The organism is Embleya sp. NBC_00896, assembly GCF_045207785.1.
In the GTDB taxonomy this organism is placed as follows: domain Bacteria; phylum Actinomycetota; class Actinomycetes; order Streptomycetales; family Streptomycetaceae; genus Embleya.
In genome coordinates this window covers 344,127-401,797 of sequence record NZ_CP108777.1, presented here as the reverse complement: position 1 = coordinate 401,797, position 57,671 = coordinate 344,127, and the positions used below count along the sequence as shown (strand labels likewise).

The 57,671-nt window shown below is 70.2% G+C and carries 49 protein-coding genes and 1 pseudogene (2 of these 50 cut by a window edge); 29 read left to right on the top strand and 21 right to left on the bottom strand.

Annotation, left to right across the window (positions count from 1 at the left end):
* A protein-coding gene (locus tag OG928_RS35035) for an AAA family ATPase (RefSeq protein WP_331766033.1) crosses the window boundary here: on the top strand, positions 1–254 show its final stretch. It extends 2,539 nt beyond the left edge of the window; the window shows 254 of its 2,793 coding nt (coding positions 2,540–2,793); its start codon lies off the left edge, out of view; its stop codon occupies positions 252–254.
* 107 nt (positions 255–361) lie between these two features.
* Positions 362–1,057, top strand: a complete 696-nt coding sequence (locus tag OG928_RS35030; RefSeq protein WP_406291504.1) for an alpha/beta fold hydrolase — start codon at positions 362–364, stop codon at positions 1,055–1,057.
* Between the two features lie 153 nt (positions 1,058–1,210).
* Here the strand turns inward: OG928_RS35030 and OG928_RS35025 are convergent, their stop codons facing one another.
* Together OG928_RS35025 and OG928_RS35020 are read right to left on the bottom strand one after the other, a co-directional pair.
* Entirely contained in the window at positions 1,211–2,029 is an 819-nt protein-coding gene (locus OG928_RS35025; protein WP_331766031.1) for a helix-turn-helix domain-containing protein, read from the bottom strand.
* A gap of 539 nt (positions 2,030–2,568) precedes the next feature.
* Positions 2,569–3,243 carry a transglycosylase family protein gene (locus OG928_RS35020; RefSeq protein WP_331766030.1) on the bottom strand — a complete coding sequence of 225 codons (675 nt, stop codon included), beginning with the start codon at positions 3,241–3,243 and terminating at the stop codon, positions 2,569–2,571.
* An 894-nt stretch (positions 3,244–4,137) separates the two neighbouring features.
* Between OG928_RS35020 and OG928_RS35015 the strand changes: the two genes are divergently transcribed.
* Both OG928_RS35015 and OG928_RS35010 read left to right on the top strand, forming a co-directional pair.
* Complete coding sequence (locus OG928_RS35015) at positions 4,138–4,554, top strand: RidA family protein (protein WP_331768218.1); 417 nt, start codon at positions 4,138–4,140, stop codon at positions 4,552–4,554.
* A 956-nt stretch (positions 4,555–5,510) separates the two neighbouring features.
* Positions 5,511–5,672, top strand: coding sequence for a hypothetical protein (locus OG928_RS35010; protein ID WP_406291502.1), 162 nt, complete (start codon positions 5,511–5,513; stop codon positions 5,670–5,672).
* Between the two features lie 448 nt (positions 5,673–6,120).
* On the opposite strand, the gene OG928_RS35005 is transcribed toward OG928_RS35010, so the two are convergent.
* Complete coding sequence (locus OG928_RS35005) at positions 6,121–6,330, bottom strand: hypothetical protein (RefSeq protein WP_331766028.1); 210 nt, start codon at positions 6,328–6,330, stop codon at positions 6,121–6,123.
* Between the two features lie 909 nt (positions 6,331–7,239).
* Positions 7,240–7,464 (bottom strand): transposase, encoded by a 225-nt coding sequence (locus OG928_RS35000; protein ID WP_406292080.1) that lies wholly within the window; start codon positions 7,462–7,464, stop codon positions 7,240–7,242.
* 326 nt (positions 7,465–7,790) lie between these two features.
* Between OG928_RS35000 and OG928_RS34995 the strand changes: the two genes are divergently transcribed.
* The 6 genes from OG928_RS34995 (at position 7,791) to OG928_RS34970 (ending at position 13,040) form a co-directional block, all read left to right on the top strand.
* Positions 7,791–8,981 (top strand): IS110 family transposase, encoded by a 1,191-nt coding sequence (locus OG928_RS34995; RefSeq protein ID WP_331765748.1) that lies wholly within the window; start codon positions 7,791–7,793, stop codon positions 8,979–8,981.
* Between the two features lie 317 nt (positions 8,982–9,298).
* Positions 9,299–9,799, top strand: a complete 501-nt coding sequence (locus OG928_RS34990; RefSeq protein WP_331768217.1) for an SUKH-4 family immunity protein — start codon at positions 9,299–9,301, stop codon at positions 9,797–9,799.
* A 677-nt stretch (positions 9,800–10,476) separates the two neighbouring features.
* Positions 10,477–10,665 carry a hypothetical protein gene (locus OG928_RS34985; protein WP_406291500.1) on the top strand — a complete coding sequence of 63 codons (189 nt, stop codon included), beginning with the start codon at positions 10,477–10,479 and terminating at the stop codon, positions 10,663–10,665.
* 491 nt (positions 10,666–11,156) lie between these two features.
* Positions 11,157–11,309, top strand: coding sequence for a hypothetical protein (locus OG928_RS34980; RefSeq protein WP_331766027.1), 153 nt, complete (start codon positions 11,157–11,159; stop codon positions 11,307–11,309).
* Between the two features lie 49 nt (positions 11,310–11,358).
* A complete protein-coding gene (locus OG928_RS34975; protein WP_331766026.1) occupies positions 11,359–12,042 on the top strand; it encodes a HEAT repeat domain-containing protein in 684 nt (227 codons plus the stop codon).
* Positions 12,036–13,040, top strand: coding sequence for a MerR family transcriptional regulator (locus OG928_RS34970; RefSeq protein ID WP_331766025.1), 1,005 nt, complete (start codon positions 12,036–12,038; stop codon positions 13,038–13,040). Before OG928_RS34975 ends, OG928_RS34970 begins: the two co-directional genes overlap by 7 nt.
* 300 nt (positions 13,041–13,340) lie before the next feature.
* Here the strand turns inward: OG928_RS34970 and OG928_RS34965 are convergent, their stop codons facing one another.
* A complete protein-coding gene (locus tag OG928_RS34965; RefSeq protein ID WP_331766024.1) occupies positions 13,341–13,712 on the bottom strand; it encodes a fic family toxin-antitoxin system, toxin component in 372 nt (123 codons plus the stop codon).
* A complete protein-coding gene (locus OG928_RS34960) occupies positions 13,696–13,914 on the bottom strand; it encodes a hypothetical protein (RefSeq protein WP_331766023.1) in 219 nt (72 codons plus the stop codon). The genes OG928_RS34965 and OG928_RS34960 overlap by 17 nt, the downstream gene beginning before the upstream one ends.
* Positions 13,915–14,270: 356 nt before the next feature.
* Between OG928_RS34960 and OG928_RS34955 the strand changes: the two genes are divergently transcribed.
* The 7 genes and pseudogenes from OG928_RS34955 to OG928_RS34925 all read left to right on the top strand — a co-directional run.
* Positions 14,271–14,924, top strand: a complete 654-nt coding sequence (locus OG928_RS34955; RefSeq protein ID WP_331766022.1) for an endonuclease — start codon at positions 14,271–14,273, stop codon at positions 14,922–14,924.
* Between the two features lie 280 nt (positions 14,925–15,204).
* A complete protein-coding gene (locus tag OG928_RS34950) occupies positions 15,205–15,933 on the top strand; it encodes a helix-turn-helix domain-containing protein (protein ID WP_331766021.1) in 729 nt (242 codons plus the stop codon).
* Positions 15,934–16,175: 242 nt separating this feature from the next.
* Positions 16,176–16,391, top strand: coding sequence for a hypothetical protein (locus OG928_RS34945; protein WP_331766020.1), 216 nt, complete (start codon positions 16,176–16,178; stop codon positions 16,389–16,391).
* A complete protein-coding gene (locus tag OG928_RS34940; protein ID WP_331766019.1) occupies positions 16,388–17,041 on the top strand; it encodes an MFS transporter in 654 nt (217 codons plus the stop codon). The genes OG928_RS34945 and OG928_RS34940 overlap by 4 nt, the downstream gene beginning before the upstream one ends.
* Positions 17,042–17,113: 72 nt before the next feature.
* A complete protein-coding gene (locus OG928_RS34935) occupies positions 17,114–18,037 on the top strand; it encodes a TauD/TfdA family dioxygenase (RefSeq protein WP_331766018.1) in 924 nt (307 codons plus the stop codon).
* Positions 18,038–18,435: 398 nt separating this feature from the next.
* On the top strand, positions 18,436–18,630 hold the full coding sequence (locus OG928_RS34930; RefSeq protein ID WP_331766017.1) for a hypothetical protein: 195 nt from the start codon (positions 18,436–18,438) through the stop codon (positions 18,628–18,630).
* Positions 18,614–18,757: pseudogene (locus OG928_RS34925) on the top strand (FAD-dependent oxidoreductase); the annotation flags it as partial. The gene OG928_RS34930 and the pseudogene OG928_RS34925, both read left to right, overlap by 17 nt.
* 275 nt (positions 18,758–19,032) lie before the next feature.
* On the opposite strand, the gene OG928_RS34920 reads toward OG928_RS34925, so the two are convergent.
* Both OG928_RS34920 and OG928_RS34915 read right to left on the bottom strand, forming a co-directional pair.
* Positions 19,033–19,629, bottom strand: coding sequence for a hypothetical protein (locus OG928_RS34920; protein ID WP_331766016.1), 597 nt, complete (start codon positions 19,627–19,629; stop codon positions 19,033–19,035).
* Positions 19,626–20,141, bottom strand: coding sequence for a SigE family RNA polymerase sigma factor (locus tag OG928_RS34915; protein WP_331766015.1), 516 nt, complete (start codon positions 20,139–20,141; stop codon positions 19,626–19,628). Before OG928_RS34915 ends, OG928_RS34920 begins: the two co-directional genes overlap by 4 nt.
* 1,775 nt (positions 20,142–21,916) lie before the next feature.
* Here OG928_RS34915 and OG928_RS34910 point away from each other — a divergent pair.
* Positions 21,917–22,603: a hypothetical protein gene (locus OG928_RS34910; RefSeq protein ID WP_331766014.1), complete on the top strand. Its 687-nt coding sequence runs from the start codon at positions 21,917–21,919 to the stop codon at positions 22,601–22,603.
* A gap of 821 nt (positions 22,604–23,424) precedes the next feature.
* Positions 23,425–24,801, top strand: a complete 1,377-nt coding sequence (locus tag OG928_RS34905; RefSeq protein WP_331766012.1) for a DUF4913 domain-containing protein — start codon at positions 23,425–23,427, stop codon at positions 24,799–24,801.
* Positions 24,802–25,545: 744 nt separating this feature from the next.
* On the opposite strand, the gene OG928_RS34900 is transcribed toward OG928_RS34905, so the two are convergent.
* Positions 25,546–26,067: a hypothetical protein gene (locus OG928_RS34900; RefSeq protein ID WP_331766011.1), complete on the bottom strand. Its 522-nt coding sequence runs from the start codon at positions 26,065–26,067 to the stop codon at positions 25,546–25,548.
* Positions 26,068–26,716: 649 nt separating this feature from the next.
* Here OG928_RS34900 and OG928_RS34895 point away from each other — a divergent pair.
* On the top strand, positions 26,717–27,733 hold the full coding sequence (locus tag OG928_RS34895; protein WP_331766010.1) for a hypothetical protein: 1,017 nt from the start codon (positions 26,717–26,719) through the stop codon (positions 27,731–27,733).
* Positions 27,734–28,090: 357 nt separating this feature from the next.
* Here the strand turns inward: OG928_RS34895 and OG928_RS34890 are convergent, their stop codons facing one another.
* Complete coding sequence (locus OG928_RS34890) at positions 28,091–28,852, bottom strand: TetR/AcrR family transcriptional regulator (protein ID WP_331766009.1); 762 nt, start codon at positions 28,850–28,852, stop codon at positions 28,091–28,093.
* A gap of 320 nt (positions 28,853–29,172) precedes the next feature.
* Between OG928_RS34890 and OG928_RS34885 the strand changes: the two genes are divergently transcribed.
* A complete protein-coding gene (locus tag OG928_RS34885) occupies positions 29,173–31,419 on the top strand; it encodes an MMPL family transporter (RefSeq protein ID WP_331766008.1) in 2,247 nt (748 codons plus the stop codon).
* 477 nt (positions 31,420–31,896) lie between these two features.
* A complete protein-coding gene (locus tag OG928_RS34880; protein ID WP_331766007.1) occupies positions 31,897–33,444 on the top strand; it encodes an FAD-dependent oxidoreductase in 1,548 nt (515 codons plus the stop codon).
* Between the two features lie 309 nt (positions 33,445–33,753).
* On the opposite strand, the gene OG928_RS34875 is transcribed toward OG928_RS34880, so the two are convergent.
* Positions 33,754–34,506: a hypothetical protein gene (locus tag OG928_RS34875; RefSeq protein ID WP_331766006.1), complete on the bottom strand. Its 753-nt coding sequence runs from the start codon at positions 34,504–34,506 to the stop codon at positions 33,754–33,756.
* Between the two features lie 922 nt (positions 34,507–35,428).
* On the opposite strand from OG928_RS34875, the gene OG928_RS34870 reads away from it, so the two are divergent.
* Positions 35,429–36,964 carry an ABC transporter substrate-binding protein gene (locus OG928_RS34870; RefSeq protein WP_331766005.1) on the top strand — a complete coding sequence of 512 codons (1,536 nt, stop codon included), beginning with the start codon at positions 35,429–35,431 and terminating at the stop codon, positions 36,962–36,964.
* A gap of 544 nt (positions 36,965–37,508) precedes the next feature.
* Here the strand turns inward: OG928_RS34870 and OG928_RS34865 are convergent.
* Complete coding sequence (locus tag OG928_RS34865; RefSeq protein WP_331766003.1) at positions 37,509–37,976, bottom strand: hypothetical protein; 468 nt, start codon at positions 37,974–37,976, stop codon at positions 37,509–37,511.
* Between the two features lie 228 nt (positions 37,977–38,204).
* Between OG928_RS34865 and OG928_RS34860 the strand changes: the two genes are divergently transcribed.
* Positions 38,205–38,996, top strand: a complete 792-nt coding sequence (locus tag OG928_RS34860) for an inositol monophosphatase family protein (RefSeq protein WP_331766002.1) — start codon at positions 38,205–38,207, stop codon at positions 38,994–38,996.
* Between the two features lie 277 nt (positions 38,997–39,273).
* Here the strand turns inward: OG928_RS34860 and OG928_RS34855 are convergent, their stop codons facing one another.
* The 4 genes from OG928_RS34855 to OG928_RS34840 all read right to left on the bottom strand — a co-directional run bounded on the left by OG928_RS34855 (position 39,274) and on the right by OG928_RS34840 (position 45,753).
* Complete coding sequence (locus OG928_RS34855) at positions 39,274–41,940, bottom strand: hypothetical protein (protein WP_406291490.1); 2,667 nt, start codon at positions 41,938–41,940, stop codon at positions 39,274–39,276.
* 141 nt (positions 41,941–42,081) lie between these two features.
* Positions 42,082–43,359, bottom strand: a complete 1,278-nt coding sequence (locus OG928_RS34850; RefSeq protein WP_406291488.1) for an MFS transporter — start codon at positions 43,357–43,359, stop codon at positions 42,082–42,084.
* 24 nt (positions 43,360–43,383) lie between these two features.
* A complete protein-coding gene (locus tag OG928_RS34845) occupies positions 43,384–44,193 on the bottom strand; it encodes a PIG-L family deacetylase (RefSeq protein ID WP_331765999.1) in 810 nt (269 codons plus the stop codon).
* 153 nt (positions 44,194–44,346) lie between these two features.
* Positions 44,347–45,753, bottom strand: a complete 1,407-nt coding sequence (locus OG928_RS34840) for a glycosyltransferase (protein WP_331765998.1) — start codon at positions 45,751–45,753, stop codon at positions 44,347–44,349.
* 998 nt (positions 45,754–46,751) lie between these two features.
* On the opposite strand from OG928_RS34840, the gene OG928_RS34835 reads away from it, so the two are divergent.
* Together OG928_RS34835 and OG928_RS34830 are read left to right on the top strand one after the other, a co-directional pair.
* Complete coding sequence (locus OG928_RS34835; protein ID WP_331765997.1) at positions 46,752–47,981, top strand: SpoIIE family protein phosphatase; 1,230 nt, start codon at positions 46,752–46,754, stop codon at positions 47,979–47,981.
* Between the two features lie 192 nt (positions 47,982–48,173).
* The gene (locus OG928_RS34830; protein WP_331765996.1) at positions 48,174–49,283 is read left to right on the top strand and encodes a CapA family protein; all 1,110 of its coding nucleotides are present in this window, start codon (positions 48,174–48,176) and stop codon (positions 49,281–49,283) included.
* An 83-nt stretch (positions 49,284–49,366) separates the two neighbouring features.
* Here the strand turns inward: OG928_RS34830 and OG928_RS34825 are convergent, their stop codons facing one another.
* Complete coding sequence (locus tag OG928_RS34825) at positions 49,367–49,645, bottom strand: hypothetical protein (protein ID WP_331765995.1); 279 nt, start codon at positions 49,643–49,645, stop codon at positions 49,367–49,369.
* Between the two features lie 564 nt (positions 49,646–50,209).
* Entirely contained in the window at positions 50,210–51,637 is a 1,428-nt protein-coding gene (locus OG928_RS34820) for a PLP-dependent aminotransferase family protein (RefSeq protein WP_331765994.1), read from the bottom strand.
* A 47-nt stretch (positions 51,638–51,684) separates the two neighbouring features.
* Here OG928_RS34820 and OG928_RS34815 point away from each other — a divergent pair, with 47 nt between their 5' ends.
* The 3 genes from OG928_RS34815 to OG928_RS34805 all read left to right on the top strand — a co-directional run bounded on the left by OG928_RS34815 (position 51,685) and on the right by OG928_RS34805 (position 55,346).
* Positions 51,685–52,878 (top strand): MFS transporter, encoded by a 1,194-nt coding sequence (locus OG928_RS34815; RefSeq protein WP_331765993.1) that lies wholly within the window; start codon positions 51,685–51,687, stop codon positions 52,876–52,878.
* A gap of 474 nt (positions 52,879–53,352) precedes the next feature.
* Entirely contained in the window at positions 53,353–53,730 is a 378-nt protein-coding gene (locus tag OG928_RS34810) for a hypothetical protein (protein ID WP_331765992.1), read from the top strand.
* Positions 53,727–55,346 carry a multicopper oxidase domain-containing protein gene (locus tag OG928_RS34805; RefSeq protein WP_331765991.1) on the top strand — a complete coding sequence of 540 codons (1,620 nt, stop codon included), beginning with the start codon at positions 53,727–53,729 and terminating at the stop codon, positions 55,344–55,346. The genes OG928_RS34810 and OG928_RS34805 overlap by 4 nt, the downstream gene beginning before the upstream one ends.
* Positions 55,347–55,446: 100 nt before the next feature.
* Here the strand turns inward: OG928_RS34805 and OG928_RS34800 are convergent, their stop codons facing one another.
* From OG928_RS34800 to OG928_RS34790, 3 genes are all read right to left on the bottom strand, one after another.
* Positions 55,447–56,535, bottom strand: a complete 1,089-nt coding sequence (locus OG928_RS34800; protein WP_331765990.1) for an enolase C-terminal domain-like protein — start codon at positions 56,533–56,535, stop codon at positions 55,447–55,449.
* Positions 56,536–56,606: 71 nt separating this feature from the next.
* Positions 56,607–57,512 (bottom strand): carbohydrate ABC transporter permease, encoded by a 906-nt coding sequence (locus tag OG928_RS34795; protein ID WP_331765989.1) that lies wholly within the window; start codon positions 57,510–57,512, stop codon positions 56,607–56,609.
* Positions 57,509–57,671: the end of a sugar ABC transporter permease gene (locus OG928_RS34790; RefSeq protein WP_331765988.1), read on the bottom strand. It continues 809 nt past the right edge of the window; only the last 163 of its 972 coding nucleotides appear in the window; its start codon lies beyond the right edge, outside the window; the stop codon is at positions 57,509–57,511. The genes OG928_RS34795 and OG928_RS34790 overlap by 4 nt, the downstream gene beginning before the upstream one ends.

Genomic DNA, 57,671 nt, shown 5'->3' with positions numbered 1-57,671 from the left:
CGAACCAGGAACTGCGTGCCTGCGGCAGAGCGGCGCGCGCCGCGCCTCGGCCCGACGCCGGCGCGGCGCTGACGCCGCAGCAGCGGGAGATCGCGGGCCTGGCGGCCGCGGGCCTGTCGAACAAGCAGATCGCCGAGAAGTTGTTCCTGTCCCCGCGCACCGTGTCCACCCACCTGTACCAGGTCTTCCCCAAGCTGGGCGTGACCTCCCGTGCCGCCTTGCGGGACGCGCTGGAGAAACTGCACCCGAAGTGACCCAACGGCCGTACGAACTACGTCATTTGACGGGGGCGGCGTCATCGCCGGCATTCCTACAGTTCTCGTCACGGGCCGCGCATACAGGCTCGAAGAACCCTGGAGGAATGATGAGCGACAACGCGACGCGCGGGAATGTCGTGCTGGTGCACGGAGGCTTCGTGGACGGCTCCGGCTGGCTGGGGGTGTACGAGGCCCTCAAGGCCGACGGCTACAACGTGGCCATCGTGCAGAACCCCACGATCTCGCTGGAAGGCGACGTGGCCGCCACCCGTCAGGTCATCGACGCACAGCCGGGACCGGTGACCCTCGTCGGCCACTCCTACGGCGGGGTGGTGATCACCGAGGCGGGCAACCACGAGAAGGTGACGTCGCTGGTGTACATCGCCGCGTTCGCCCCCGACAAGGGGGAGTCGGTGAGCACGCTGATCGCCGACCCGCCGTCGGGCGCCCCGGTACCGCCGATCCTGCCGCCGAACGAGGGCTTCCTGTTCCTGGACCGCGACAAGTTCGCCGACTCCTTCGCCGGTGACCTGCCCGCCGCCGCCGCCGCGTTCATGGCCGACGCGCAGGTGCCCTGGGGCGTGGACGCCCTCGGCGGCGCGGTGTCCCAGCCGGCTTGGCGCACCAAGCCGGCCCGGTACCTGGTGGCCTCCGACGACCGCATGATCCCGCCGCCGGCCCAGCGCGCGATGGCCGAGCGGATCGGCGCCCAGACCGTCGAAGTGACCGGCAGCCACGCCGTGTACGTCTCGCAGCCCGCCGCCGTCGCCGACCTCATCAAGCAGGCGGCCGGCGGCTGACATGCCATAGGACGGGACGGGACGGACGCGGACGCGGTGCGGATGCGGGTGCGGGTGCGGGTGCGGACAGGACACTTTTGGGCTGGGTTCGGAGGGATCGGCAGTGGTGCGTGTGCTGCGGCGGCCGTGTCGTCCCCCTCGCCCCGAGGGTCGTCATGAGTCCGAGTCTTGCCTTCTACCGTCGGCATAAAGTCCGTTCATGAGTGCCGGGCGGTCGACCGGACCGGCGGCGGCCAGGCCGCGGTTGATGTCGCGGGCCGCGGCCGGCAGCGGCGGGGTCAGCCGTCGGGCGGTGACCCCGCCCAGGCGGCCGGTGACGCCGATGATCCCGATCAGCGAGCCGTCCGGGCCGCGCAGCCCCGTCGCGAGACACGCGTAGCCGACCGCGCACTGCTCGTGCTCGAAGGCGGTCCCCGTGTCGCGGACGGTGTCGAGCGCGGCGTCGAGGCGCGGCCAGGAGATCGTGGTGTACGGGGTGAGCGGCGCGAGCGGGCGCGACCGCAACCGGTCGGCGAGTTCCGGTCGCTCGGCGAGCAGCACCCGTCCGGCGGCGGTGGCCGGAAAGGCCGGGGCGTCGATCGCGAGCGGCCACGCAGCACGTTGTACGTCCTGCGCCCGGTTGGCCCCGAAGGCGGTGCCCACGAGCGTGATGGCGGTCTCGGTGAATGTGCTGAGCCAGACGATCTCCCGCGTGCGTGCGAACAGATCCTGTACGTGTGGGGTGGCGATCCGGTGCAGGCCGTGCTGCGCGGCGGCCCGCATGCCCAGGTCCAACAGTCGGTCGCCGAGTCGGTAGCGATCTCCGCGGCGTTCCAGCAGGCGTCGGTTCACCAGGTCGGCCGCGATCCGCCGGACGGTGGGCTTGGGCAGGCCGGTACGGCGGGTCAACTCGGCGAGCGTCACCGGGTCGCGGTGCGCGGCGACCGCGTCGAGCGCGGCGACGACACGGCCTGTGACGGTGTGGTCGTCCATGCCTCCACTATCGGGCCAAAGCGGCGGCCGGATGGGGGAGTTCCCGGAGTTCCTGGAGTTCTCGGGGTTCTCGGGGTTCCCGGAGTCCTCGGGTTCCCGGAGTTACCGGAGCTCCCGGAGTTCGAGGGGCCGATGGAGCTCGGGAGGATCGGAGGGATCAGAGGACCAGGGGATCAGAGGATCAGGGGATTAGGCGGTTCGAGGGCCTGGACGTTCGGGCGGTCCGGGAAGTTCGGGCGGGCGGGTCACTCAGTGACCCGCCCGCCTGGCGTCCGGGTACGCAAGTGCGCATGCTGGTCGGGCAGGCCATCGCCGCACGGGTCGGGGCACCGCTGTCGGGGGAGTCGCGGTGCCCGGACTCATTTCTTTCACCTTCCTTTCGCCCAGGTGCGGACCGACATGTAACGGGCGGGCGGGGACGCCGCTTTCGGGGACGCCCCCTTCGGGGATGGCTTCCTCGGCGGAGCCTTCCTCGCCGACGGTGCGAGGGTCGCGTTCGGTGGGCGCCCCCGAACTCCCCGCGTGCGCGGTGCGGCCGGTCAGGGGAGCGACAGGCGTTGTCCCGGGTGGATCAGGTCCGGGTCCGGGCCCACGGTCGCGCGGTTCTTGGCGTAGAGGGCCGGCCAGCCGTCCGGCAGGTTGTGCGCTGCGGCGATGCCGCCGAGGGTGTCGCCGGGCCGGACGACGATGTCGTCGCCATCCTCGGAGGCCGGGAACGGCTCGGGATAGGAGGCGGGTTCGCTCCGGCGACCCGGGGCCCACTCGGATGGGGTGGACTTCGAGGCACGCCTCGGGCGATCGGCCGCGGAGCGTTCGGCGCGCCGAGGCGTGCCGGCGCCGCCTAGGCCCGCTTTGCGGGAGCACACCGGCCAGGCGCCCGCTCCTTGCGATCGCAGGACGTTCTCGGCGACGCGAATCTGCTCCGCCTTGGGCGCGTCCTGTGCCCTGCCCTTGCCGCCGTGGGCTTTCCACGTGCTTCCTTTGAACTGCAGCCCCCCGTGGTAGCCGTTGCCGGTGTCGCTGGACCAGTTGCCGCCGCTCTCGCATTGTGCGACCCGGTCCCAGGTGGCGTCGTCAGCGGCCTGAGCCTGGGTCACCGCCCCGAAGCCCAGGAGGGAGGTCGCGACGACACCGACGACGGCCGAGTCGCGCAGGCGGCGTCGGCCGCAGGCTGGACGCGATTCGTCACGGTGCGAAGTGCTGTGAGAAAGCATGGATTCCTTTCGGAATTCCCCTGTGGGACTCGACCGGCGGCGATCCCGTGAGGAATCCGTCCCGGTCATCCGAATCGCCCAGTCGCTTGTGATGAGCGTTTCGGGTGCCTCCACCTCGCGACATGGTCGCGAGTTCGGCCGTGACTGCACGGCGAATACGGGGGTGCGGTCTGCACTTGGCGCCGACGCTAGACAACTCGCGTCGCCGATATCAACGACCGACGACGTTTCCGCAGGCCACGTCGGCATTTCTTCGGCGTGGCGGCGTGTACCGCGAACACGTCGCAGATCGATGAATTTCGCCGTATCCGCACCGTTCGGAGGGCGGCCGTACGGGTGGTTTCCGGGCATGCCAAGGGTGCCGCACCGGGCCGGTGCGCCGCATTCACGGCCGCGCTCGGGCGCCGGAGCAGCGATTTCCTCGAGAAAGGACTTTGCGGTGGGTCGAGCAGTGGGGGAGGTGTAATAAACCTCGGCGGGTTCCGCAAAGATTTCCCGGCGAGGGCGGCGGGATGTTTCCGGGTGATGTTCCCTGCACCCGGTACCCTCCGCGCGCGATCGGCGATTCGCGTGCATTGGCACAGGCCGAATCGCCGAAGTGGATCGCATAATAGTAATTAATCGCGCGGCATATATCGGGATTTTCATCCGCCGCGCCACGGATTGTGTTCGGAGCCGGGCGTCGGGCCTGTGGTGGTGAGGACCCACGAACGAGCGAATGGGGGTGATGTGCAATTCATATGTACTTCATATGCACTTCACGTGCGCCTCACGTGTGCCTCACGCGCGCCCCATCTGCACCCCGTGGTGCGCTTCGAGGCATGCGAACAGAGCATGGCTGCCCTGCGCAACATGCGTTGGTGCCATGGGTTTCGGGCAGGTGAGGATGTCGCCATGACGAAGAACCGGCGGCTCACGCGTATTTCCTCGCCTGCGGGCGTGTCGCCCGCGAATGGCTACAGCCAGGTGGTGACCGGTCCCGGACGGCTGGTCGTGATCTCCGGGCAGGTGGCCACCGACGAGCATGGCGAACCGGTCGGCGAGGGGGATCCGGATGCCCAGGCGCGGCAGGTGTTCACGAATCTGGGGCGGTGTCTGGCGGCGGCGGGCGCGACCTTCGACGACGTCGTCAAACTCACGCACTTCACGACCGACATCACGTACTTGAAGAGTATCGGCGCGGCCTGGGACGAGTTCATCGATCCGGAGCACGAACCGGCCAGTTCGACGGTTCAGGTGGGCGCGTTGTTCCGGCCCGAATTCCTCGTGGAGGTCGAGGCGTTCGCGTTGGTCGCACCGTCGGACGATTGAGCGCCCGGCGATATCGGCCGCGCAGGGGAAGCGCGCGTGGCTCGGGCGAACCGGCGCCGGGCGCACGGCGATTGGCCGCCGCCTCGGGTACGTCCGCGCTTCCCACGGTCGCCACAGGATGTCGGCCCATGCTTTCGAGCGCCTGGTCCGTAGCGGCAATTGCCTTGCCATATAACGAGGTTCGGGTCTTCGTGAGTCGCGGCGGATAGGATCGCGCGCCATTTCGACGGCACTTGGCGACCGACGGGGATCTGTGCGTGAACAGGGCGAGAGTCGACGGGAATCGACCCCGAGCGGGAGCCGCGCAATGTGACCTGGATGGCGGCGTTGTCTTCGTGCACCACCAGGGCGAGCTGGAGGCCGAATACGCCGTCCGGCCGGCGGACCACCGGGGCTTGGGTCGCCGAGCCCGGCGACCGCGACCATGGAGGCCGTCTCCGGGTTGCCCGTCTCCACCCGCACCCACTGCTCGTAGTTTCCCGCGCGGGCGCGGCCACGTCGGTGCGGTCATCCGCGGCGATGTACGAGACGTCGAGAGCGCGCTGTTTTTCGGATTGCCGTCGGTGCCCGCCACCCACCACTTGTTCCCCGCCGACATCCCGGCGCTCGACCCCGACGACGAGCCGCCCACCGACGCCGCCTGATCGCGCGGCCGCAGGCGGCTACGTCCCGGGCCGAGCACGGCTTGTGCAACTCGGCTGCGGGTCAGGGATGTTCGGCCCCGCCAAATGCGGCGCAGTTCCGAACGAAGCCACACCACCCATTGCGGTTGGCACATGCCACAAACTGTCCGCCGCGAGGAGACAGCTTAGGCTGGAACGCGAAGTTCGGCAGAGAACAAGGGGAACCTCATGAAACCGCCACGGTGCTTCGTCTGTTCCGTATCGATACGGGCTACCCCGTGGGCCAAGGCAAGACATTTCAGTGACTTCACCTTGGTGCGCTTCGGGCGTGCCTTGGCCCATCGCCCGGGCTGGGTGGGCCACCCGGCCAACGCGGTGTGGTTCTGCTCCGACCATGTCTCGCTGACCGAAGGCCTGACCGACCTTCCGGTCAGCGCGGCGCTGGGCCGGATTCGGGACACGCCCGCAGCACGTGAAGAGAAGGCCCGGCACTAGGCACGGGTGGCGGCCCGGACCTGTGCAACATCCCGTGAGTTCCCCTGGGCTCGGCTGAGTCCTTGTTCCCCTGGCCAGGGTTTCGGTCTCCTCGCGGTGTTCTGCGGGCTGGTGACGTAACTTCAGGATTCTTGAAGCTCTCTCACTTCGTCCGATCGATCTGTGATCGGGGTGAAAGCGAACGTGGTAGGTCGGCACCGGCAGCCGTACGCCACCTGCGCAATCCGGTCTCGGCGGAGGAACCGGAACCCTTCGACACCGACGTGCTCGCCGGGTTCGCCCTCGGGCAGGCTTCGGCGGGCCGGCCAACGGCACCACCCGCGGGGACGTCGAGCACCGGGACCGGGTGCGGGCCCGGTTCGGCCGACCACTGTGGGCCAAGGAACGGGCCGACGCCGACGGGTACTTCGGGAAGGTGCCGCAGGGCTTGCCGAGCGGCACCCGGCGACTACGCTCCCTTCGCCCTGCGAACGGCGACAACGGCGCGGGCCTGTTCGACAGGTTCGGGAGGAGTCCCGGTCCCGTCGTGTTCGGCGAGTGCCCGCTCGATCTCCCCCACGTACTGCTCCAGGTGGAAGCGGGCCTCCACGACGACCCTGCCGTCGAGGCCCGGATACATCAGGTCGGACCAGACGACGGTCTCGCCCCGCAGTCCCAATCGGATATCGAGCCCGTCGGCGCCCGATCCCGATGGATCTCGAGATGCCACACGCACGTTTCGAGCCACATCCGTGGGGTAGAGCGGCCCGCCGGGACGAAGCAATTGTCTCGGGTGCAGACCGACCGCTCCGTTGTGGCTGCGCGCGACCACGTCGAGGCCATCGACGAAGAGGTACGTGTGCACGGCCGTGCACAGCGGTGGTCCGGGGCAACTGCCGACGAGAAGCGTGTTGATCGAACCACCGCTTCGAGGACCGGGAGCTTCGGCCCGAAGCCTGTGCGGGGATCTACGCGGCATCTGCCCAAAGTGACGTCATGCGTCGATGATAGTGACGACAATGCCCTTGGATTCGAGGAGTAGGTGCCGCACTCTCGTCCATGGCGCAGTTCTCGTCTGATGCCGTTGCCTGTCGCGTCAGCGTGTCCCCGTGGCAACGGTGATGAGGAGGCAGGCATGCGGCAGGAAGATCAGGCACGGCTGCGGAACAAGTCGGCTGCGAACCGGCTGGGCTTCGCGTTGCTCCTGAAGTTCTTCGAGGCTGAGACGCGTTTCTTTGATTCGGCTGAGGAGATTTCCGGCGTCGGTGGTGGCGTATGTCGCCCAGCAGGTGAAGGTCGCTGCCGCGTTGTGGGACGCGTACGACTGGACGGGGCGGGCGATCAATCGGCACCGAATGGAAATCGGTCTGCGTTCGGGTTCCGCGAGTGCACAACGGACGACCAGGCCCGACTGTCCGAGTGGCCGGCCGACGAGCTGTGCGGCGTGGAGTTGAATCGGGATCGCTTGGCCCAGGCGGTGGTCGCGCGGTGCCGAAACGAGAGGCCGGAGCCACCGGCTCCGGCGAAGGTGGCGCGTCTGGTGGCGTCCGCCGTGAACAGGTTCGAGGAGAACGCGGCGGGCCGTGGATCAAGGTGTCGCCGCTGCCCAAGCGGATGAGGTCGTTGTTGACGACGGTGGGCCGTCCGCCGACCTTGCCGCGGGCCCGTGCTGCGGCGAGGCCTTCGTGGGTACCGGCGAACTGGTCGTCACGAAATTCGCCAAGGCCGTCCGGCTGCCGTCCCCACCCAGGCGCGCGGCCATCGGCTCCACCGACTTGCGCCTGCCGTCCGTCGTCAACCCGGGCAGGTACACCGTCCCCCAATGACGTTGCTCCGCATGCGCGAACGGCTCGAACACATCGGCCGCGAACTCCTCCAGGTCCTCACGGGCCCCGGCAATCTCCTCAGGCGTCCCTACCTTGTTGATGGGCAGGGCGAGCCATTCGTAGGGTTCTCCCACCCAGGGGTGCCGGGTGTGGCTTTCAGGCGTCTGCCGATCGTGGCTTTGTTCGATTTGCCGCCCGGCACCCCGCGACGACTCGGCCGCTGATTAGGAACTGCGATTCGGTCGCTGTGTAGGGACTCGACGGCGAGGTCGTCTGCGGGACAACACGAACCGACAGACTTGCGGAGGCGCTTGTGGCGAGGATCTGGGCCGGGGTGGACGCGGGGAAGACCCACCACCACTGCGTGGCGATCGACGAGAACGGGAAGCGGCTGCTCTCGCGCCGGGTGGCCAACGACGAGCCGGTTTTGCTCGACCTGGTGGCGGACGTCCTGGCCCTGGACACGGACGTGGTGTGGGCCGTCGACCTCACGGACGGCGCCGCGGGCCTGCTCATCGCGCTGCTCGTCAACCACGACCAGCACCTCCTCTACATTCCCGGCCGGGTCGTCAACCGTGCGGCCGACGGCTACCGGGGCGAGGGCAAGACCGACGCGAAGGACGCGGCGATCATCGCCGACCAGGCCCGCGTCCGCCGCGACCTGCACCCGCTGCGGCCCGGCGACGAGCTCACCGTCGAGCTGGGGCTCCTCACCGCCCACCGTATGGACCTCGCCGCCGACCGCACCCGCTCGATCAACCGCCTCCGAGCCCTGCTGACCGGAATATTCCCGGCCTTGGAAAGGGAGTTGGACCTCACCAATGTCGGACCGTTGGTTCTCCTGACGGGTTATCAGACCCCGGCGGCGATCCGCCGCGCGGGCGCCCGGCGACTGGAGACCTGGCTGCACAACCGCAAGGTTCGCAATGCCGCGCAGCTCGCCGCCGGCGCCGTCGCAGCGGCCGAGCGCCAACACACCGCGGTGCCGGGCGAGAAGATCACAGCACGGCTGGTCCACACGTTGGCCAGGGAGGTGATGGCCCTCAACGAGCGGATCGCCGAGACGGACAAGCTCGTCGAGGGCCGGTTTCGCGAGCACGAACACGCCGCCGTGATCACGAGCATGCCCGGCATCGGGCCGTTGCTCGGCGCCGAGTTCCTCGCCGCGACCGGCGGCGACATGAGCGCGTTCGCCACCCCCGACCGCCTCGCCGCGTTCGCCGGCGTCGCCCCGGCCCCGCGCGACTCGGGCAAGGTCAGCGGCAACCTCCACCGCCCCCAGCGCTACAACCGGCGCCTCCAACGCGTGTTCTACACCTCCGCGCTGATCAGCATCCGGTACTGCGACGAGTCCCGCCGCTTCTACGACCGCAAGCGGGCCGAGGGCAAGCGGCACACCCAGGCAGTCCTTGCTCTGGCCCGCCGTCGCGTCAACGTCCTGTGGGCCCTGCTGCGTGACGGACGGTGCTACGAGCCCACACCACCCGTCACACTCGCCGCTTGACAACAAGATTAGGAATCGCATACTCAACGACCGACCGGCCGCCAGAACACGCATCCTGAAAGTGACCAAGCACTACTACTAGCCGTGGCCGGAAAGGTTCACCGGCTCTCGGCGTCCGGCACGGCCCCTCGACGCACCGCCGAAATGTCCAAGTACTCCAGTACGAGAGAACGTTTCGGCGGCACGCCGAGGCCCACCGAACACCGAGAACCGGCGAACCCTTTCCGGCCACGGCACTGTCCGATGGGTCGCCCATAGGTCTGAGAGGATCAGGTCGGGTGGATGGTTCGGGCGGGGGAGGTTGCGAGTTGGCGAGCATGGTGTGGCTGCCGTATGACGCGAGTGCTCTCGCAAGTCTGGGTGTGAACGCTGGAGCGGCGTGTGAGCTGGGCGAGCCGGGGCTGCCGGCCGACTGCAATCGCATGTTCGTCAGGTACTCGGATCGGGAGTTGGAGGTCCGGGACCTTCCGCAGGGCCGGGCAGCGTTCCTCGGCGGGTTCGAGGATGGCGTCAACACGTACTGGCTGCTGATCGACAGCGGCGAAGTCTGGATGGTCCGCGGGTATGGCGGCGACGTGGACCAGCAGTACGGGTTGGTCAACTCCTCGGTCGCGGGCCTGCAACGCGTCCTGAACGTCTGGGAGGGATTCCTCTGCTCGGGTAAGAGTGAAGCCGACGAGGACTACGAGGATTTCATTGGAGATGTGATCGAGCAGGCCCGGCAGAGTGATCCGGGCGTGTTCGAGGACGAAGACTCCTGGTGGGCACGCGTCTTTGAGGAAGTCGAGCTCGGCGTGCTGGGCCCGGAAGATGCGTAGGAAACGACCTTGGCAGTCACGGGCGGAGCCACAACCGGATTTGCCGCGACCGTGACCGTCCCATGGATGACGTAGGCCCTCTTGTCGTAGCGGGTGGTGCGCCACGAGGCGCCATGGAGTCGAGTGAGGTGAGAGACCTTCGCCGCCGGTTGTCGCAGCAACCTGGTTGAAACAGGGGGCAGTTCGCCTCGGGGGATGCCGAGGCGGGCGGCAAGCAGCCCCGACAACGTCGCGACGGGTTGGCACTGCCGGACAGCCCGGGTCCGGTTGGCGGGACGGGAAGGTGCACGCGAGAAATCAGTGTCCGACGCCCCGTAATTACGACACCGGCTCGAACCTGGCGGATCTGGGCCGGACGCAGTGCACGACCACCGCCGGCCGGTGATCGACTCCGAAGCCGACTCCCCTTATCGGCGGGGAGGCCACGCCGAAAGCCACTCCGCGCCGGCAGCGGGGCACGCCGAGCGAGACCGTCTGGGAGAGGCGGCCCATCGCCGACCTCGCCCTTGTCACTCAGAGCGCGTCTGTGAGCTTGTCGGCCCGACGTGGTCCGCGCACGTTCGGCTGAGGGCGCGCCTCCTGTCGCGATGAGTTCCGGCCGGGTCTCGGGTCTGTTCTGGTGAGCGTCGTAGGACGTCGTACGACGCTGCCCGGCACGAGACACCACGGAGGACACCATGACGACCACGCCCGGCAACGCGAGCAGCGACCTCCCCGGCAAGCCGCCAGTCGTCGACCTGGCCACCTGGCAGGCGGCGCGCGAGGAGCTGCTGGTCCGCTGCCAGTCCTACCAGGAGTCCGGGCGCACCAGGCGTATCGTCCGAGTGCCGGTACTCGTCATGCCTGCTCTGCTCATGGCCGGGTGATGATCGTCCCTCGCGGCGGTACTTCCACCCCGGTTCGACGATGACCGACGGGCAGTGGGCGCCGCCGGCGCCGCCGCTCCCGGCGGCGGGGAGCACCGGCGGGCGCGGGGGCAGGCCCGAACAGTGGGACCGGCGCCCGGTCTTGGACGCGATCCCCTACCTGGTCGGGCGGCGGGATCGCCTGGCGGGCCCTGCCGGTCGACTTCCCGCCCGCACCAGACCGCCTACGCCCTTCCGCCGGTGGACCTGCGCGCGGGCGTGGTGCCGGATGCCCTGCACCTGCTCCAGTCCGCACTCGTGCCGGCGCGGCCTGACTGCACTGTTCTGGTCGTGCGTAAATTCGTACGGCACCTTCCGCCTGGATATGAACAAGCGCCCCGACCTGGGGACGGCGTTCGTCGTAACTCGCCCCCGCACACCGGCCGACGCCGCCGACCGATCGAGCACGAAGATGCGATGAAGGAAATTTCCAGGACCTCACCGAGCCTCTGATGAACAAGGCCGCATGGCGGGCGCTCGACCTGATGCGCGCGTACGCCGCACGCGACCGCTCCGCGATCATCGAGCGCCTGGAGCCGGACCAGCTGGAGTACACCGGGGGCATCCTCTCAGTGACTCGTGATCGGGCAGCCGACTCCGTTTGACCTTGACACGGTGACAAGGTCTTCACTGCTTCCCAAGGAGGTGGTCCCGATGACCATGACGAGACAGGACACGGATGCGCTACGAGCGCTCAAGGGGCTGGAGGACAGCCGTTCGTCTGTGCGACTGCGGGCTGCTCTGGCGGTCGGTACGGTGCCTGACCCGTGCTTCGTCGACAAGCTCGTCGAGCGATGCGCGGTCGAGCCCGAGTTCTTCGTCCGAGACATGCTGACCTGGGCGCTCACTCGCCACCCGGTGTCCCTGACGCTCCCCGAGCTGCTCCGCGAAGTCCGCTCGGAGCGTGCGCAGGCACGCAGCCAGGCGCTGCACACGCTGTCCAAGATCGGGGACCGGCAGGCGTGGCCGGCGATCACACGGGCACTGTTGTCCGATGCCGACGACGAGGTGGCGAGGAGCGCTTGGCGGGCCGCGGTCGTGCTCGTGCCGGGAGGCGAGGAGTCCGCCTTGGCCACGGTACTGGCAACGCAGCTCGGACGCGGTGAGCAGGAGATACAGCTGAGTCTGAGCCAGGCGCTGGTCGCGCTGGGTGAAGTGATCGTGCCGGCTCTGCATGCCGCGACGACGGTCTCCGACCCGCATGTGCGTGCGCACGCGCTCGCAACACAAAGGCTGCTGCGCGACCCGGACGCCGGATTCGAGTTGGCGATCGAGGAGGCCAAGCGCGTCGCGGCCCTCACCGGGGCCCCCAAGACGGACGATAAAGAACTGTGCTGATCGGTGAGGTGTCGAGACGGTCCGGGGTCAGTGCCCGCATGCTCCGGCACTACGAATCCCTCGGCCTGGTGCGGCCTTCGGGTCGTACGGGATCCGGCTATCGGGAGTACTCCGCGGAGGACATTCGGCGGATCTTCCACATCGAGAGCCTGCGGTCGCTGGGCCTGTCGCTGCGTGAGATCGGGCGCGCGCTCGACGATCCCGGTTTCACGCCTTCGATGCTCGTCGGCGACCTCATCCGTCAGACGCGCGACCGCATCGCGGCCGAGACCGAACTGCTCACGCAGCTCCGCCGGATCCATGCCGCGGACCCCGTCGGCTGGGAGGACGTGCTCCAGGTCGTTGCGCTCCTCCAGGCACTGGGGTCGAAGAGCGCCGACGCGCGTCAGCGCGCGGTCCTCTTCTCGGGCAACGAGGTGCCGGTGCCGGTGGAGGCTCTGGTCGAGGCGGCACTCAGCGAGACGGAGCCGAGCGTCGCAGGGGCCCTGCGATGGGCGCTTGCGCGATCGGACGACGGCGCCCCGGCGCTGCTGGCGGAGGGCCTCGGCTCACCAGTGGCCGCGGTGCGGGAACGTGCCGTTCAGGCCCTCGTCGAGATGCCTGGTGATGAAGCTACCGCGCAGCTGCGGGATGCCCTTGCCAACCCCGACGCCGTGGTCTGCGGGTATGCGGCTTTGGCGCTCGGTACATGTGGTGTGGCCGATGCGGTCCCGGCGCTCATCGACATGATCGTGGAGGGAAGGCACGACACCGATGCGGCCGATGCACTGAGCGTGCTGGCGAGCGACACCGCGACGGCGGATCAGATCGCGACCAGTCTCGTCGACCGCCTTGCCGACGACACCACCAAGGCACCTGCACGCGGGCGGCTGACCCAGGCACTGGCGGACATTCCGGGGACGACGGCATCACGTGCCCTCGTGGAGCTGTCGCATGACGAGGACCGTGCTGTTGCGCTGACTGCCGCATACCTTCTTCAGCTCCGCGACGCGCGGTAGCAGATCTCTCCTCGGTTACCCCGCACGAGGCTCGCGGGGCGGAGGGGGCCCGAACCGGCAGCGCGTGTGGTCGGTGGTCTCGTCGGGATCGGCCGACAGGCGAGCCGTGCCTCGCGGGGCGTGTCGATGCCGGTGACCGAGGTGTCCACGACAGACACCGTCGACACCGGCGTCCGCCGACGCCTCGCGGGCCGAGCCCCTGGGAACGAGGGCGGCGAGGAAATGACGCACCTGATCCCGACCGCGACCCGACTCGACTCGACCCGACCCGACCCGACACAGGCCGTCGGACGCCGGTGGTCAGGTGGGCCAGGAGCGCAGGAGGGCGGCGACGGTTTGGGCACTGCACTCGTCCCGGCGCAGCTCGTCGACGAGCCGGCTGATGCCCTCGGGTCCGGGCTTGACCGGCCTGCCGGAGGCTTGGAGGTAGGCGACGGCGGCCGCGACGGCGACCGTCATGTTGGAGTGCTCAAGCCAGTTCAGGCGCCCCAGGGTGTGCGCGAGGGCGGCGGCGCGGGTGTGGACGCCGTCGTAGACGTCACGGTCGAACAGGATCGCCTTGTGACGCTCGACGGCGGCCAGGGGTACCCCGAAGTCGTCGGGGGAGGGATCGTGTTCGCCCGCCAGACGCGCGATCTCCAGGATCCAGGTCAGGTCAACCGCGAGGTGCACGCGCGCGCTCCTCGATGAGATCGCCGTACTCCGTGATCACATCGTGTGCGGATGCCACGAACGCCGCGCGCAACGGGTCGGTGTCGCTGCGCACGAGGTGTTCGATGTATTGCTGCAGGGTCATGTGTCGTGTCTCGGCGGCCTGGCGCGCGGCGTTCACCGCGTCCTCGTCCAGGCGCACGTTGAGCTGCGTCTTCGCCATGGACCGGATGCTAGCAAATGCTAGCAGCGTTGTCGTGGCATCGACGGAACCGGCTCGAGGACGACCGTCGGCTTGCTTGACGGACCGGATGTCGGATATCGGATGTCGGATTCGGCTGGTTGGGTTCGCGGGCCCTGGCTCCGCGGTCGCTTGCGCGTCGGATGTGAGGAGCCCCGGGCGAGGGTCGGTCCGGTGCCCTGCTCGGTGGACAAGGAGCGCGCCCGCTCGGGGGAGTCCCGCGTGGCGACCGCTCGTCGCGTGACCGGCCGCACGGGCACCATCCAGGAGACCCCGCGCCATACACGGCGCCCGGTTCGATCGTGTGCCGTCGGGTAGCCGGAAGTGGGAGGCGGATCATGGGTACGACCGACACCAAGGACCGACGGGTGAAGGCTCTGCTGGCCGAGGCGGGGACCACGTACGCCGACGAGGCCGGCATCCGCCTCGCGGACACGCCCGCACCGCTGTGGCAGTTGCTGGTGCTGAGCAACCTGACGGCCACGCGGATCAAGGCGTCGATCGCCGTCCACGCCGCGCGCGAACTGTTCGACGCGGGCGGTGGGACGCCCGAACGCATGGCCGACCTGACCTGGCAGCAGCGGGTGGACGCTCTCGGGCGGGCACATTATGTGCGCTACGACGAGGGCACCGCGACCCGGCTCGGCGAGTGCGCCGACCTCGTCCGCGCACGCTACGGCGGCGACCTGCGCCACCTCGCTCGCGACGCGGACATGCACCGTGACCGCGTCGAGGAGCTCCTCCAGGCGTTCCCCGGCATCGGCCCGGCCGGCGCCCGCATCTTTTGCCGCGAGGCCCAAGGGATCTGGCCGTTCCTGCGCCCGGTCCTCGACGAGAAGGCGCTCGACGGCGCGGGCCGCGTCGGCCTGCCGAAATCGCCCGCCGCCCTGGCCGAGCTGGTCGGTGGCGACGATTTGGCGCGCTTTGCGGCGGCGCTGGTGAGAGTGGATCTGGACAAGGAACTCGCGGACCGGGTGAAGGCCGCCCCATGACCCGCGCGACCCCATGATCCGCGCGACCCGCGACCCGCGACCCGCGACCCGCGCGACCCCGGACCGGATGTCCGTGACCGGATGTCCGTCACCGGGCGGGCGTGGTCGCGCCTCGCGCCGTGCGCCTCATGGCCGGTCGCTCGCCGTAACGCGCGGGCACACGGCGGCAGGCCGGTGGGGCGGGCACGGTGATCTCGTGGGCGGTGGCGTCGTGGAAATGGCCGGCCTGGACGTCGCCGATCTCTTGAATGATTAACGCACCTGCGTTAACGTCCGCGACATGGAGAGTGCGACGGCCACGCGGCTGGGCCTGATGACAACGGCGGAGCGCCTGTTCGCCGAGCGGGGGATCAACGCCGTCTCGGCGCGGGAAATCGCCGCAGTGGCCGGCGGGCGCAACACGAATGCCGTGAAGTACCACTTCGGCTCGCAACAGGGCCTGGTCGACGCGATCTTCGAGCATCGGATGGTCCCGATCAACGCGCGCCGCATCGAACTGATCGGACTGTTCGACCGGCAGGGGCGAGCGAAGGATCCGTACGCGCTCGCCGAGGCGTTCGTGCTGCCCCTCGCCGAGTTGCTCGACGAACTGCGGGACAGCCCCTCCGGGGGCAGCTGGTACCTGCGGTTCTGCGTGCAGGCCGCGTACACCGTGCACCTCGGTGTCGTCACGCTCGGGCTCGGCGACCTTGGGCAGAGCCCATGGACCACCGGACTGAAAGAGCTGAACGCGCGCGCCCTGGACCTGTCCGCCGCCACCCTCCCCGACGGGCTCGCCCACCGGCGCTGGCAGCACTTCGCCGGTTTCGCGACGCGCGCGCTCGCCGAACGGGAGCAGCGCCAGAGCGTCGTCGACCCCGACCACACCCCGGGCTCGACCGCGCTGTACGTCGCCGACCTCGTGGACGCCGGCGTGGGCATCCTCACCGCGCCGTGCCGCCCGGAAACCCTGGCCCTCGCCGCATCCGAAAACCTTCCGGATATCCCACACTCCAAAGAGTCCCCGTAAACCGGCGACCCGCCGGCGCCCCCCCGGTGACCCCTCGGCGCCCCCGGCGACCTCTCTGAATTCGCCTGAATTCGCCGCCCGTCGACCGGAATCCCGAAAAGAAATCCGCTACCGCTACCGCGTTTCCCCCTGAGCCGCCGGAACAGAACCGCCGGCAGGTGATTGCCGCGCGCCCGCCGCCCTTGCCAGGGCGGACGCGCCGCCCTGCCCTGCCCGGCGCCATGCCGTCGAAGGAGGCCCTTGTGGCCCTCAGCGCATCCCCGACCTCCGCACCGGAACCGGAAGGCGATGTTCCGGTCGGCCCAGCGCAGCCCGCACCCTCGTACGGCCGGGCCCGGCTCGCCGCGGCCCTCGCCGCCATCGTGCTGATGTCCGAACTCGCCCCCATGGAACTGACCCTGGTCTACCCGTCGTTGCGCTACATGACCGCGGACTTCCACACACCGCACATCGCGTGAGCACTGACCGTCGTCAGCCTCAGCGCCGTGGTGAGCATCCCGCTCATCGGCAAGCTCGCCGACATGTACGGCAAGCGCCGGGCCCTGCTCGGACTCGGCGCGCTGTTCACTACGGGGCCGGCCTCACCGCGACCGGCGTCGCGCTGTGGCCCTTCCCGCAGGGGCTCCTCACCATGGCGTTCGGTCCGCTGGGCGGCGTCGCGGCGCGGGCGCGCGGGGCCCGTCCGGTCCTGATCGCCGCAGGCTGCCTCCTCGTCGGCGCGCTGACGGCCGCGTCGTCGCTCCCCGGACAACGGGGGCAAATCCTGCTGATCGCCGCGGTGTTCGGCGCGGGCATGGGCCTGTTCTACGCGGCGGGCCCCAACCTCGTCGTCGACGCCGTGCCGGTACGCCAGAGCGCCGTCGGCACCGGCATGCTGCCGGTCGCGAACCAACTTGGAGCCGCCGCGGCGGCGACCATCCTCGGCGCCGTGATGGCGCGGGACATCGCCCGTACCGATCCGCGCACCAGTCAGATCCTCTATGCGGACGCCGCCTATCAGCACGCCTTCGCGACCGCGGCGGTCGTCGGCCTGTTCGGCGTCCTGGTGGCCGTGCTGATGCGACACGGCCGCCGTCCGGCCACCGGCGGCGCCACAACCGGCGCGTGATCTCGCGCGCACCGTTCCAGTTCCACTCAAACTCAACGCCCCGCTCTCCCACTCATTTCGGAGGTTCCCGCAGTGACCACTACCCCCGCCACCACGCGGCCGGTGTTCGACAACGGCCTGTCCGCCGTACCGGTGCGCGAACTCTGCCCCACCGGCGACTACCGGCCGACCGCGCCGTACGAGCTGTTCGAACTGGCGCCGTGCAGCCCGACGGTCGGCGCGGAGATCGCCGGCGTCGATCTGGCCGGGCCGCTCGCCCCGGAGCTGCACGCCGAGTTGCACCGGGCCCTGCTCGAATGGAAGGTCCTGTTCTTCCGCGACCAGGACCTCACCGCAAGCGGGCACCGAAACCTCGCCCGGCTGTGGGGCACTCCGGAGGTCCATCCCTTCCTTCCCAAGGCGGACGGCATCGCCGAGGTCGTCCGGCTCTCCCGAGGCGCCGACTCGCCCGCGGTCGAGAACGTGTGGCACTCGGACGCGTCGTTCGAGACCACGCCCCCGATGGGCTCGATCCTGCGCGCCGTGCGTGTCCCCGCGGTCGGCGGGGACACGCTGTGGTCGGACATGGGAGCGGCGTACGACGGGTTGCCGGAGGCGACGAAGGCACGGCTCGACGGGCTGATGGCCGTACACGACTTCACCCGGACCTTCGGCAGCGCCCTCGGACCCGAGGAACTGGCCCGGCAGCAGGAGAAGTACCCGGCCGTCTCCCACCCCGTCGTCCGCACGCACCCGGAGACCGGCCGCCGGCTCATCTATGTCAACCGCATCTTCACCCAGCACATCGAGGGTCTGCCGGACGACGAGAGCCGCGAGCTGCTGGCGTTCCTGTACGACCAGGCCCGGCACCCGGAGTATCAGTGCCGCCTGCGCTGGCGCCCCGGCACGGTCGCGTTCTGGGACAACCGCGCCACGCAGCACTACGCGAGCGCGGACTACTACCCGCACGAGCGAATCATGGAACGCGTGACCATCCTCGGCGACCGACCGTTCTGAGCCCGTACGCGTAACCACCCTGGAGCCGACCCTCCTTACAGCCTGTCCGCTGCCGGTGCACATGTTCGGGACACCGGTGCCCTCGCGAATGCCTTGGCGGCGGATCGCCTCGGCCGGAAGGAAGCTGCCGGACTGGGGAACGTACACACCCGGGGCGGTGAGAATCCGGCCCAGGGGCGAAACCGTGACACCGGCTGCCGACATTGGGGCCTTCGGGCGGCTCCGCCGGGGCCGCCCGTCGCGCACCCCGCGGCTCGGGGCAGGGCGCGATCGATCGCGGGTTCGGGTACGGGCGGCCGGGTGCGGGGAGTCGCCGCGCATGGCACGACGACAGCAGTTGATCAAGGCGAACCCCGCACATCGAACTGCTGCCGTGGGACACCGACACCCTGGTCCTGGTGGACGAGCATCCGCTACGCGGGCCGGCCGCCCGTCTGCACGGACCACCGGGCGAGGCCATCCTGCACGTGCGCAACCGCAAGATGCTACGCAACCTCGCCCGCGTCGCCGAGGAATCGTCGGAAGCCGCGCACGCGCGCCGGCGCCCGACACCGGCCGCCGACCCGAAGGAAACCGATGACCGACGAGGCTGACGCGGTCGTAGTAGGGGCCGGTCCGAACGGACTCGTGGCCGCCAACGTCCTCGCGGATCAGGGATGGCGGGTCGAGGTGCTGGAGGCCCGGGAGGTGCCCGGCGGCGCGGTGCACAGCGGCCATCGCCCTCGGGTTCCCGCCGGGGTGGCGCCATGCCGGCCGGCGGGAGAAGGTCGTCATTCTGTTTGTCGGCGACGACTTCGGGCTGACCCGTGAGCACGACACCGGGCACCAAGCCCGCCGCGACGTCCTGGAAGTGCCGGCCGAGGCCACGGAACGCGGCGCCTTGGTGCTCGGCGCGGTCGTGGGAACAGCGACCCGTCTCGAGGGCGGTGCGCGGGGGCGGGGCAGGGGCGGGTGGCCCGCGCGGCGCGTTCGTCGGTGCGCGTGGCGTCGACACGCTATCGGTCGATCGGGGTGGCGAAGGCGACTGATTGGGTGCTGTGGGGCAGCGCGGGGGTGCTCGTCCACAGCGTCAGGGTTTTGGCGGGGGCGGGCGCCTTGGAGGGCATTTCGGCTGTGACGGTGAAGGTCTGGTCGACACGGTAGCGATAGCGGGCACCGCCGATGTCGATGGTGACGATGTCGCCGACGGCCAGGGTGGCGATCTCGGGGCCACCGATGACGGCGTCGTCGTCGGTGGGGGCGCCCGGGAGCGGGGCCAAGGCGAAGTGACCTCGGGAGACGGTGTCGGATTCGATGGTGCGCGTGATCGGGTACGTGTGGTTGCCGAGGTTGGAGAAGCTGATCGTGCCGACCTGCGTGGCGGCGGGCCGGGCCGGGGATGCCGGACCGCCGAGACCGGCGTCCGGGAACGGGTCGACGGCCGCCAGGAACGCGGCTGCCGCGAGCAGCACGCCCGCGGTGGCCGTGCCGATCAGGCGTCGGCGGCGGATGCGTACGGCACGGCCCCGCGCGGCGTCGGCGAGGCCGATCAGCACGCGGTCGTCCACCGTGTCCCGGGTCAGGGCCGTGCGCAGTTCGTCGGTCGTGGTCACGAGGTGGCCTCCGTCAGGTCCGTGGGGGCGAGTTGCGGGGAGACGCGGAGTTTGCGGAGGGCGCGATTGGCTGTGCTCTTGACCGTGCCGACCGCCACACCGAGCACCTCGGCGATCTCGGCCTCGGTCAGGTCTTCGTAGTAGCGCAGTACGACTACCGCGCGCTCGCGCTTGGTGAGGTCGGTGAGTGCGCGCACCACCGCGTCCCGGCGTACGAGTTCGGTCGCCGGATCGCCGGGTGCCGGGCGATCGGGCGGGTATGCCAGCGGTTGTTCGTGTGAGGGCTTTCGGCGCCACCAGTCGCGATGCCCGTTGACCAGGCCCCGGCGTACGTAGGTGATCGGGTCGTCGTGTCGGATCCGAGGCCAACGCAGATAGGTCCGCGCCAGCGTGTTCTGCACCAAGTCCTCGCCCCGGCCCCGATCACCCGTGAGCAACGTCGCCGCGTGCAGCAATCGACGCGCGTTCGCCTGCACGAATTGCTCGAATTCCCGTTCCGCCTCGTTGTCCACGCATATCCTCCGCCACCGTCTCGGTACCATCCGTCATCGATCAGACGAGATCCGCGATGCCGAGGTTCTGTCGGAACGGCGAACCATTTCCTCGGTCCTGAGGCGAATGCCGTGCTCCACGCTCGCACCGGCTCCGCCGGCCACGCCCGCATCGACCTGGCCCGCCCTGCTGATTGGGCAGGGACGTGCCGGGGAGGCGATTACGATCCACCGCTGATCCGTGGGGGAGGGTCGGTGGGGTTCCGGGGCCCGGTCGTCCTCGGTGTACGCGGCGTCCGACCGGAGACGCGGCTTGGAAGCCACGGCCGGGTGGCGGCTTTCTCGGGCCAGGCATCGCGCAGCTTCGCGGCCTCGACTCGGATTGTCTTTCGAGCGTACGAGCTGCGGAGTGCTGTTCCCGGTTCCGATCTTGGAGGTCCGTCGTGTGGGTGATTTGCGAAGGGGAGTCGTGCCCGTGCAGGTCGCGTTCGTGGCGGAACTCGCCGATCTTCCGGTAGCCGGCGTCGGCGACGGCTACCGGCACGGTCGGACCCCGCCGGTCCGGGGTGTCGATCGCGTCCGGGGCCGGGCGCCGCTTCGGGCCACCCGGCCACCGCATAGCCCGGGAACAGTGTTCCCGACTAAGGTTTTTGACAGAGCGTCAGTGAAGGAGAATCGAGGGAACTCCGTCGATTGTCGGGTTTTCGGTTACGACGCTGCCCGGACGGGCGACACCGAGGTCATGACATTCTTTGTGGGATTTCTGGCAGTGATCGTCATCGTGTTCATCGGCGTCGTGGTCTCCCTGGCCGAACGAAACCGACCGGGCGGTGACCGGCGCGGGGGCGGCTACTGGGGTGGCGGGTCCTCGTGCGGCGGCGGTGACGGTGGCTCCTCGTGCGGCAGCGGGGGCGGGAGTTCGTGCGGTGGCGGTGGCGGTGGGGGCTGTGGAGGTGGTGGCGGGAGCTGAGCAGACACCGTCGAACGCCGGTGATCGAGGGGAAGGCCGATCCTCCTGTGCCGGCGGCATGCGGCGGGGCCGCGTAGCCCTCTCCCCCTGCTCTCGCCCGCCGCCGTGTTCGGCACGATGCCGAGTTCGTCGAGTTGTCGGTCGGATCCGGCAGCCCGAACTCACGTCCGTACGAGTGGGAACGAAGAGCAGGTCCGGCCGATTTCGGAATCCTCGTCACGCCCGGGCCACCACACGCCCGCACCACTCCCCGTCGCGCTCGACGACCCGGACGGCCACCGCCCGGCCGACGTCGAGGCCCACGAGCGCACGGCCCGACTACGGGCCGCGCCGCCGCCGTCCGGCGGATGGGACAGCGCTGACCCTCGCGCCGACGCGCCGCGTCCGAGGGCGACGCCGATGTGTTCGATGCGAACAGGCGACCGGGAAACCGCAGGGTCGGCCAACGGCGGGTGGCGGGCCCATCGTTCGCCCCGCCGCGTGAGGCGTCTGCCTCGTCGCGCGGCCCGTCGTGCTCGGAACTGACGGTTCGCGCAACCGTGTTCGCGCCGGTCGGGGCGTGATGTGCACCCTGTTCGACGTGCAGCCTATGGGTGTCCGTGTGGAGAGAACACCAATCCAACCCCGCCCGGCCCGGCGACGTGCGTGTGCTCCGGTCACAATCCCCTCGGTCGTGTCGTGTCGTGGTGTGTCTGTCATCGGCCCACTCCGGCACCGGTGTTCCGGGCAAGTGCGCAAGGCCCGCAGGCGCTCGAAATCCCGGGCACCAGGACAGAGTGCGCGACTCGTACCCGGCGGGGCACGGATCTGCGTAGGCTGCTGCGCCGTGAGGCAGATCTGCCTGCCCGACGAAGGGAGTTTCGTGAAGTTTCCGAATCTTGTTGTCCTGGCTGTCGCCGCCTTGCTGGCGACGAGCTGCGCGGGCGGCGACGACGAGCCGGACGCGACCGGGCCGGCGGCCGGCGGGGCGGCAGTCGGCGGGGCCGAGGCCGACAGCGGCAGCACATCGCAGCCGGGCAAGGCAGAAACCGACAGCGGCAGCAAATCCCAGCCGGGCAAGGCAGAAGCCGGACTGCCCGCGGCGCGCTCGTTCGAGGAGATCGCCGCGCTGCTGAAACCGGCCCTCGGTCCCTGCGAGCGCCTGGTGACGACCGGACGGGACACGGAACTCGACACGGCAGACAAGGTTCGCGGGGGGAAGCAGAAGGCCCTGTGCTGGTACGGCGGGCAGCAGTTCTCGGTGGAGTTCCTGCTCATCGACGGGGACAACACCACGCTGGAGGCGCTCCACAAGGACAAGGACATCTACTCCAGCGAGCGGGTCGGCATGGGATTCACCGTCGACATCGTCGGAACCGCCAACGCCCAGACGAAGACCACGGCCGAGCAGAAGCTCAAGGCGACCGGCCTGCCCTTCTTGAACTGCAAACAGGACTTCGCACCGCATGACGGCGTCCAAGTCATCAAGGCGAAGACAGCAGGCTGCCGCTACACCCCCACCCCGCGCATCTGACCCGCCAAGACCGGCCGTGAGTACTCGACTTCGAGCTGCCCCGGATGGCCGGCCTGCGGGTTCTTTGGGAACGTGTGGTTCGCCGGCCGCCGGGGCCCAGTGCCAGAGGCAGGTTCAAGAACGTGCCGCCGGACACTCGTGAGGTCGATAGCAGGCGAATGCGGGGCCAGGGAGCGGATTCGGCTCAGGACCTCGTCGTTCGTGCCCCCGTCCGAAGCTGCCTCTCGCCGGCCGGTGGCGTAGGCGAGGGCTCGGATCCGGATGACGTCCTCGGTGCATGACGGCACGTTGTCGCAGAGGTTGGCCAGGAACCGGATCCGGCTGAAGACTTCTTTGTCCGAGGGTTCGTCCGAGAGTTCGTCCGAAGCGGGGGCCACGGGTCGCGTGGAGCTGTCGGCCAGGGACCGGATTTCGGTGAGTGCCTGCGCCACCAGGTATCCACCCAAGGCGATGTCGTCGACCGTGGCCGACCGGCGCCACGCGGCAGGACGCGTCGCGCGTGTGGCGGACGCGAGCCGGGCAGGAATCGCGCCGATCGAGGTCTCTTGTCGGATACTCGGTTCCGTCATGCGGGCGACCCTACGGCGCGATCGAACAGCCGTGTGGTCGCCCTCCGGATCTTCGGTCTCCTCGACCGCACCTAGCCGTCCCGCGGGCCCGCCGCAGTCCAGTGCCAGGTGCCAGGTGCCAGGTGCCAGGTGCCGCGGGTGTCGGTGTCCAATACGCGCGGACCGGGCCGGGTGGCGCGCACCGTGTGCTCTCATGGTTGCGCGCGGGCGCACCCGCGCGCAGCAAATGGCGAACGGCAGGCGGGAGGACACGTGTACGGCGTCGAGGACATGCTCACCGCGAAAGCGCGGGCCGCGGTCGAGGCGTGCGGTGCCGCGTCCGCGGCGCCGCGCATGGAGCGCCTGGCGGAACTCGCCTCGCAGTGGGCCGCGGATGCGGGCGGTCACACGGTCGACACCCTCGCCGTACGGCTGATCCGTGCGCAGACCGTCGCGGAGGCCGGCGACGTGCTGCTCTGCTGGGAGCTGCTGCGGGAGGTCGCCCAGGACGCCTCCCGCGTCCTGGGCCGTGACCACGAGTTGACCCTGCGCGTGCGCGCCGCCGGCTCGACGCACGTGGCCGCGGCGATGGCCGCCGCGGAGCGGAAGGCCCGCGCCGACGTGGCCAGGGACATGGCCGACGCGGAACGGAAGTCCCGCGCCCTGATACGCGACGAACACCTCCGACTGGCCGCGGACACCGAACGCGTGCTCGGCCCCGACCATCCGCTCAGCGTCTCCGCCCGCCGGGCGGCCGCAGCACACACCGCCGGCGCCGACCGCGAGACCGCCGATCAGGATGCGAACCGCCCGGCGAAGCCCTACGCGTCGGGCAGTGTCTCAAACCATCACGTCTTTCCCCCGGCGCGGGTCTTCCCGTCGTTGGAGGCGTTCGTCTCCGGTTACATCGCACCGATCTTCCCGATCGACCCGTCGCGTGACGTGCACGCCTGGTGCCCCGACTGGTGGCGGCATCCCGAGGCCGTCGTACGCCTGTCGGCCATGTGGGAGGCGTTCGAGGCGAGCGGCACCGAGGACCCCTGGGCCGGCCTGGAGCGCTGGTACCGCGACGCCGATCTGCACCTGGCCGAGCTGCGCGACCCCGTCTCGGGGACTTTCTCCCGGTGCTCCCCAACGCACGGGCACACCGAGGCGACGGCTGCCATGCCGACCCGGCCCGCGCCGCCCGAACTCCTGCGGCTGCCCGCCTTTTGCGTGAACGCCGATGCGACCGACGCCGACGTCGTGCCCGACGTTCGGCGCCTCGTGTTCGAGTCCACGGAGGAGTTCGTCGTCCTCTACATCGCCTCGGTCTTCCAGTCCGCGCCCGATGACGCCGAGCGGGCATGGTGTCCGGAGTGGTGGAGACACGCCCAGGCACTCAGCCGCTTCACCGCCCTGTGGCGCTCCTACGAGGCCCATCATGCGGACGGCTCGATATCCGACTGGCTGCTGTACTGCGCCGACCCGCATCTGAGGAGTCTGCGCGCGCCCGACAGCGGCCCCTTCTCGCGCTGCTCGGCCACGCTGGGGCACGACGGCACACTCATCGAGATGCCGGTCAACCCGCCGCCGCCGGGCTTCACGTGCGACGAGCGCGGCACGCTCATGCTCATCCCACCGTCACTGCTTGCGGACGACGCCGGGTGAGTCCGTCACCGCAGCCGCCGCATCCGGCGAACGGCTCGCGAGGCGCGCAGGCTGGGCGGCGCTCAGGCTCGGCAGGCTGCTTGGCTCGCGGCCCGGCCTGCCTCGCGGTCGACACCCGGCACGGTTCGCAGGTGGCGATCGACGGAATACGGCTGGTCGGCCGGGTCCCGTCCGAACTCTGATCAGCACCAAGGGCATCCGATGGGCTCGCCGACGTGGGATTTCTCTACCATTCGGGCGGCGAGTGGGTAGGTGGGTGCTGTTCCGTGTTCGCGTGCCGGCCGCAGCTGCCGGCCGGCACGGTCGCGCGCGAATGCGAGGTGACGATCGAGGAGCGGGGCCGCGCCCACCAACCTGGGGAGGGTCTGCCGTCCGGCGACCACGGTTGCTCTCGCGCCGAATCTTCCGCAGGCTGCACAATATGATCCAGGACGTGTCGGAAGTGTGTCGGGACGTCCGCGCGCGACTGCGCCACCGCCTGTCGCGAGTGAGGACGGATACCGACCGGACGGTTCTGATGGCTCAGGTGAGGCTCGAAGGGTCGGGTATCGTGCACTGCCGCTCCTTCGGGCACAAAGGCGACAGTCGGAGTCAGCGGCGCATCCGCCTTGGCATCGGCCGATGTTCGACGGCGCCGATGCCAGGGTCGGGCGGCGGCGTCGCGTGACCTCGAATCCCTGGCTCGACGCAGCGGTGCGGCCACCCGTTCGCTCGTCCGGTGCCCCCGCGCTCCTGGCACTGGATTCACCGGCCGAGGCGCAGAGTCTGCTTCGGGACGGACTGCGGACAGCGGTGGGGCGGGATGTCGCGGTAGACCTGGGTGGTGAGCGGCTGGGCATCGACTCCGCCCAAGACATCACCGGCGGCATGCTCCGCGCGGCCGCTTTCTTTCCACGTTCGAACCTTCGATCCGTCACGGCCTGCGACTTCAGTGAACACCCGCGCTTGGCGCGGAATCCGAATCGCACCGGCGTGACGACGCCCGACGGCCACATCTTCTTCAACCTGCAACGCCTGGGGGCGGACGTCCGCCAGGAACAGTTGGCGAAACGACACCAGATGGTCCAGGCCGGGACCGCACCTTTCCGGTTGCCGCACCTGGCGGACTTCGACGTTGCGGCGGGCCATGAATACATCCACACCGTACAAAGAGCGCCGCTGCGTCACGACGATCCGCGGGTCTATACGGACGTTCTCGTGTCGAGGCTCCGCCAGGGGTTCGGTTACGGCTCCGACGACGACGTCAGGCGGGAGATCGAACAGCACTACGGGAGTTATCCCCTCAGCGGCAGACGCGAACTCGGAGCCGTTCTCGTTACGGATGTGTTGTGGAACCCGCGTGAGCCCCATCGGTTCAGCTCCGCAGTGACCGGCGAGCTGTTGGTCACGGTCGGCTCACCGCATTCACACCACGACCTGCGACCTGCCAGGCAGTCATACGCGGAACCGGTCGCAACAGAAACCTCGGCAGGAGGGGGTGTGGCCGTCGAATCTCCTCGTCCGGTTGCTGCGCTCGCCCCTGGCCAGGCGGGTGTGACACCTCCGGCGCTGGGCGGCGAACTCCCCGGCGGCCCGATGCAGGGTTCGACGATGGCCCGGGTGGATGCGATCACCAAGCTTCAGTCGGCAATTCGCGCAGGGACTGTGGCCGTGACGTCGCCGCAAGAGTACAAGGGGGCAGTGCGCGCCTTTGAACACGTCGAACTCGCGGCCTTGCAAACCGAACGCGACAATCGAGCCGCCCGCCCCCTGCCCAATGCGGAACCGGTCGCAACAGAAACCTCGGCAGGAGGGGGTGGCCGTCGAATCTCCTCGTCCGGTTGCTGCGCTCGCCCCTGGCCAGGCGGGTGTGACGCCTCCGGCGCTGGGCGGCGAACTCCCCGGCGGCCCGATGCAGGGTTCGACGATGGCCCGGGTGGATGCGATCACCAAGCTTCAGTCGGCAATTCGCGCAGGGACTGTGGCCGTGACGTCGCCGCAAGAGTACAAGGGGGCAGTGCGCGCCTTTGAACACGTCGAACTCGCGGCCTTGCAAACCGAACGCGACAATCGAGCCGCCCGCCCCCTGACCAATGCGGAACCGGTCGCAACAGAAACCTCGGCAGGAGGGGGTGTGGCCGTCGAATCTCCTCGTCCGGTTGCTGCGCTCGCCCCTGGCCAGGCGGGTGTGACACCTCCGGCGCTGGGCGGCGAACTCCCCGGCGGCCCGATGCAGGGTTCGACGATGGCCCGGGTGGATGCGATCACCAAGCTTCAGTCGGCAATTCGCGCAGGGACTGTGGCCGTGACGTCGCCGCAAGAGTACAAGGGGGCAGTGCGCGCCTTTGAACACGTCGAACTCGCGGCCTTGCAAACCGAACGCGACAATCGAGCCGCCCGCCCCCTGACCAATGCGGAACCGGTCGCAACAGAAACCTCGGCAGGAGGGGGTGTGGCCGTCGAATCTCCTCGTCCGGTTGCTGCGCTCGCCCCTGGCCAGGCGGGTGTGACACCTCCGGCGCTGGGCGGCGAACTCCCCGGCGGCCCGATGCAGGGTTCGACGATGGCCCGGGTGGATGCGATCACCAAGCTTCAGTCGGCAATTCGCGCAGGGACTGTGGCCGTGACGTCGCCGCAAGAGTACAAGGGGGCAGTGCGCGCCTTTGAACACGTCGAACTCGCGGCCCTGCAAACCCAACGCGACAATCGAGCCGCCCGTCCCCCGACCAACAACACCACCCCTCAGGTCCCGGACGGAAACGTCCCGGGCGGCGCCCGGCAAACACCGGAGGCGGCCCGCGTCGCGGCCGCAGGGTTCACGGCCAGTCCACTCGTTCGCACGGGAACGACCGGGCCTTCGCACGCGGCGAACGTCAATGGTGCGGGGCCGACGAAATCCACCGGTTCGAGTCTTCGGATGTCCGGGCCCGGAGACGGTCCGGGGAGCTCATAGGCCGGCCGCGAACGAACTCGCTGATGGTGCCCTCGATTCCGACGCGGAGCGCGGAGCCCGTAGCGCCGCAGCCACGGCCGGGTCCGCTGTTCGGCGCGGGCTCGGCCTGGAGATCCTTGAGCTCACGGGGGAGGAAGCCCACCAACGGCGGTCGCTGCGAGTGCAGTCGGGCTTGAGCGGCCGTCGGCCTTCGCCGGCTCCGGGGTCCCGGTCGCGTCGTTGCGCCGTGTCCGGGGCGGATGCCGGGTCTTCGTCCCCCACGTGATCGTGGTGGCGTCCGGCGGCGATCGCGGGGCCGGCCGGCTGTACGCGGTGCGGTCCCTGGGGCCACCGCGGGCGGGTGTCTCGCCGAGTTGCTCACGTGCGGGGATTTGGTGCGGCAACGGCTGGTCCGGCGAGCGGAATTCGGTTGTGTACGTCCTCGAACATGTTGTGCATCGCGATGCGGAAGACCTCGGCCTGGTGCGCACCGATGAACGCGGTGTGCCCGAATACCTCCAGGGCGACCAGGCCGTGCATGTGTCCCCACGCGCTCAGAATGAGAGCGGTCCCGGTGGGTGGCAGGGTTCCGAGACCGTCCGGTGGCAGGTTCGCCAGATGTTCCCGGAGCGCGGACGAGAGCGCCGGGGTGTCGGCGGTGTCCAACTGCCCCGTGGTCAACCCGCGGAACAGTTCCTGCTCGAAGATCGCGCTCATCCGGCGGAACGCCTGCGTGGTGGGGCCGTCGGCGGGCGCTTCGTAGTGGCGCAACGGGGCTCCGTAGATCAGCTGGAACCGTTCGGGATTGTCGATGGCCCATCGGCGGTAGCCCTCGGCTGCCACCACCAGGCGCGGCACGGCCGTGTCGTGCGCGGTGTCGACCGCAGCCTGTACGGCGTCGGCCAGGTCGTCGTACGCCTTGGTGATGAGCGCCGTGACGAGGTCGTCCCGGCTCGGGAAGTAGTGGTAGAGCGCCTGCACGGTCATTCCGAGGCTCCGGGCGACGGCTCGCAGGGACAGGGAGTGAGGTCCGTGTTCGACGATGTGGCACTCGGCGGCGCTCAGGATCTCCTGGACGGCGACGGCCCGGCGCCGCTGGCGCAGGGTGGGCGCGGCAGTTGCGGCTTCGACTGGGTGCATGGGACGACCGTACGACGAAGGTTCCGGCACTGCACGGAAAAGTGCAGCCTGTGAGGAAAATCTAACACTGCCAAAAGTTCTTGCGCCTCACTAACGTCGTCCTCGTCCACGGTGACGGGGAGTGCGATATCGCGTCCGCCCCGAGTACGCACACCTCCGACGGGCGAGGCGCAGCCGCGGCGCGCTTCGGATCCCCATCGGCACCAGCCCATTTCGGCGTCGGCACAAACGCCCGACTTCCCACCTCCATCAGGTCCACCTTCAGGTCCACTTCGGCCTTTTCATGTCATTTCACCGTGTGAATTCAAAGGAGACAGCGCGTGTTCGAACGCATAGCCGAACTGACGGTCCGTCGGTCTCGGTGGGTACTCGTGGTCGCGGCCCTGGCCGTGGTCCTCATGGCCGCCGTGGGCGCCGGCGCGTTCGGCAAGCTGCTGAGCGGGGGCGGCTTCGACGACCCGTCCTCCGAGTCCACCCGTGCCGGGCGGGTCATCGACGAGAAGTTCGGCGGGGAGACGAATCTGGTCCTGCTGGTCCGCGCCCCCGAAGGCGGCGTCGACGGCCCCACGGCCCAACAGAGCGGTCGAGCCCTGGTGGCGGACCTCAGGAAGGAACACAACCTCGAGAACGTGATCTCGTACTGGGACACGAACAGCCCCGACCTGCGCTCCCAGGACAGCCGCGAAGCCATCGTGCTCGCCCATGTCAAGGGTGACGACACGGAACAGGGCGAGCACGTCAAGAGCATCATCGACGCCTACACCGGACAGTACGGGAACGGGCTCACCATCCGGGCCGGAGGGGCCACCGCCGTAGGCAACGAACTGTCGACGCAGGGAGCCAAAGACCTCTTCCTGGCCGAGATCATCGCCGTGCCGCTGACCCTCGTGTTGCTCCTCATCGTCTTCGGCAGCGTGGTCGCGGCTCTGCTGCCGCTGGTCATCGCCACCGTCGCGGTCGTGGGCACGTTCGCCGAACTCGCCCTCCTCGGCGACATGACCGACGTCTCCGTCTTCGCGATCAACCTGACCACGGCCTTGGGCCTCGGGCTGGGCATCGACTACGCCCTGTTGATGATCAGCCGGTTCCGGGAGCAACTCGCGTCGGGGGCCCAGGTGCACGACGCCGTCCGGCACACCGTCAACACCGCGGGCCGTACGGTCGCGTTCTCCGCCGCCACGGTCGCCGCCGCGCTCGCGTCGCTCCTGGTGTTCCCGCAGTTCTTCCTTCGCTCGTTCGCCTACGCCGGGGTCGGTGTCATCCTCGTCGCCGCGGTCGCCGCCGTGTTCGTGCTGCCCGCTCTGCTCGCCGTACTGGGGCACCGGGTCAACAGCGGACGGTTGCCGTGGGTGAAGCTCGGGCGTCCCGACGCCGGGGTGCCCGCGTGGGGACGGCTGGCCGGCATGGTCATGCGACGTCCCGCGCTCACCGCGGTACCGGTGCTCGCGGTACTGCTGCTGGCCGCGAGCCCGCTCCTGGGCATCAACTTCGGTACGGCCGACGAACGGGTGCTGCCCGAGGACGCGCAGAGCCGACAGGTCGCGACCGCGCTGCGGGAGAACTTCGACGGCAACGACGCCGCGGCCCTGCACATCGTCATCGACGGGCCCGTGAGCAAGGCCCCATTGGACGCGTACGCGGCCGAACTCTCCAGGCACAAGGGCATCGTTCGCGTCGCGGCCTCCACGGGAACCTACGTCGACGGACGCTCCACCGCGCCGGGTCCCGGCAACACGGTCCTGGGTCGCCCCGACGCCCAGCGGATCAACGTGGTGAGCGCACTGGCGCCGAAGTCGGACGATGCCCGGAGACTGGTCGCCGAGGTGAGGTCGGTTCCGGCGCCTGCCGGGACGCACCCCCTGGTGGCCGGACCCGACGCCGAACTGGTGGACTCCAACGACTCCATCGCCGGCCGACTCCCGGCCGCAGTGGCCCTGGTCGCCCTCACCACCTTCCTCCTCCTCTTCCTGTTCACCGGCAGCGTCGTGCAGCCGCTGCGCGCGCTGATCCTGAACATGATCAGCCTGGGAGCGGCCCTGGGCGCCATGACATGGATCTTCCAGGACGGCCACCTCGCCTCCCTGCTCGGCTTCACACCACAGCCGATGGACACCTCGATGACCGTGCTGATGTTCTGCATCGCCTTCGGCCTCTCGATGGACTACGAGGTGTTCGTCCTCAGCCGGATCAAGGAACTCCACGACCTGGGCGAGGGGGCCGAGTCCGCCGTGGTCAACGGCCTTGGGCACACAGGACGTATCGTCAGCGCGGCCGCCGCCCTGCTGGCGGTGAGCTTCTTCGCCTTCGGGACGGCCGAGATCAGCTTCATGCAGATGTTCGGCCTGGGCACCGGGCTGGCCATCCTCATCGACGCCATCGCCGTACGCGGCGTACTCGTACCTGTCGCAATGCGCCTGCTCGGCTGCTCGGCCTGGTACGCGCCCCGCCGGCTGCGCAAGTTCCACGAGCGATTCGGCCTCAGCGAAAACGGCCCCGCGCCCGCGGCCGCAGCCGCGCCGGTGCCCGTAGCCGGCACGCCGTACGAGAAGAACTCGGCGGGAATCTGACCACACGAGACCGATCCGCCCCCGCATTGTGCCCGCCTCCGCTGCGCCGGAAGCGGGCACAGCCGTGGAGTGGCGGTCGATCCGAGGCCCCTTTCAGGCTGGACAGCCTGATGCCGGGCGAACCGGCCCAGGCCACGGACCCACTCGCCCGCTCCGGATACGCGGACGTCACCGTCTCCACGATCACCGGCAAGGTCCTGGCTGGTTGCCCCCGCTCTCGGGGCGGGGATCCATTGGCCTCGTCGGCATCGGTGATCGGCGAGCGCCGGTGCTCGGTGACGAACCCTCCTCCGCCACCTGCCTGCCGGTTGAATGATTCTTCCTGGGGTGGGCGGTCGCAGACTCCGAGTCCGAGCTCGCGTCCACCGATGGGCGCAGCCCGGCGCGCCATCGGCCGGCTCCCGGGTAAGGATGGCAGCGATGCAGGGGTGCGTGGCCGACACGCGGTGCGCACGGGTCGCCGGGAGATGTGAGCACATGACGATCGATCGACGGGCGTTTCTGGCCGCTCTGGGGGTCGGCGGTGCGGTGGTGGTGACGGGGGCGGCCGCCGGTGGGATGGCGCGGAGCGCAGCGCCGGTACTGTCGGGGTTCGGCGGGCGGCCGTTGCGGGGCGTAACAGGGCAGCGGGTGGCCGGGTTCGTGGCCGGGCCGCCGGACTGGTCGGCGTTGAAGGCGCGGCTCGAGGGGCGGCTGCTGCTGCCGGAGGACCAGGGGTACGGCGTGGCCCGGCTCGGGTACAACGAGCTGAATGACGATCAGCTGCCGGCGGCGGTGGCTCGGTGCACCTCTGCGGCGGATGTGCAGAGTTGCCTGGACGCGGCTCGTGGGCACGGGGTGCCGATCGCCGCGCGCAGCGGAGGGCACAGTTACCTCGGGTACAGCGTGCCAAACGGCGGGCTGGTGATGGACCTGCGGCCGATGGCGCAGGTCCAGGTGCAGTCCGACGGGACGGTGCGGGTCGGCGCGGGAGCCCGGCTGATCGAGGTCTACGCGGCGCTGGCGCAGGCCGGGCGACTGCTGCCGGCCGGCTCCTGCCCGACTGTGGGGGTCAGCGGGCTGACCCTGGGCGGCGGGATCGGGGTGCTGACTCGCAAGTACGGACTGACCTGCGATCGACTGGTCTCGGCGGAGGTGGTCACCGCCGACTCGCGGGTGCTCACCGTCTCCAAGTGCTCCGAGCCGGACCTGTACTGGGCGCTACGCGGCGGGGGCGGCGGCAACTTCGGCGTGGTCACCCGGTTCACCTTCAGCACCGAGCCGGCGCCCGCGCTCACCGTCTTCTCGCTGCGCTTCCCGACCGGCTCGGCCGCCTCGGTGGTCGGGGCCTGGCAGCAGTGGGTCGCGGACGCGCCGCCGGAACTGTGGTCGAACTGCGTGGTCTCCGGCGGCACGCCGCCGACCTGTCGGGTGGGCGGGTGCTACGTCGGGCCGGAGAGCGGGCTGAACCCGCTCCTGGACCGGCTGATCGCCGCCGCCGCGACGCAGCCGAGCTCGCGCAGCGTGCAGGGCAAGAGCTATCTGGACGCGATGAAGTACATGGCCGGGTGCGCGAACGACACCATCGCGCAGTGCCACCCGACGTTCGAGGGCGGGCGGCTGCCGCGATCGGCGTTCGTCGCCGTCTCCCGGGTGCTGACCGCTCCGCTGGACGGGCAGCAGGTGGTCCGGCTGATGGCCGGGCGCGTCGGGATGGACCTGCTGCTGGACTCGCTGGGCGGCGCGGTCTCGCAGCTCGCCCCCGACGCGACGGCCTTTCCACACCGCTCGGCGCTCGCCAGCGCGCAGATCTACGCGAGCACCACACCCGCCGGCAAGGCGGCGGCCACGGCTGCGGTGGACGCGGTCCGGGACGGGCTCGGGGCGCTGGGCGCGACGGGCGCGTACGTCAACTACATCGACGCGAGCCTGCCGGACTGGGGTACCGCCTACTACGGCGGGAACCTGACTCGGCTGAAGGCGGTGTCGCAACACTACGACCCGGACCAGGTGTTCTCGTTCCCCCAGTCGGTGGCGCGTGCCTGAGCCGCGGTGAATCGGACGCGGATCACGCCACAGCAGCTTCGGTGGAAGCGGGCAGGCATGTTCTCGCGTGATTGACTGGCCGGAGCCGAGGGGTTCGAAACACGCTCTTGCTGCGACCGACCCCCGGATTCCGATCGCCACCCGCGTCCGGTCCCGGTTCCGGCCGCGTCAGCCTCGCGGGGCATTTCCCCTCAACCGCCGGGTGGATGAGCCCATCTCAGGCTCGATCCTCGTTCTCCCGAGCACGGTGCCGACGTCCCCGGGGAATCGGGTCGACCGGCAGGGTTGCGCGCCGGGTCGGGTGTGGTGTCATTCCCGGGCGGCGGCCTGGAGGCGTTCGGCGGCTCGGCGGGTGATCCGGTCCAAAACGTTGGGGTCGAGGCCGGCGCCGACGACGAGGATGGTGACGGTGTTGGGACCCAGGCGGACGGTCATCGTTTCGCCCGTGATGGTGTCGGAGCCCGGGGCGCCTCCCGTGCTCATCACGATTCGCATGCCCAGGGCCTCGTCCGCGACGGCGGGGGCGGCGATGGCGCGGTATCGGGCGGTGACTCCGTCTCTCATCGGTATCTCGACGTCCGCGCAACCCTCCACCATCGCGCGAGTCTGGGCGAGGTGGACCACCGCGCCGTTCCCGGCGTGGACCTGCGCGGACACGACGAGTTTGAGCGTGGTCCGGTCCTGCTCGAATTCGCGCTCGGCGCCGACGGTGATCCGACTCTGGCCGCTCGGCGCGCCCTTGAGGGCTCTGTCGCACGCGCTGTCGCCCGTGAGCGTCGGGAAGTCGTCGTCGCCGGGATCGGGCACGCCGTCCTTCAGAGCTCCGGCGCTCCAGCCCGGGCCGAGGTCCTCGAGGGCGAGGATGCTGCGCCGTGCCTGTTCCTGGGTCAGGGGGTCGACCGTTCGGGCGAACGGAAGCGCGGGTCCGGCGGGCGGGACCCGGGTTCGGGATGAGTGGGGGAGGGTGCTGCCGTCGGACTTGCAGGCGTTCACGCCGAACAGCAGCACGGCCGCCGCAACGGCCGTGCGGGCGCGGCGGTTCCCCGAAGGCGACAGCGACACGACTTCCCCCGAACGTCGATCGATTGGGTGCGCGGTCGATCGGACGACAGCCACGAGTGCGGATCGTAATGCCTGGGGGACATACGGCGACAGTGCCCGGCGCTCGCTTTGCTCGCCCCGCAACGGACCCGATCGGGCCCGCGCGCGACGAACTCGCCGACCCACCCGCGAAGCTCCCGGAGCATGCCCCGTCGGCCGAGCGTGCCCGCGAGCGCCGTCATCACTCCCAGCGCGTGGGGAGCGGGCAACGTTTGTGCGCTGCCGTTGCCGAGCAGTGCCCGGTCGGCCGGGCGCCCACCGCGCCGGATCCACACGGTATGCGCAGGCCCGTCACCGAAGGACGAGCACGCCTCGCCGGCGACGCCGACGTGGAGCGCGGCGAACTCCTCACCGCTGAGCGGACGGCCGAACCCGTCGGGCCACCACGATGCCCACACCTCGAACTCGACTGCCCTGCACGGGATTATGGCTGCGGGTGGAGTACATCGACGCGCGTTCGTGCTCGTCGGAACGACCTTCCCCCGCACGGGAAACCGTCGTTGTCGCGATGCTCAAACCTCGGAGTCTCGGCATCCCGCGTCGGATGGATAGCAACCTCGCGCACGCGCCGATACCTTCTGTTGCGCCGCGAGATCCGAGAGCGCCATCCGTCCGTGTCCCGCGGTGTTCTCGCCACGTCCCGGCAGCCATCGGACGGATCGACACGTGACGCGCCATACGCGAAATTGCGGCGCGAGCGCTCAGGCGATCCGATGCTCGGCCGGGACGACCGCACCGATCGACCGGCGACGCACAGTATCCAAATCGTCGACACAGGGCAGGCAGGAAAGTCGTGTTTCTCGCGATACGAACGATACGAAGAACTACCGGACTTGGCAGACCCTTCCGCCGCGTTCTGCGCCCCTGGGCCCTGGGAATGGCGATGGTCTGCCTGACTGCCACGGCCGGATGCGGGCTGCTCGGCGACGAGGATTCCGACGAATCCGGCAAACCCCAAGCGGGCGGCTCGGCCGTCTTTCTCCTCCCGGGTGAGCCACGCGGCCTCGACCCGTTCAGCGCGAGCTATGCGAACGTGGCCGACGGGAACCGGATGTCGGCGCTGTACGACGTCCTGGTCTGGACCGAACCGGCGACCGGCACCGTGCACCCCAAACTGGCCGAGTCGTTGACCAGCGACGCCCAGCTCACGAACTGGACTCTGACACTTCGCCCTGGAGTGCGATTCTCGGACGGTTCGGTTCTGGACGCCGCCGCGGTCAAGGCGACCTGGGACGCCCACCGGGATCCGACGGTGAACTCACTGGTCGGCGGCGTACTGCGGGACGTCAAGTTGATCCAGGTGTCGGCTCTGCAATTGAGAATCGAACTGCCGTCCGCCAACGCCAACTTCGACCACATGATCGCCCGCAACCTCGCGTTCGTCGCCCCCGCGAAGCTCGTCGCGACGCCGGAGGGCCGAGCCGCGCTCAAGCGCGCCCCCATCGGCGCGGGCCCGTTCAAACTGGCAGCCTGGGAACCCGGGAAGGACTTGCGCATGGTGCGCAACGAAACCTACTGGCAGAAGGGACTACCCCACCTCGACGAAGTCGTATTCCGAGTGGATCGCAACATCGCGGCGGCGCCCGGGTCGATCGCAGAGGGTAAAGCGGACATCACCGTCACCACCGATCCGACCGTGCTGGGCGACGCCCGGGACAAGGATCTGACGGTCGACGCAACACTGCTCAACGGCGGCCTGATGATCGCCTTCAACCTGCGCAAGCCCCCCTTCGACAATGTGGACGCACGTCGCGCGATCGCGCTCGCGCTGAGCGGCGAGGAGCTCAACCGCCGCTTCTACAAGGGTCTCGGCGTTCCGGCCAGGGGCATCTTCAACGCGAGTTCCCGGCTGGCGAACGTCAACCTGGCCGCCATGGAGAACAAGCCGAACCAGGCCGCCGAACTCTTCGCGAAGCTCACCTCGAACGGGAAAAAGCCTTTCAACTTCCATTACTTGGTGCCCGACAGCCCCAAGTCCCGGGAGATCGCCGAGTACATCCGCGTGACGTTGGCGAAATACCCGGGCGTGAACATGATCGTCGACGTCGTCGACATCCCGTCGCTCATCACGCGCACATCGAGCAAGCGCGACTTCGAAGCCACCGTCTTCCAATTGTGGGCGGACGACGTGGAACCGGCCATGCACCAGTTCCTGGTCACCGGGGGCGTCAACAACATCACCGGCTACAGCAACCCCACCGTGGACCAGGCGCTGGGCGAGGGCCGACTGTCCCCCGACCCCAAGGTCCGCCGGGACGCGTACACGCGCGTGCAGACGTCACTGAACCGCGACATGCCCTTCTGGGTGTACATGGAAGCCTCGGCGGCAGCCGTGCACAGCCGCCACCTCGCCGGCGTCGAGCCCTTCAACGACGGACTCGTCCACTTCGACCAACTCACCCGAAGCAGCGGCAACTGACCGACCCCCACCCGGGATCCGACGACCACCAAGGCCCCCGGCACCCACTACCGGCGCCGGTGGGAACATCCCCGGCGGCGCCGGGTGTGGTGATCGGTGCAGGGGGCGTGCACCGGGCCCGACCATGTCCGAGCCCGACCATGCCCGAGCCCGAGGTACGCGCACCGCGTGGCGGGCGCCCTGGAGACTTTCACCCAGGGCGCCCGCCAGGGCGGAGGTCGGGGCCGTACTCCCGTGTGACGCGGTCGTGCAGGTGTCCGCGCTGGGCCAGTTCGTGCAGTGGCACCGGACGGTGGAGTCTGCTCGCGGCGGTGTCGTGGTCGCGATCGTTCATGGGACGTCACAGTGCGCGGCCCACCCGCACGGCCGCCACCAGGGTCGGCCCGACCGGGCGACATCCGTTGTCGACGCCCTACGACCGACGAGAGACGAGGTCGTGCACCCCGCGCCGGCGTAGCCGGTGTGCCGCACGTCCGGATCGAGGATCGTCGTGGGCGCGGGGCTGGGTCGTGTGGGCCGGTTGCGGTGGAGAGGCTACTGGTTGCTACTCCCGCGGGAGGAACAAGAACGAGAGGACCTCACCCGAACCATGCTCGTCCGCGAGGATGGCCCGGGTGGGGCGGTCTGCGTTGGGGGTGCCGGACGATGCCACGAACCGGCCTGGGGCCGACGCGAGTTCGATCCGCCGCAGCATGGACTCCTCGACCGGGACCAGCTTCCACTCCGCAGGCTCGGACGTTGCCTTCAGGGGCGCGCCGCTGTAGCCCACCCGACCCGGCTCGGCCTCCGGGTCGTCCACGTATCCGTTCAGGTACAGGCCGGTGTCCACGTGCCGCAGGGTGTGGCCGTTCTCCGTCGCCTCCACCAGCCATTCCGCGTCCGTGTACCTCCTGATCGCCCGGACCACGACCCCGGCGTCCGGGGCGTCCGGCCGGGTCTCCACGAAGAGGCCGCATTCCATGTAGCCCGCGAGAGGGTGCTGCGGCATGTACGGGCCGTCGGTGATGTTCATGAGACCGTCCGTCTTCACTCGCGGCACCCGGGCGACGCCGCTCGACGACGGCCATCCAACCGCAGCCCGCCGACACCGACTCGGGTTCTGGCGCGAGTTCCCGATGCGCCTGACGCCGACATCGCCGGCGCGAACACGCTTGGCCTGCCGACCGTTTGGTAGCCACCGGCTCGATGCCGTCTTCCAGGCCGGTGGAGATGCGTTCTTACCGCCGATATCGTGCGTGACATGATCGACTCGTATGCGAGCCTCGACGATGCCGGGGTCGCGATGGCAGCGGCGCGCGCCGGCGCGGATGTAGTGCGCAACATGTACGGCAGGCGGCTCAGCCGCATCGACAAGGGTGCCGGGGACTTCGCCACCGCCGCCGATGTGGAGGCCGAGAAGACCATCCTCGGCGTCCTCCATGCCGCCCGGCCCGATGATGCCGTCCTCGGTGAAGAGGGCGGGCAGCAGGGTGCCACGGAGGCCGAGCGCCAGTGGTTGGTGGATCCCTTGTGCGGCACGCTGAACTACGCCGTCGGCAACATGTTGGTGGCCGTCAACGTGGCGCTGCGCAACGGTGCGGCGGCGGTGGCCGACCCGTTCAGCGGCGAGATCTTCTTCACCGACGGTGAGACCTCCTGGGCGCGGCACGACGGTGCCGATGCCCGGTTGACGCCCACGCCCGCCACCCGACTCGTGGACGTCAATCTCGACCCGCCGTTCCCCAGCGCGCCCGGCTTCCGGGCTGTGGACTTGCTGGCCCATCCCGGTTTCGTCGAACGGTTCCGACCTCGGGTCGTGTCCACGACGCTGGCGTTGGCCTGGGTCGCCGCCGGCAAGCGCGCCGCATACGTCACCGACGGCGGCGACCTGTCCGGGAGCGTACATTTCGCCGCCGGCATCGCTCTGTGCCGGGCCGCCGGCTGCGTAGTCACCGGGATCGACGGCGCCCCGATCGGACAGGCAGGCCGGGGACTCGTCGTGGCCGCCGACAGCGAAACCCATCAACTGCTGATGTCGATGATCCGCGGCTGAAGCCGGCCCTGCGCCTGAAAGGCCGTTCCCGCGCCGGCCGAGGCTTCGTCGGGTGGGGAACAGATAGAGCAGCCGCGTTTGGGCATCGGGTGGGGACGACCGGCCCGAACACCCCTGACGGCACTGCGCGTTGCGATCATCGAGCGTTGCCACCACCGCGCCCACCGTCGCCGGGTTCGTCCCGACCGAAACGAAGCTGGACTGCGGCAGTGTCCGCTGGGCTCCCGCTTGGCCGAGTACGTCGCCCGGGGGGCGTGACTTGTCAGTGGGGCTCGGCTCAGTGGGGCTCGGCGACCACGGCGCTTGCGATCGTGGACAGGAGTTCCGGGAGAGTGCCGGGGAAGTCGGGGAGGAGCCGGCAGGCCAGGGCCCAGCCTGCGGGCTGTCCCGTCAGGTGTTTGCGCACCAGCGATTCCAGCTCCTGCCGGACGACGCCTTCGAGCGCAACGGCCCGCAGCGCCGCAACCGCGGGCCGGGCATGGCGGATCACGTCCACAGGGGTGAGCGGGGTGAGGGCAAGCGCCTCGGTGATCCAGCCGGCGTCGCCGCGGCCGCGGGCGGGCAGTGGGTTGTTCGCGAGTACGGTCGCGGGCGATTGTCCCTGGTTCAACGCGTCGACGGCCTTGCGCTGAGCGCGGTTCAACCTCACCCACGGGCGATCACGCAGGTGAACGAGGCACTGGTCGTCGCTCGCGAGTTCGTGGGCCCGCCCGGGATCCAGTCTGCCGCGCTGGAAGGCGTCGTAGAGCTGCTCCCAGTCGAGCTCGAACCCCTCCGCGCGAATGATGTTGAGATCGCTGCCGGACGTGCGGAACCGGGTGAGCAGGCCTCGAGTCGATTCCCCCTCCGTGGTGGCCGCGCGCAGCCGTTCCAGTGCGGCGTCGGCGTCCTGCTTCGACAGCAACTCGGTGACCAGGGAGCGAACGTCGTCGTCGACGGACTTCGGAAGCCAGCGGCGGTGTTCGCGGTCCAGGAGCTCCGGGCCGTTGCGCTCCCACAGTCCCAGGAGCATGCGCAGTTGGAGAGTCGGTGAGCGTTCGGCCCAGCCGGACGCGAGGCACTGGGCGGTCAGGCGGGTGTCGCCGGTGCCGAACACCGGGAGCAGGTGCTCCCATCTCGTGGGTTCCGACAGGAGCTCGCCGCGCAGTTCGGCGGAGAGCGGCAGTCGGCCGCCCGGCTTCGCCCCGGGCCCCAGGGGTACGCCGGCCAGCACGGCGTCGCGCAGGTCGCGGGGAAGGTTCGGCTGGTAGATGAGGGCGGCGTTGATCGCGGGATCGTCCAGCCGGGCAAGCTCGGCCGCCGCGTCGGCGGGCAGCGGGCGGCTGGGCAGGCCGGTGGCCATTTGGTCGCGGACGACGACCTGCCTGCACATCTGGTGACGGGCGATCAGCACCCGCTCGCGGCCGCCCGGTTCGCCCGCGCGTGCCCACGCCGTCCAATCGGGCCGCCATTCGCCCAGCGCCAGCAGGTCGGACGCCGTCTCGTCGTCGACGTGCCGCAGCAGCTCGCGCTGCACCGGTGTCGCCGCCGCGTTCAGCAGGGCGACAAACGCGGCCCGCTCCTTCTTCAGCACCATCCAGGGGCCGGTCAGACTCGGCACGCCTGCCCTGCCGTCGGGCCACGAGGGCGGCCCGTCGTCGCCGGACCGGTCGCTGCCGGACCCGTCCTCACGGTGCTCGGTCCGCTCTCGGACCGTCCGTGTCGCCGCTTCCTTCACCAAGTCGGCGACGGAGCCGGGGTACTCCTTCAGCATGCTCCGCAACATTCGCCACGCGGCGATGTCTGCGCCGAGGGACTCCGCCACCAGGTCGGCCAACCGGGAGCCGAACCGCTCCCATTCGCGTCCCTGCCGCTGCGCGGGATCGCGGACGCCCTGCGCGGCCTCCAGCACCAGGCTCGCCGGGCGGACGACATGCAGCAGATCGTCGCCGGTCACGGTACGGCCGAGGCTCCGGTCGAGCGTCGCGAGCAGGATGTCCAGGCCCATGCCCATGCCCGACGGTCGGATGACTTCCAACAGAGCCGCCGGGGCGGGCCGGTGCCGCAGCTGCTCCAGGATCCGCAGGGGCTCCGGGTGTGCCGCGCCGAGCGAGGCGAACGCCTCCGGCGGGCAGTCTTCCCTCGTCAGCAAGCCCTCGATCAGTCCGGACGCAAGCGGCCGGTCGGCGTGCGCGGCCATGAGCGCGGGCCAGTCCAACCGGTTCCACGGATCGACGTAGCTTTCGGTGAGCCCGCCGGGGGTGCCCTCGGCGGTCGCGACCGCGTCGCGGAGCGCTTCGGGCCCGCCGTCGGGGTCGGCCAGGGCTCGGGCGGCGAGTTCGGCTCCGTCGTGCCGGCGGAGTTCGTGTGCGATCTCCGGGTCTGCCACGGCCGCGCGCAGGGCCACCGAGCCGCCGTGGGTGTACAGCGACAGCAGGCCACGCAGTTGCTCGGCGCGGTCGAGGGTGTCGGGGGCGGCCAGCGCCGTGCGAACCAGTTGAGGGAAGGGCGCGACCACCGTGGCGCGCAGGACGGTGACGGCGTCGCACCGTTCGTGTTCGTCCTTCGATCGGGTCTTGGTCAGGGCGCGGATCCGGGCGAGCCGCGGCTTCCACCCCGCGTCGGCGGGGTCGGCCGCGGCCAGGAGCAGGCGCAGTTCGGCGGGGAGCCACGCTCCCCAGATGTTCTCGAAGACGGCTCGGGCGACAAGCGGATGCCCGGTGCCGGCCAGCCGCCGTCGAAGGTCGGGGTTCTCCGCGAGGGCGTCGAAGTTGCGTGCCAACAAGCCGATCCACTCGCCGCCGACCGCGATCACGGCCTCCGCGAGCGGCCGCGGGACGTCCGGCGCGTACCGAACCGCCTCGACGAACCCCGACGGATCCCGCCGCAGCGCCTCCTCCAGATCGACCTGGCGGCCGAAAGCCGCCAGGCACTCGGTCCCCGGCATCCGTGGCGCCTTCGCCATGCCCGCACTCTCCCCGCGTCGGCCGACCACCACTTCGCCGGTCGGCTCATGCTGACTCGTGTGGCGCAGGACGGTAGCAGCGACAACCGACGGCGCCTGGATCCGTCACCGCGCCGGAGAACGTGGGGCGGCCGCCGAAGGTCACGCGCGGTTGTCGACGGGCGGCACGACGGAGGTCGTGTCCGGGCGCCGGGCGGTTGCCTGCGTACGGTCGGCGGACAAGAGGCCGGCGAGGGACGCGGTGACGAGCGCGAGTACGGGGACCAGGAGCAGGGCCAGGCGAAGTGTGACGTGGGCGGCGAGGAAGCCGATCAGCGGCGGTCCGGCGAGGAAGGCCAGGTAGCCGGTGGTGGAGACGGTGGCGACCGCCGGGCCCGGGGCGTTGGGGAACTGCCGGCCGACGCCGCCGACCACGAGCGGGAACGAGCACGCGATGCCCAGACCGACAGCCGCGAACGCCGCTACCACCACCCATGCAGCGGGCACCGCGATCGCGACCGCAGCGGCGGATCCGGTCATCAGCGCGCCGAAGCGCACGATTCGAACCGGGCCGAAACGCGCGGCCGCGCGGTCACCGGTGAGCCGCCCGAGCATCATGGCCAGTGCGAACACCACGTAGCCCGCGCCCGACACACCGGGCTGCGCGTGCACCGAATCCGCGAGGTACACCGTGCCCCAGTCGGTGATCACACCCTCGATGAGCAGCACGGACAGCCCGAGCAGGCTGAGCCACAGTAGGCGCCTTCGAGGTCCGGGCCCGACCCGGGCGGTGGGCCGCGTCCGCGACTCGGGCACGTGCCGGACGGCCGGCCTCAGCACTGCGGCGGCCGGCACCGAGGCGACCAGGGCCACGGCGGCGGTGACCAGGAACTGTGTGTCCGGACGCACTCCGGCCGCCGCCGCGGCCGTGCCGATCAGCGCGCCGGTGAGCGCGCCCGCGCTGTAGAGGCCGTGGAACGACGAGATGCCGGAGCGCTCCGCGCCGCGTTCGCCGTCGACGGCGTGCGTGTTCATGGCCACGTCGAGCGCGCCCACCGCGGCGCCGAGGACCGCGAGGGCGAGCGTGAGTTGGACCAGTCCGTCGGCCAGTGCGAGCAGAGAGATCGCCGACGCGTAGACCGGCAGCGCGACGCGGGTGACCATACGGCTGCCGAATCGGTCGACCACGGTGCCGGCCGCCGGCATCGCCGGCACCGAACCGAGCGCGACGCCGAGCAGGGCGATGCCGAGTTGCCCGTCCGACAGCTGGAGATCGGCCTTGACCTGCGGGATGCGCGGCGCCCAACTGGCGAGGATCGATCCGTTGAGGAAGAACACGGCGTACAGACCCCGACGTCCGGCGCGCGATCGACGCTCCCCGACGCGGCGTCGGCGCGACTCGGGGCGGGTGCCGGATGCCGCGTCGGCTCGGATACGCATGCGGTTCCGTTCACTCATGGGGCTTCACGCCTCGGCTCGGCGGCGTTCGTCCGGGCTCGCCTCGACGACTTCGGCCGCGTTGTTCGGGTCGGGCGCGGTACGGGCGATCCACGGCAGTTCGAGGTCGGCCGGGGTGGTCGGCGGATGGGCCCGGGTACCGGTGAACGCCTCCGCGTAGGCGACGCCCACCTCGTTGCCGCGCAGGGCGGATTGCCGCCGGGCGAGATCCACGAAGTCCCGGCCGCCACGCCGGCGGCGGCGGTCGTTCTGGCTGTCGTGGTGCGACACCATGGCCTCCTTGGTCGGCATCGTGTCCGTGATGTCGACCCACAGGTCCGGCGTACCCGCGTTCGCGCCGGTCAAGGTATCCATGTGGAACATGGCCGGCACCGCGCCGAGGGCCGGGTGATCGGTCTCGATGCCCGGTTCCCGTGCCAGTAGCCGCGCGGCGCTCGCGAGGGCGCTCGCGGCTCGATGGTCGGGGTGGTAGTCCTCGGGGTGATGCGCGAACAGCAGGTCGGGGCGGGCGCGGCGCAGCAGGTCCACGATGAGCAGTCGGGTCTCGGGGGTGTCGTAGAGGAAGCCGTCCGGCAGGCCGAGCATGATCGGTTCGGCTCCCAGCACCGACGCGGCTTCGCGGGCTTCGCGGGCGCGGATGCCGACCGTCGCGGCGGACTGGGCGGACTGGGCCAACTGGGTGCTTCGCGCGGCGGGGGCGCCGTTCGTCAGGATGGCGATGGTCACGTGGGCGCCTCGTGCCCGGTAGTGCGCGAGGGTTCCGGCGCACAGCAGTTCGACGTCGTCGGGATGGGCGCCGAGGGCGAGAATGCGCATGGCGATCGGTCCTTGTGTCGTGGTGGCCGTGATGGCCGTGATGGCCGTGATGGATGGAGGTGGGGAGGGGGTCGGGACGCGGGGCTTGCCTGGCGTGGGCATTCCGGTCCGAGATCCCGTTGCGCGGCGTGTCCGCGTCCGGCCTGCCGTCTCTTACGCGACGTCGGAGAGAAGCCGAGCGAACCCCAGCACGCCGCTGTCGGCGAGGAAGCGCCTGCGCACGTGACGTCGTCCGTTCTCGCCCAACTCCCGGGCATACGCCGGATCGGCGAGCAGTCGGTCGACCCCGGCGCCGAGCCCGGACAGATCACGAGCGTGCGCCAACAGCAGCCCGGACCGGCCGTGTTCGATCTGCTGCCGAATGCCGCCGACCGGTGAGGCGACGACGGGCCGCCCCTTCCAGGCGGCTTCGGACACGGTCAACCCGAATCCCTCCGCGAGGCTCTTCTGGAGCACCACGGTCGAGCACCTCTGGATGGCGTTGATCGTCAGCGCGTGCTCGGTGGGATGATCGGTGGGGATTTGCACCAGATGCACCCGATCTCGCCGATTCGGCCGGCGCTCGCGGGCCTCGCGGCACTCCGCGAGTACCTGTTCGGCCTGCGGATCACCGGCCGCCCGGGGCCCCACCAGCAGCAGGTGCGCGCCGAAGTCCGGATCGACATGGTCGGTGAACGCCTCGATCACGCCCGGGATGTCCTTGACCCGGTCCCATCGACTCACCTGCGTCACGAGCGGTGTACCCACCGGCAACGGCCCGGCTTCGCGATCGATCCGAGCCGGATGGCGAAGGAGCAACTCGGCGAAGGCATCGCCGACACCCGACCCGGTGCTGTCGGGCCTCGGCTGCCGGAAGACCCCGATGCGTGCCATCAACCGCGACGCCTCCACGGCGGGATGCAGCGGGAGATTCTTCGGCGCCAGCGGATTGATGGACGGCGACAGGACACGGATCGGCGCATCGGGCAGTCCCGCGGGCAACGCTCCGTCGTACGACGCGATGAAGCCGTGCGCGGCGGACAGGTATCGACGCAGGAAGTCCCATGCGGGGCGCGCCGGTTCGGCGTGCAGAGGAGTGCCGACGTGGCATTGCCACAACACGATGCACCCGACCTCGCGCAGGTGCGGGATCAAGCCGGCCGTCTGGTGATCGTGCAGGACGACCACGCTGCGCCGACCCACGACGCCGAGCAGCCGCTGCGCGGCGGCGCGGGTCACCTGTTCGTACAGGGCCCGTCCGCCTTCCGGGTCCGGCGGGTTCTCGTGTTCGTTGGCGGTCACCCCGCACAACCGGTAGTAGAGCGCCTTGGTGAAGGCGCGGAACGCTCGGTTGCCCTCGATCGTGGCCCACCGGGTGTCGATTCCCTCACCGCGCAGGTGGGGCAAGGTGGTGCGGAGGAGCTCGGCGACCCCGCCGCGCGTCGGATTGTCACTGACGTGCCACACCTCGCGCCCGTCGAGGCGCGTACGGGCTTCGCGCAGCGCGTCGTGCACGTTGGCCAGCCGGGGCGCACCGACAAGATGCTCGAGGCGGGACAGGGGTATCGCCGGCAGCAGCACCTCGGGGAGTGGGGAGGTCGGTCCGGGAGGCAGCGCGGGCGTGGCTGGAACACAGCGCCGGCTCGGGCTCGGGCTCGGGCTCGGGTTCGGGCGAGTCCTCGGTGTGGCGGTATTCGTGGAACGGCCGACGGTGCGGGAAAGGGGCGGCCCGTGCGGGCATCCGGTGTGGTTCATCGCGGTTGCCTTGCTGTGCGTGGACGGAGGGGGCGGTGAGCTAAGGGGAACGAGATGGCACGCGGCCATTCGGGTCCGATCGCAGTCCCGGGTTCGGCCCCGGACGTGGAACCGGGCCCGATCACGGCGCCTGCCATTCACGATCGGCCCCCCGCTGTCCCGGGTGCCTGAGCCCGCTGCCCCTGACCGGTCCCGCCTTCGCCCCGAAGCGGACGGCGCCCTACGCACTCACCGGGGTAGCCGGGCACTGCCGCCGCCCCAACGCCGCCGCCCGATCACGACGCGGACGCTGTTCCACGCGCGGCCGGCCAACGACAGCCGACCCCAAGACCTCGGCCGCCACCCTGCCGGCTGGGCTTGGGAATGACCGGCCGACAGGTCCCGGGTCGGGTGATGTCCGAAATCACCACGGGGGGAGTGTCGGTCAACGCCTCCCGTCCGACGGTCGATGACATGCCGCTGATGGCGTAATCGAACCCTTGGGTCGTTCACTCGGGTCACCCTGTGGTTGTTCGATCACGGTCGTGTCGGGAGCCCGTGGGTGTACAGGTCGCGTGAGAGGTCTTCGAGCGGATCCGCCGCGACCGTCGGTTCGGCTTCGACGTCGAGCCGCTGCGGCCCCGGGCCGTGCGCGCCCGTCGACCCCGACCGGATCACCTCCCGCCGCACTCCGATCCCGATGGCATCGAGTCCTACCGGTCCCAGTCCACCGACGCCCAACGCCAGGTCGGCACGCGAAACAGTGAAAGTGAAAGAGCCGGACACAGGGCCCCCGGGGTGCCCGTCGCCGCATTCGAGAGACACACAAGGAGGCGGGACGCGTCGTGAGGTATCCCGGGATCGACTACGAGGCGGTGTTCGACGCTCTGCCGGGGGCGGTGGCACTGCTCACCACCGACCTGGTGTACGTGGATGCCAATGACGCGTATCTACAGGTGTCGAGGCGCACATGCGAACAGTTGGTCGGCCGATACCTGTTCGACGTCTTCCCCGACAACCCCAACGAACCCACCGCGACCGGCACGCGCAACCTGGAGCGGTCGTTGCGGAGGGTGGCGGCCACCGGCGAGCGCGACACCATGGCGTTGCAGCGTTACGACGTCGAGTACCTGGACCGGCCCGGCGAGTGGGAGGAACGGTACTGGAGCCCGGTCAACGTACCCGTCTTCGGCCCGGACGGGCGCGTGGCCGTGTTGCTGCACCGAGTGGAGGAGGTCACCGAACTGATCCGCGCCCGCGGCGGCCGAAACGGCGGGGACCAGGCCAGGGTGCTGGAGGCCGAGTTGTACACCCGTGCCCGGGAACTACAGGACGTCAACGATCGGCTGCGGCAGGCCCACGCCCGCGAACGCGAAGTCGCACTGACCTTGCAGGCCGCGATGCTGCCCGCGCCGAGTCCGGGCGGCCGCCATCGGGCGGCGGTGCGCTACCGGCCCTCCGTCCGCGCGCTGAACGTGTGCGGCGACTGGTACGACCTGGCCGAACTGCCCGGGGGCCACCTCGCGGTGGCCGTCGGCGACGTCGTCGGCCACGGCCTGCACGCGGCCGGCGTCATGGGCCAGCTCCGCAGCGCCCTCAGCGCCGCCGTACGCATGGCCGACGGCCCCGCCGCCGCCCTCGACGCACTCGGTCTCTACGCCCGCTCCGTCGACGGCGCCGAATCCACCACGGCGGTACAGGTCGTCATCGACTGGAACAGCCAAACCCTCGCCTACAGCAGCGCCGGCCATCTTCCGCCGGTCCTGCTCCACGCCGACGGCAGCGTCGAGTTCCTCGACCGCGCCACCGACCCCCCGCTCGGTGCGCGCCCCGAACCCGCCCCCAGACCCCAGGCCGAATCCGCCTTCGCGCAAGGTGCCACCCTCGTCCTCTACACCGACGGACTGGTCGAACGCCGCGGCGAGGACATCGACACCGGCATTCATCGACTCGCCGACTGCCTCGCCCGCCACGGGACGGCCGACGCCGAGGCCCTCGCCGATATCCTGCTGGCCGAACTGATCCCCACGGGCGGCAACACCGACGACACCGCCCTGGTCATCATTCGCCTGTGAGCACCCGGTCCGGTGAGCACCCGGCCGGGGCGTTGAGAGCCCGGTTTGAGGGCCCGGTGCGGGGGTGACAGCTGGTGTGGCGTTGCGGTGGTGTTGCTGGTTGGTCTTGTGTGTGATGTGGGATTCCGCTGGTGTCATACGTCGTCTCGTCACCCGGTGCGACACCGTGCCCGGCAGTGGAACCCTGGAAGTATGAAGAACCGCCACGTGACGCTGTGTCTGTGCGGAGACGTGATGCTGGGCCGCGGCATCGACCAGATTCTTCCGCACCCGGGTGATCCGTCGCTGCGCGAGGGCTTCGTCGGTGACGCCCGCGACTACGTCCGATTGGCGGAAGAGGCCAACGGGCCGATTCCCCGACCGGTGGGATTCCGCTGGCCCTGGGGCGACGCGCTGGACGTCCTCGACGCCGAGGCGCCCGATGTCCGGGTGGTGAATCTGGAGACCGGCATCACCACCAGCGACGACTTCGAGCCGTTCAAGGCCGTGCACTACCGGATGCACCCCGACAACATCCCGTGCCTCGAGGCGGTCCGGCCGGATGTCTGCGTCCTGGCGAACAACCACGTCCTCGACTTCGGCCGTGCGGGTCTGGCGGAAACCCTCGACGCGCTACGCGGGGCCGGTCTGCGCACCGCCGGCGCGGGGGGCGACATCGAGGAGGCCCGGCGCCCCGCGGTGGTGCCCGTCGGGGAGGGCGGGCGGGTGGTGGTCTTCTCCCAGGGGATGCCGTCCAGCGGGGTGCCGTCCGATTGGGCCGCGACCGAGAACCGCTCCGGCGTCGACTTCACACACGACGCGTCGGAGCGGGGTGCCGCGGAACTCGTCGAACGAGTGGGTCGGGCGAAACTCCCGGGGGACATCGTGGTCGCGTCCGTCCACTGGGGCTCGAATTGGGGCTACGACATCGAGCGGTCGCAAACCCGATACGCGCGCCGCCTGATCGACGGCGGCGTCGACGTCGTGCACGGCCACTCCTCGCACCACCCGCGGGCGATTCACGTGTACCGCAACAAACTGATCCTGTACGGCTGCGGCGACTGCGTCGACGACTACGAAGGCATCCGCGGCTACGAGTTCTACCGCGACGACCTACGACTCCTGTACTTCGTCACCGTCGCGCGCGACACGGGAGAGCTGGCCGGTCTGCGCATGGCGCCCCTGCGGGCGGTCAAGATGCGGCTCCGGCGCGCCCCGCGCGTCGATGTCGAGTGGCTGGCGACAACGCTGACCCGGGCCGGCCGCCGGTTCGGGACCGAGGTGGCCCCCGAGCCCGACGACTGCCTCGCGCTCCACCGCTGACGCGGGTGCCTACCGGCGGGTCAGTGCCCCCGCATGCACCATGTTGTGCGCGCGGACCGGCAGTGGATCTCACACGGGCTTCGCTACCCCTTGCCCCTGACTCGCGCCTGCTCGATCTCTCGGTTGGCCCGGGCGTGCCACCCCTCGGCGTCTGCGGAGGGCGCGAAGACGATGGTGACCGGCGCGTCGGTCTTCGTCGTGAACGCAACCTTGTCGGTCGTGCCGGCCTTGATGGTGGCCGGTGCCGTGACCTTGATCTCACCGGCAGCGGACGCGCCGGACGCCAATCCCAGCTGGGCGGCGACCATCGCGCCGCCGACGGCGGTGATCGCGGCTATACGCCGGGTGGTGGAAAACTGCATGCTCTTGGTTCCCCGTTCCAAAGAACTGCAAGGGTGTTTTGAGTGGAATATGCAAAGATATGGCTACATTCGTGGCGGCCTTGAGAGGCCGAAGTGGCGTGGGTAGTCGTGGGCCGCGACGGGACCCGGCGGCCCGTGAAGGCATCACGTCGGTGCACGTAATCCGTCCGACACGAATGCGATACCGCGCCGCGGAAACCACGACCGGCCGGAACCGACGACCGGTCACCGCCCGCTCCTCATTTCTCCGGGGCGTGATGCGAACAGCGCCTATTTCATGCGGAGTTCGGCGAAAATCAGTAGGTGTATCCGGGCATCCGTCCACGGGGCGTATCGAGGCCGCGAATCCTGCTGCGAGTTGAGGGGACGGGTCAATGGGCCTGCTGTGTCGGTCAGTTGAGTGGATTGCGCCGGCGGAGGAGAGCGAAGCCGGCGAGCTTCCGGTCGGGGTGCTCGTGATGGGTCACCAGTTGTGGAGGCCGCCCACCACGAAAGGCTTCCTCGCCCTCGCCCTCGCCCTCGTCGTCGTCGTCGCCGCCGCGGCCGGCAGGGCCGCGCCGAGTGCTACCTCCGGCCGGTGCGGCTGCCGGTGAGGAGGTCCGCGACGGCGGCGATGCCCGAGCTGATCGCGCGTTCGCCGACGTTGCCGAAGCCGAGGACGAGTCGGGCGGGCGTCGGCGTGTGCGTGTGTGCGGCGAGGCAGGGGCTCATGCCGTAGAGGCCGACCGCCCGCGCCCGGGCCGCGTCGATGACGTGCTGTTCATCGGCGCCGTCCGGCAGGTGGGCGACGGCGTGGAACCCGGCGGCAAGCCCGGTGACCGGCAGCTCGGGGGCGTGTTCGGCGAGCGCGCCGAGCAGCGCGGTGCGGCGGGCCGCGTAGGTGGTGCGCATCCGGCGCAGGTGGCGGTCGAAGCGGCCGGACTCGATGAGCCTGGCCAGGGCGAACTGGTCGAGCGTGGGCGTGCCGCGGTCGCTGCGGTTCTTCTCCGTGCCGACCGGCCCGGACAACTCGGGCGGGCAGAGCATCCAGCCGATGCGCAGGGCGGGGACGAGGGACTTGCTGACCGTGCCGAGGGACACGACCCGGTCGGGAGCGAGCCCCTGGAGTGCGCCGACGGGTTCGCGGTCGTAGCGGAACTCGGCGTCGTAGTCGTCCTCGACGACGTAGGCGTCGCGTTCCCTGGCCCACGCGATCAGGGCCAGTCGGCGTTCCGGGGCGAGGACGACGCCGGTGGGCCACTGGTGGGCGGGCGTGACGACGACGGCGCGGGCGTCCGTTGCGGCCAACGCGCGTACGTCGAGCCCGTGTTCGTCGACCGGCACGGGTATCGCGCGCAGTCCCGCGGCGGCGGCGGACGCGCTGACGGTGTCGGGTGTGCCGGGGTCCTCGAAGGCGACGGTCCGCACGCCGCCGTGTGCGAGGACGCGCAGGGCGAGGCCGAGGCCCTGGGCGTAGCCGTTGCAGACGACGATGTGCTCGGGGTCGGCCGCCGCGGCGCGCACTCGACGCAGGTAGCCGGCCAGCACCTCGCGCAGGGCGGCGCTGCCGCGCGGATCCCCGTAGTCGAACTGGGCCGTCGGCATGGCGCGGACGCCCTCGCGCGTGGCCCACAGCCAGTCGTCGACGGGGAAAGCCGCCAAGTCTGGTACGCCCCAGCGGAAGTCGGCCACCAGGCGGGTGGTCGCGGCGGGTGGTCGGAGGGCGGCGGGCGGGGCCGCGGCGCCCGCCGCCACCCGCGTCGCGGAACCGGGGCGCGTGACCAGGTAGCCCTCGGCCAGGAGTTGGGCGTAGCACTCCTGTACCAGGCCGCGCGAGAGGCCGAGAGCGCGGGCGAGTTCCCGGGTGGACGGCAGCCGCTCGCCGGTCCGCAGCCGGCTGGTGCGGATCGCGTCCCGCACCGCGTGCTCCAACTGCTCGCGCAGCGGCCGGCCGCTGGTCCTGTCGACGGCGAGCAGGAGTTCGGGCGGTGAACTGGACCACTCCGGAGGCATGAAAGCGGATCTTACCAGCGATCCGGTCGGCGGCTTAGCGTCTTGCCGTGACCACAAACCCGGACTCGGCCCCCTCGGTGCGGACACCCCGCTCGCCGCTGGTGACACGGCCGTTGCTGCTGCGCTTCGTCTCGATATTGGGCGCTTCGACCAGCTTCTACCTGCTGCTGTCCGTCGTCCCGGCCTATGCCACCGAGGGCGGCGGAGGCGGCGCCAGGGCGGGGCTGGCCACCGGTGCGCTCATGCTCACGACCGTGGCCGGTGAACTCGCCACGCCCGCTCTGGTCAACCGGTACGGCTACCGCGCCGTGCTTGCCGTGGGCCTGGCCCTGCTGGGTGCGCCCGCACTCGCGCTGACGTGCTCGCGGAATCTGTGGTGCATCGTCGCGGTCTGCCTGCTGCGCGGGCTGGGCTTCGCGTTCACCGTGGTCGCGGGCGGGGCGCTGACGGTCGCGCTCATCCCGGCCGATCGGCGCGGTGAAGGGCTGGCGCTGGTCGGCATCGTCGGTGGGGTGCCGTCGCTGGTGGCGCTACCGCTGGGCGTGTGGCTGGCCGAGCACGCGGGGTACGGCGTGGTCTTCGTCGCCGGAGCCATGGCGGCGCTCGCCGCGATTGCCTCGGTGCCGGGCCTACCGGACCGGATGCGGGAGTCGGGGCGTCCGGTCGGCGTTGCCGAGAGCATGCGCCGAGGCGAACTGCTGCGCCCTACCGTGGTGTTCGCTTCGACCGCTGTCTCTGCCGGCGTCGTCGTCACCTTCCTGCCACTGGCCGTTTCCGGCTCAGCGGGCGGGCTCGTCGCCGTGGCGCTGTTCGTCCAGCCCGCGGCGGCGACCCTGGCCCGCTGGCTCACCGGCCGGTACGGCGACCGGCACGGACCCGAGTGCCTGGTCCTGCCCGGCCTGCTGCTGTCCGCCGTCGGCACGGTGCTGATGTGCGTGACCGGCAGCCCCATCGCGATCGTCGTCGCGGTCGGCGTATTCGGGATCGGCTTCGGCATCACCCAGAACGCCACGCTCACCCTCATGTACGCGCGCGTTCCCACCGCCGGGTACGGCACGGTCGGCGCGCTGTGGAACTTCGCCTACGACGCGGGCATGGGCGCAGGCGCCGTCGCGTTCGGTTGGGTCGCGGCGGGGACCGGCTACCCCTGGGCGTTCGCGCTGACCGGCGTCGCGATGCTGACGGCGGTCGCGCCGGCACGCCGCGACCGCCGCGTGGGGGCGGGCCCCGAGCCGGGCTAGCCGTCCGAACGCGGGGGCGGCGGCCTGTACGCCGCCCATTCCCTGGCGGTCGTCGCAGGTTTGGCCAAGCCCCGGCTCGGTCACGGCCAACCCATCCCGAGAGCTTGGCCTCGGGGTGTTCGTACGGTCGGAGTTGTGAGTGCCCGCGATGCGCGTACCACCGTGGTTGTGGTCGGCGGAGCTGATCTCCTCCGCCCGGTGTCGGCGCACTTCGTCCTTGATCATGAGGGCATCACACGAGCCGCCGAACAAACTGATCTCAGTTGGAATCCCTCCACCACCGAGTGGGCCGGCCCGCGAAGCCACCTCATTTCTCCGGTGGTTCGAGGTCCCACACATGCGATCCGGTTGCGCCGGAACGAGGAGATCGTGATGCATGTACCACCGGATCGATTTGGCGCGCGGTTCTCCGCGCTGAAAAGGAAACGTGGCCGGGGGCACGCGAGTTCGCGTCGCTCGGGTGTCGGACCGCGAATGTGGCCCGTCGTTGTGGTGCGCGTACTCGGTGTCCTGTTCGCGGTCGGGACTCTGACGCAGGCGATTCTGGCGGGCCGGTTCGTGACCGGTGATGTGGATCTGCTCCGGGTCCACGGGGCCGTGGGCGGGTCGCTGGTCCTCATTCCCATGGTGCACATGGTCGCGGCCGTGCTGCTGTGGTGGTTGGGGCGCGGCCCCGTCTGGTACCTCGCCTATCCGCCCGTGCTGTTCGTCCTGGTCGTCACGCAGATCGGCGCGGGCGGCGCGCGCAACCTGGCCCTGCACATTCCGCTCGGGACGGCTCTCGTGGGTGTCGCCGCCTGGAATCTGACCTGGTCGTTCGGGTTTCGTCGGCATCGGGAGCCGGCGATATGAGCCGATACTTGTCGCGTCGGGGATTCCTGGGGTTGAGCGGGGGCGTGGCCCTGTCGGCGGCGGTCGGTTGTTCGACGAGCATGACGAGCGGGGAGTTGTTGCGCAGCCGGGCGCGGTTGCCGAAACCGTTCACCGTGCCGTTGCCGATTCCCGCGCAGGCGGTTCCGGTGGTGGACGCATCGGGGGCATCACGGTTCGAGGTGGTGCAGCGCGCGGCCGAGGCGGAGATCCTGCCGGGGACGCGGACCACGGTTTGGGGCTACGACGGGACATTTCCGGGACCGACGTTTCGGGTGCGGTCGGGGCACGAGGCGGTGGTGCGGGTGCGGAACGAGTTGGTGGTGCCGACGTCCACGCACCTGCACGGCGGCGTGACCGCGCCCGAGTCCGACGGGTACCCCACTGATCTGGTGGTTTCCAAGGGTGGGTACAGCCCGGCCGTGAACGCCGCCCACCAGGCGATGCAGAACGGCGGGCACGGCGGGCACGGAGGGCACGGAGGGCACGGGGCGATGGTGGTGCGCCCGCACCAGTGGACGACACACGACCAGGCCAAGGACTACGTCTATCCGCTCGCCCAGCGGGCGGCGACGTTGTGGTACCACGACCATCGGATGGACTTCTCCGGGCCTCAGGTGTGGCGGGGCCTGGCGGGTTTCTTCCTGGTCACGGATGCCGAGGACGAGGCGCTGCCGCTGCCGTCCGGCGAACGCGACGTCCCGCTGATGATCTGCGACCGCGCGTTCGAGGCCGGCGGGGAGTTTCGCTACCCGGCCCTCGACCCCGCCCTGATCGGGACACCCGGCGTCGAGGACGACTTCATGGAGGGGGTCCTGGGTGACGTCGTCCTGGTCAACGGGGCGCCGTGGCCGGTGCTGGAGGTCGACGCGGCCAGGTACCGGCTGCGCGTGCTGAACGCGTCCAACGCTCGCCGGTACCGGCTGCGGTTGGACCCCGAACCACCGGACGGGAGCCCGGCGTTCGTACAGGTCGGCAGCGACGGCGGCCTGCTGGAGCGGCCGGTGGGCCACGACCGGGTGCCGATCTCCCCGGCGGAGCGATTCGACCTGGTCGTCGACTTCGGTCGCTACCCTGTCGGCACCGAGGTGACGGTGCGCAACACGCTCGGCGAGACCGACGGTACCCGTGAGGTGATGCGGTTCCGGGTGGTGCGCCGGGCCCGGGACGAGTCCCGGATCCCCGAACGGCTTTCGGAGCCGCGACTGCCGACACGAGGTGACGCGGTGCGGACCCGCACGTTCGACTTCCGCCAGACCAAACGCGCGGGCGCCCGGGTGTGGACGATCAACGGCCGCGTGTTCGACCCCGACGAGCACCTCGCCGACCCGGCGCTGGGAACCGTCGAGTTGTGGCGCCTGTCCAGCGACTTCCACCACCCGGTCCACCTGCACCTGGCCCACTTCGCGGTCGTCGGCCGCGGCGCCGGCGCGCCCGCCGCAACGGACGCGGGCTGGAAGGACACGGTGGACGTACGCCCGTACGAGACGGTCGAAGTCCTCGCCCGCTTCGACGGGTTCAAGGGCCGGTACATGATGCACTGCCACAATCTCGAACACGAGGACATGGCCATGATGGCCAACTTCCGCGTCACGTAGCCACGGCACACCCGTGTGAAGCGACAGCTGTCCCCACGGACCCGCACCCGTGGGGACAGCCTGGCGCAGTCATGGCCTATTGGACCGCCCCGCGAACCGCCTACAGGCTCAGCCAGGGCCGCAGTTCCCTCGGCGCCCCGCTGCGTGCCCAGTCCGCCTCGTGCCCCATGCCCGGCAGGTCGATCGCGTGGACCATGCCGTGCGCGTCCACCTCGGGCGAGCGCGTCGCGGGGTTCGCGTCGACGAGGCACTCGTAGTAGGTGGTGTTGGGCAGCGCCATGCACAGGTGGATGTTGGCGGGCCCGCCGCCGTGTACCTCCGCGCGCATGAGATACGCGTCGGCCAGATGCGCGGTGCGCAGCGACCCGGTGATGCCGGCCCGGAAGTAGGTGCCGGTCCGGACCGCGTCCACGCAGCCCGCCGCGATGAAGTCGGCGGTGTTCATGTGCGCGCCGTCGCTGGTCTCGGCGACGAGCAGCGGGATGTCCACGCGTTCGCGCAGCCGCGTGTACGCGGTGATGCTGAACTCGCGCATCGGCTCCTCGTACCACGCGTAGCCCGCGTCGCCGAGCGCGCGGCCGAGGTAGATCGCGTCCGCGAGGTCGAAGCCCGCCGACCCGTCGTACATCAGCGGCATGTCGTCGCCGACGTGCGCCCGCAGCGCCGCGGCGAGCGCGGCGTCGCGCTTCACATCGCCCCACGCGTGCAACTTGATGGCAGAAAAGCCCAGTTCGAGGCACTGGTCGGCGACGTCGAGGTATTCCGCGATGCTGTCGAACGTCACCGTCGAGGCGTAGGCGGGGATCGACGTACGATACGTCCCGATCAGCGCGTGTACGGGCAGGCCCGCGACCTTTCCGGCGATGTCCCACAGCGCGTCGTCGACCGCGCCCTGGATGTAGATGGGGAACTCCTCGATCCGGTCGAGCTCCCACATCCGGTGCCACAACCATTCGCGCGCGAGCGGGTTCGCGCCCAGAAGTTCGGGGCGGATCCGGCGCTCGACGACGTCGGCGAGGATCGGGCCGCGCCGGCACGGGGCGAAGCCGCGCACGCCCTCGTCGGTCGTCAGCACGAGCCAAGCGGACGTGGTCGCGGGCTCGGACCCGGGGAGGCCGTCGCGCCAGCGGAATGCGGGCGTGCGGGCGGGCTCCTCGCACAGAACGACGTCGACGGAGGTGATCTTCATGCTCGGGTGATCCTTTCGGGATCGCTCGTCGGTGGCTGCGGTGGCTGCGGTGGTGAATCACCGCACAGGGCCTAGCTCTTGACCGAGCCGGCGAGGATGCCGCGTACGAGATAGCGCTGGGCGAACAGGAACACGATCGCGATCGGCAGGACGGCGACGATTCCGGCGAGGGCGGCCTCGGGGCGGTGGATGGGCAGGAAGCTGCCGCCTTGGGACGGGTTGAGCGCAGGGGTACCCGACACGATCGCGGCGAGCCCGACCGGCAGGTTGTACTTGTCCTCCTGGCTCAGCATCACGTACGGCAGCAGATAGTTCGTCCAGCTCGCGACGAACGCGAAGAACGCGACGAGGCCCACGAGCGGCTTGGCGAGCGGGAGCGCGATGCGGACGAACAGGCCCAGTTCCGAGCAGCCGTCCAGGCGCGCGGCCTCCATCAGTTCCTTGGGCATGCTGGTGGAGAAGTAGATGAAGCTCAGGTAGACCGCGAACGGGTAGAAGGACGCGGGCAGGATGACCGACCACGCGGTGTTGGTCAGGTTCAGCGCGTTGATCTCCAGGAACATCGGCAACACGAGCGCGGTGGGCGGCACGATCATCGCGACGAGGGTCAGGACGAGCACGAGTTGCCGCCCCGGCACGCGGGTGGTGGCGAGCGCGTAGCCGGCGAGCAGCGACGTGGCGACGGTGATCGCGACCGACGCGAGCGTGTACAGCGTCGAGTTGAGCAGCCAGTCGTAGATCACGCCGTCGCTGTACTGCGCGAGGTTGTCCCAGGCTCGGCCGATGTTGGCGAACGAGCCGAAGGACAACGGCGCGTCGTTGACGAGTTCGGCGTCGGACTTGGTCGGCGCGAGCATCAGCCACAGAAGCGGGACGGCGCAGTAGACGCCGAATCCGGCGAGGACCAGGCCCCTGATCGCGCGGCCCGGGGTCCAGAACCGGCGGCGGGCGCGGGGACGCCCGGTGGTCGTGGTCACTCGTCCACCTCCGTCTTGAAGAAGTCGGTGCAGTAGATGAGCACGAGTGCGGCGATCGTGGAGAGCACGAGCAGGACCACGGACACCGCCGCCGCTCCGCCGAAGTCGCCGGTGGTGAAGGCCATCGTGTAGGAGAGCTGGTTGAGCGACCACCACGGG

Coding starts and splice junctions, on each gene's coding strand:
- OG928_RS34805 (WP_331765991.1), top strand. CDS start 53,727: ATGAGCCGATACTTGTCGCGTCGGGGATTCCTGGGGTTGAGCGGGGGC.
- OG928_RS34985 (WP_406291500.1), top strand. CDS start 10,477: ATGACGACCACGCCCGGCAACGCGAGCAGCGACCTCCCCGGCAAGCCG.
- OG928_RS35025 (WP_331766031.1), bottom strand. CDS start 2,029: ATGGACGACCACACCGTCACAGGCCGTGTCGTCGCCGCGCTCGACGCG.
- OG928_RS34865 (WP_331766003.1), bottom strand. CDS start 37,976: ATGAACATCACCGACGGCCCGTACATGCCGCAGCACCCTCTCGCGGGC.
- OG928_RS34890 (WP_331766009.1), bottom strand. CDS start 28,852: ATGCACCCAGTCGAAGCCGCAACTGCCGCGCCCACCCTGCGCCAGCGG.
- OG928_RS34880 (WP_331766007.1), top strand. CDS start 31,897: ATGACGATCGATCGACGGGCGTTTCTGGCCGCTCTGGGGGTCGGCGGT.
- OG928_RS35020 (WP_331766030.1), bottom strand. CDS start 3,243: ATGCTTTCTCACAGCACTTCGCACCGTGACGAATCGCGTCCAGCCTGC.
- OG928_RS34870 (WP_331766005.1), top strand. CDS start 35,429: ATGGTCTGCCTGACTGCCACGGCCGGATGCGGGCTGCTCGGCGACGAG.
- OG928_RS34955 (WP_331766022.1), top strand. CDS start 14,271: ATGGGTACGACCGACACCAAGGACCGACGGGTGAAGGCTCTGCTGGCC.
- OG928_RS35030 (WP_406291504.1), top strand. CDS start 362: ATGATGAGCGACAACGCGACGCGCGGGAATGTCGTGCTGGTGCACGGA.
- OG928_RS34850 (WP_406291488.1), bottom strand. CDS start 43,359: ATGCGTATCCGAGCCGACGCGGCATCCGGCACCCGCCCCGAGTCGCGC.
- OG928_RS34975 (WP_331766026.1), top strand. CDS start 11,359: ATGACCATGACGAGACAGGACACGGATGCGCTACGAGCGCTCAAGGGG.
- OG928_RS34990 (WP_331768217.1), top strand. CDS start 9,299: ATGGTGTGGCTGCCGTATGACGCGAGTGCTCTCGCAAGTCTGGGTGTG.
- OG928_RS34980 (WP_331766027.1), top strand. CDS start 11,157: ATGAACAAGGCCGCATGGCGGGCGCTCGACCTGATGCGCGCGTACGCC.
- OG928_RS34855 (WP_406291490.1), bottom strand. CDS start 41,940: ATGGCGAAGGCGCCACGGATGCCGGGGACCGAGTGCCTGGCGGCTTTC.
- OG928_RS34810 (WP_331765992.1), top strand. CDS start 53,353: ATGTGGCCCGTCGTTGTGGTGCGCGTACTCGGTGTCCTGTTCGCGGTC.
- OG928_RS34950 (WP_331766021.1), top strand. CDS start 15,205: ATGGAGAGTGCGACGGCCACGCGGCTGGGCCTGATGACAACGGCGGAG.
- OG928_RS34820 (WP_331765994.1), bottom strand. CDS start 51,637: ATGCCTCCGGAGTGGTCCAGTTCACCGCCCGAACTCCTGCTCGCCGTC.
- OG928_RS34830 (WP_331765996.1), top strand. CDS start 48,174: ATGAAGAACCGCCACGTGACGCTGTGTCTGTGCGGAGACGTGATGCTG.
- OG928_RS34960 (WP_331766023.1), bottom strand. CDS start 13,914: ATGGCGAAGACGCAGCTCAACGTGCGCCTGGACGAGGACGCGGTGAAC.
- OG928_RS34800 (WP_331765990.1), bottom strand. CDS start 56,535: ATGAAGATCACCTCCGTCGACGTCGTTCTGTGCGAGGAGCCCGCCCGC.
- OG928_RS34845 (WP_331765999.1), bottom strand. CDS start 44,193: ATGCGCATTCTCGCCCTCGGCGCCCATCCCGACGACGTCGAACTGCTG.
- OG928_RS34825 (WP_331765995.1), bottom strand. CDS start 49,645: ATGCAGTTTTCCACCACCCGGCGTATAGCCGCGATCACCGCCGTCGGC.
- OG928_RS35015 (WP_331768218.1), top strand. CDS start 4,138: ATGACGAAGAACCGGCGGCTCACGCGTATTTCCTCGCCTGCGGGCGTG.
- OG928_RS34860 (WP_331766002.1), top strand. CDS start 38,205: ATGATCGACTCGTATGCGAGCCTCGACGATGCCGGGGTCGCGATGGCA.